Source organism: Butyrivibrio sp. VCB2001 (assembly GCF_000423965.1).
Taxonomy (GTDB): domain Bacteria; phylum Bacillota; class Clostridia; order Lachnospirales; family Lachnospiraceae; genus Butyrivibrio.
Window position 1 is genome coordinate 1 of record NZ_AUIZ01000006.1, and the last position, 57671, is coordinate 57671.

Sequence of the window (57671 nt, forward strand, 5' to 3'; positions counted from 1 at the left end):
AATGACGGTAATGGTATTACCTAATCGGCTTAGGATATTTCATCGAACATCGAATCATATAGAACGCCTGAATCGCGAATTAAAGCGCCGTTCAAAGGTAATCGGAGTATTTCCTAATGAGGCTTCGGTAATAAGGATCATGGGAAGCGTGCTTATGGATGTTCACGAAACATTCGCTTCAGTACATAATTATGGTTATCCCACAAAACTGCTACAATCGATAGATGATTACATTCCACAACTTAAGGAAATAGCCGACGAACAGCTGAAGCTATTGGCGGCATAACGCTGATTAACACCTAAAGGTAATTTACACACAAAAAAGGACTTGACCCAGATAGGTCCTTTTTACCCTCTTTGACATGAAAATCCATTGCGCAAAACCTTTTTTTGAGCCAAATTTTGTGACAGGATGCCACTTTTACCCCTTCTTGACATGTAAATCAATTGCACAAAGCTCTTTTCCTACTTTAATTTTATGGCATACAGGGCACTTTTCCCCCTCCTGACATGTAAAAAGCCTAGCGCAAGCATCTTTCCCCAGCCCCGCTTAGTGACCAATACGCGCAAAAAAAGAAGGACGCTCAGGGCAACCCCTTGCATCCTTCCATCTACCTATCTCTCACGAAATATGCTCATAAATCTTCACAAAATCCACAGACGCTTCCCTCGCCATGTCGGAATCCTTGCCGTCGAAGCCGTGGCCTGCGCCCTTTACCTCGCGCAGCGTTGCGTAACCGTAGTTGGCAGCTGCAGTCCTGGAGTACTCAATCGGCACAACGTCGTCCTTGTTGCCGTGGATCAGAAGTACCGGTTTCCCAAAGCCCGTCTGCAGGTCTTTTACATCGATATCCACTGCGACCTTGTCGTAATCGGGACTGAGCTTCATGCCGAACACCTCGGTTTCGCCTCGCTCAAGGCGCTTTTTGGAATCATCCGGAATGACAAAAGCCGGATACCAGAGAATTAGACCCTTGACGTCTTCCGTATAAGCGCGGCCAACAATCGCGGAAACAAGCCCTCCCTGAGACTCGCCCTGAAGATACAAGCTGTCCTTGTTAACGTATGGCAGGCACTTTACACTCTCCATAACTGCCACGAGATCCGCAGCCTCAGTCATGACGGTCATCTCCTGCATGGTTCCGTCGCTTGTAGACTCCATTCCGCCGCCACAGAAGTCAAAGAACACGCATACAATGCCGCTTTCCGCATATCCTGCGCCATGGTGCATCAGCTCTCTGTAGTTTGACCCAAAGCCGTGAGCAAATATAACCGTGGGAAAAGAGCCTTCGCCATCCGGTCTGTATATCAATCCCCTGATGACCCGGCCATTTTCCTTGGTTACTTCAAGTTCTTCTTTAATTGATGTATAAGTTTTATTTTCCATATCATCAATCTTACCACTTTTTTGAAAAAGCGAACAATTTCACCTGTTATTAAACCTGATACAGCACTGAGCTGTCGATGTCTGAAACATTCTCAAATCCTGTGGAACTCATTATATATCTGAGCTCATTTCCAACGCCCTTTATGAACTCACATACGCCTGCTGTTCCCTGGCTTTCAAGGGATGGAAGCATTGATCTTCCAACAGCTGCTGCGTCTGCGCCAAGTGCCAGAGCCTTGAATACATCCGCGCCTGTTGCGATTCCGCAGTCGACGATTATCTTAACGTCCCTGCCCTCCAAAGCGTCTTTTATCTCAGGAAGGACAACCATCGGAGGTACGGCGTAAGGCACGCGGCCGTGATGATGGCTGACAATTATGGCCTTTGCTCCGATATCAGCGCTCTTTACTGCATCTGCGACACTGAGGACACCCTTTACAACGAAAGGAAGCTTGGTCAGTTCAACATAAGAACGCAGCATTTCTGAGGTCTGGAAGCTCATTTCCTCGCCCACAACAACGTCATAGCCATCATTTCCAAAGATATGGTCAATATCCATACCGATTCCAAACGCGCCAACCGACTCTGCAAACTGCATCTGGTCTTTTACCTTACCATTGTCCGCATAGGGCTTAACGATCCTGATGGTCTTTGCGCCGGTATCGACAAGCTTTTTGAACTGATCGTTTTCCATCATTCCGCAGAAATTAAGGATATTTAAGTCTCTTGCAGCTTCCGAATATTCTTCCAGCCCGGTCTTTTCGCGGCCATTGTAGTTACTAAGATGCGAAAAAGCCGGTGTCATAACGGGCATGGAAAAAGTCTCCCCCAGAAACTCTATTTCCGTATTTGCCTTAACTGAATCGATGTACCTTGACTCAATGAGTATTGAATCCATGTACTGCTGTGTTATCACGTTAGCATCTGCTTGCCTGGTATAAGCCATTTTCTTCCTCCTTTTTATCTTCCATTTTCTTCATTTTATCAACATACTTGATTTCGTACTTTAGCTCTTTTGCCAGATATAATAAGCCGCCGAATTTCTCAACGTCACCATTCTCATGTGCAAGCTTTGCATAGTACTCAATTCGCTCCTCGCGAACCTTTTTAGGGTAAATCTTTAAAACCTCTACTGCCATGAAAAAGTACGGCTCATCAACATCTCCCAGACAGTCAAAAAGAAAGTCAATCCCCTCAACGTTTTGGGGATATCCAAGCAGCCTTAAGAGCTCAACACCGTTGCATACGCTCTGATCGTTCTTGTACCTGTCAAAATTCAGATAGGTTAAAAGATCTTCATCCCCTGCTTTGACATCCCTGACTATCCTTTTGACCTCCTTATCTGAAAGAACCCTTTCATAAATATCAGTGCTGCTACCGACTTTTTTCTTATACTTGTTCAGGAGATTCTTTTCCCAGAGATATCGAAATGCACCCCAGTCTTTCTTTGCAAGAGCCTCATCTCTCCAACCGTTGGTACTCGCAAATTCAAGCCATGCATGTTCAGGTACAGCTGTATAATACTCGCCTTTTTCTTTGAAAAAGTTCTCAAGTTCTCTGCTAAAAATGGTGCTATGAGCAATGAACGGAAGCAAGATAGTGTTTCCATCAACAGTATATAGTTCGGCTTTCCCTTTGTTGTAGCCGATTATCAGGTCTACCGGAAGATATCCTCCCAAAAAAGAAATCCACTTCCCCGACTCGCTCACCTTCAGAAAACGGGCTTCTTTTCCCGACTGGTAGGTATAGCGATGAAATACCTCATCTCGCAAAAGCTCTTTTAACCACAAGGAACCAAACATTTTTCCAAAATGTGGCAATTCACCGAATTTATTGGGTTTGAGCGGCAAGCTGGCAGAAAAAACAGAATAATCTTCCTTTTCTTCTTCCTTTTCTTCCTCCTTGCTCTTATGCTTTCCGGGAAGTCCATATGCCAAAAGAAATATCGGTCCCAGACCTCCTATTGGCAAAAGCGTAAATATAGATAACATCGTAAGCGCAGCCGATCCTATCGTTTCATCTATAATCGCGCACAAGTAAAGCGAAACAAGAAAACCGATTGCAAAACTTCCAAATATGAGCACTAAAGATGCCACAAAGGCCAGTATTTTTCTTATAATGCCTCCGCGCTCACCAAATTCATTTAATTTTTTAAGCATGTACTACTAATATCCCTATTCCTTATAATTTGGCTATCATCCAATAGCCTTATGATATATCCTGTTAACGTCCTCAGCTGACAGCGGTCTTATCCTTGAAAGCTTCAGTGTGTCCTGCATGGTCGCATCCAGTGAAAGAGCCTTAAGATCCTCTTCAGTGGGGTTGATGCCCAGGTCCTTCAGACTTACAGGCATTCCGATTGACTTAAAGAATTCCACGGTCTTTTCTATTCCTGAAAGAGCTGCCTTCTCATCGTCAGTCTCCGAAACCTCCCACACTTTCCTTGCGTAGCGGGCAAATCTGGGAAGTGCCTCCCTGTAAAGCTCTTTTGCCCAGGAGCCCCATACTGCCGCGAGGGAATCACCGTGAGTTACGTCGTAGCGCGCTGAGAGCGCATGTCCCAGCTTGTGAACTGAGAAATCCTTGCCTCTTCCGCACTCTGTGAGGTTGTTATGTGAAAGGCTTGATGCCCAGAAAACTTCGCACATCGCATCATAGTTGGCCGGATCTTCTACTGCAATCCTGCCATTCTTTATGACTGTCCTGAGAAGCCCCTCTGCAATCTCGTCTGTCATATCACAGTGACTGTCCGGGATAAAATATCTCTCCATGGTGTGCATCATGATGTCTGTAACGCCTGCAGCTATCTGATTCTTGGGAAGAGTTGCACCAAGTGCAGGGTTTACGATAGCAAATCTGCATCTGTTAAAGTCAGTATTTATGCCGGCTTTCTTGCCAATCTCCTCGTTTGTAAGTACTGCGGAGTCGCTCATTTCGCTGCCTGCAGCTGCGATTGTAAGAACCGCTCCGACAGGAAGGGATCTGGTGAGTGGTACCTTCTTAGTCCAGAGCCCCCACAGGTCGTTTTCGGGATTTGCTGTTCCGTGGGCTATGGCTTTTGCAGTATCAATGGCACTTCCGCCACCCACTCCGATTATCATATCTGCGCCAAAGGCAAGCGCCTCTTTTACGCCCTCTTTAGCATGGGCCAGGGTAGGATTTGGCTTGGCTCCGCCGAATTCCTTGTATTCAATGCCGGCTGCGGACAGAGATTTTTCTACTCTCTCAAGAAGTCCGCTCTTTATTACGCTCCCTTTTCCGAATACGAGGAGCGCCTTGTTTCCGTACTTTTTGGCAGTTTCCCCGGTCTCCTTCTCAACTTCTTTTCCAAAAATCACTTCTGTTGGTGTATAATATCGAAAGTTGTCCATTCCTGACCTCCTTATAAGCTAAACAATCACACTTACAATCGTATCTAAGGGCTAAGGCATGGTCAAGATTTTTTGCAACAATATCTGCCTCTTAGTTGTATACATATTAGAAAGGCAGATTATCAATAAAGGAGTAAGATCATGAGCACAACAGATTATGCTAATGGCGGAATCCCCAAAACAATTGATGAATTAAAAGACTATTGCGAGAGAAACGGTTTTACACCCAGCAAAACCAGGTTTTTCGTAGGCTTCGATTATACCGGCGCCAAGGCTTTTGGTATTTACAAGGATGATAAAACCGGAGAATTTGTAGTTTACAAGAATAAAGCAGACGGAAGCCGGGCGATTCGCTACCGCGGAACAGACGAAGAGTTTGCCGTTGTGGAGCTTTACGACCGTCTTCAGTCCGAGATTGCGAACCAGAAACTCAGATACGCAGCCGATATGGCCGAAAGAGAGCGCAACAAATACGAGAGATCCTCATCGTATACCGGAATGCCCGAGAGCATCAGAAACTTCCATATCGAGGATCATCCGGTAAGCTCCGGCTTTGACCTTGGTATGGATGAAAGCTATGAAGGTTCTTCAAGCGGACGCTCAGGAAGTAACGGTAATGGCGATGGATCCTCACGTGTACTTACTGCGATCATATCCATTATTGTTTGGATATTAGTTGTCATCTTCGGTCTCGGAGGTATCGGAGGCGGTGGAAGCAGTAGTTACGGCGGTTCCAGATACGAGTCCAGCTACGACTACGATTCAGGCTGGAGCTCCGACAGTTGGGACTCAGGATATACAGACTGGGATTCAGACTGGTAAAAAGAGTCATGCTTTTGCTTGCGAGAAAAGTCCGAAAAGCACCATGCCTGCGACAGATTTGCTCTGAGGCTTGTACTCTTTTCCTTCAAGATAGAGCTTTTCAACCTTGATGTCTTTTAATTTATCCACCGGAACACTGTATGGATTTTCTGACAGTATGACCATATCAGCTATCTTGCCTTCTTCCAGTGAGCCTCGCTCCTTCTCATCAAAGGTTGTGTAATAACCGTTGTAAGTGCACATACGAAGGGCGTCCTGTACGGAAACTGCCTCCGACAGGTTGCTGTGGTTAACAGCCTTGTGCAGCCAGACAATCGGGTCCGGATCCGTGCATGGGCCGTCACTTCCAAAGGACACTATGCAGCCTGCATCCATGAAGGTTCTAACCGGGTTAAGGCGGGAATTTCTCTCTTTCCCAAGAATGCTCTCAGTATATTCCGGTGGCTCCTGTTTCCAATTATCAAAGGCTATCTGCATAGGCAGCTGAATGTGATACTCCTTGCAGATGGCAAGGCCTTCCCTGGTCGGGAGACAGTCATGGATAATTCCATGTCTGTGATCATTCCTTGGATAGTCATCAAGCGCTGCCTTAATTGCTCTTGTAGCCTGATCAAAGGCCTTATCACCAATCGCATGCATTTCAATCTGAAGGCCTGCTCTGTTGGCAGCCTTGCAGAACTCAGTCACCTTCTCATCCGAGTAATAAAGAACGCCATTTCCGCCAATTTCATCAACATACGGCTCATTCATCGACGCATCATGCGAACCAAAGCATCCATCAAGAGCGCACTCAAAGCACCCTCCTATTCTTGGGAGATTTCTGCTGGTCGCAACCTTGACGTTAAGTGACTGCGGAAATACTCTTATCTGAAATCCATGCTGTATGCCCTTTGCAACGAGCTTTTCCATGGTTATGTCCATGTTTAGCGGGAATCCAACGCCGCTGACGGTATGTATCATTCCTATGCCCTTTGAAGCCTGGTAATCAACCGCGCGCTGCATGTTTTTGATAAGTGTTGGGATCTGTATAGAATTTGTAATGTAGTCAGAAACCGCGAAAAAGGCTTCCTGATTCATTTCTCCGGTATCAGGATGATAACCGCGCAGATTCTTGACTTTACTGTCAACCAGTTTTAGAAGTGCGCTGTTGACCACACACGCATGACCATCGTATTTGACCATGAAAACGGGCTTTTCGGCGCAGACAGAGTCTATCTCTTCCCTGCTTACAAGTCTCTTTTCCTCAACAGAATACGGCGATGCGCCGAAGGCGATCATGATCTTTTCCTTGCATCTGCCCTTAAACTCTCTTATTCCCTCAAGGATCTCTTTATTCGTGCTGCATTCCATGACATTAAGACCTGCGTGGAACTGCGAAAAAGAAGCAAAATGCTGATGTGTATCGCAAAAAGACGGGATCAGGGCCTTGTTTCCAAGGTTGATTCTATCCACTTCAGTGAATTTCTCCGGGAGCTCTTTTCCCACAAATACTATTCTGCCGCCATCTTCAACCAGAAACCTTGCGACATCATTGTTCCTGTTAACTGTTAAAATGTTCCCCTCAAATACCTTCATATCACACCACCATTAGCAGAGTTCCTGCCCCTATAAGTACACATCCGATTGCTGATTTTGCAGTAAAATCTTCATGCAGAAAAACAAATGCCAAAACAAGTGTAATTACAACGGAAAGTTTGTCGATGGGCACAACCTTGGAAGCATCACCCAGCTGCAGTGCTTTGTAGTAGCACAGCCAGGAAGCTCCCGTCGCCAGGCCCGATAGAATTAAGAAAATCCAGCTTTTCTGTGAAATTGACCTTATGCCGGATTGCTGATTTGTTATAAAGACCATGCCCCAGGCCATGACAACCACCACCATGGTTCGGATTGCCGTAGCCAGATTTGATCCAACCCCTTCAATTCCAATCTTTGCAAGTATTGATGTAAGTGCAGCAAATATCGCCGACCCCAGTGCTAACCAGAACCACATATCTACGCCTCCTCCATACCTCCATGTTAGCACAAAAAGAGTCAACGGGGACGGTTCTCTTTGACTCTTTTTTATAAACTTCGGGCATTTAGCGCATGTATACAAGCGAAATCTGTATAGATACCGTAATCAGAAATTGTCATATCAGGGGACTCTACTGTACGCAAGAAAAAACAGTGCAAATACAGTAGGTCTATACAAAACAAGAAAAAATCATTACGGTATTGAATTAAAAGTCACTAAAATACCGTAATAATCTGCCGATTTTAGCGAGTCATGAAGAAGGGAGTCAAAGAGAACCGTCCCCATTGTCTCAAAATGAGACAATCTGAAACGTCCCCGGTGACTCAAAAAATGAGCCCTTGACTCCGTCCCCAGGGCTCATTTTGCATAGTCGGCTCGGCGGATGGCGGAGCGGAGGATCTTGCCGTTGGCGTTGTGGGGAAGGGAGGCTTCGAATTTGATCATGCGGGGATATTTGTAGATGGCGGTCCTCTTCTTGACGAAGTCCTGAAGCTCTACCGCCAGCTTGTTATCACCGATGAAACCGTCGCGGAGCACAACGCTGGCCTTGACCAGCGCTCCGCGATTTTTAGAGGGGTAGCCTGTAACAGCGCACTCAAATACAGCCGGGTGGCGCATCAGGATGTCCTCGACCTCAGATGGGCCGATCCTGTAGCCACTTGACTTAATAACATCGTCGTTTCTTCCAACGAAAAAGAAATTTCCATTCTCATCCTGAACAGCCATGTCCTTGGTGTGGTAGATTCCGCCTTCCCAGACCTCGTCATACTGCTCCTGATCCCCGAGATATCCGGCAAAGACACCGGCCGGACGCCTGCCATCCTTAGGGATGATGACAATCTCGCCCTCCTCACCGGCGCGAACCGGCTTATTATTCTCATCAACAAGCTCCACTCTGTACAGAGGCGAAGCCTTGCCGATACTGCCCGGAATCTGCTCCCCGTCCACCTGTGTGCAGACCTGGAGCGCAGTCTCTGTCTGGCCAAAGCCCTCCCGAACCGTGAGCCCCGTCAGAGCCTTAAACTTCGCAGAAATCTCCTTTGGCATGGCTTCCCCGGCCGTAGTCGCAAAGTGCAGATGGCTCAGATCATACCTGCCAATGTCCTCCAGCACCAGATATTTGTATATTGTAGGAGGCGCGCAGAACGTATTAACCTGCTCCTCCTCCAAAAGCCGCAGCATATCCCCGGCGTAGAACTGCTCATAGTCGTAGACCATGATGGCAGCGCCCATGAACCACTGGCCATAGAGCTTGCCCCAGGCAGTCTTGGCCCAACCGGAGTCCGCCACAGTAAGGTGAAGTCCGCCGGGCTTTACTCCGTGCCAGCATTTAGCCGTAAAAATATGCGCCAGCGGATACGAAAAGTCATGTATAACCGCCTTTGGCGCCCCATTAGTTCCCGAAGTGAAATAATACAGCATCGGATCCGATACGCCGGTCTTTACTCTGGCAAAAGAGCTCTCGGCTCCCCCCACCAGATCTCCAAATCCCAGCTCATCCTTATACCGATCCCCGACCACAACCATAGTCACAGAAAGCCCATTTACAGCCTCCTGCACCTTGTCACAGATATCATCGGCATTTACGCATATCACAGCCTTAGCCCCTGAGAGTTTCATCCTCTCCCTGATATCCTCCGCCGAAACCATATGTGACGTGGGAATAGCCACAGCCCCCAGCTTGTGAATAGCCAGAATGCTGACCCAGAACTCATATCGCCTCTTAAGGAGCAGCATCACGCTGTCTCCACGGCCTACACCAAGCCCCTTAAGCGCATTAGCCGCCTTATCCGACAGCCTCTTGATATCACCAAACGTAAACCTTGTAACCCTGCCATCCGCGGTTTTATGCAAAAGAGCCAACGCCTCCGGAAGTTCCCTTGCAAACCTGTCCATGACATCATAAGCAAAGTTAAAGTCCTCACCGTAGCTAAGCTCAACGTCAACAATCTTTCCCTCTGCATCCTTTATTTCTCTATAGAAATCCTCATAGATCATTCCCATAATCCCTAAATTTCCTTAATCTCTAAATTTCCTCAATCCCTTAATTTCCCATAACCGTCATCTACCGTCTTCAATATCCGACTTTCCTGAACTTCCTGTACCTCTGCGCAACAAGTTCCCCGGCCGGCACCCCAAGAAGTTCCCTCAGCTGCCCGGCAATCTCCCCTGTCAGAGACGCCATATCCACGCTCCTTACGACCTTATCGATAAGCCCCAGCTTATAGAGCTTATCCGCCGTAAGTCCCAGCGCAGCAGCAGCCACATCCGCCTTCTCCGTGCTCTTCCAAAGGATATTTGCGCAGCTCTCCGGCGAAACAACGCTAAAATACGCATCCTCCAGCATCCAGATCCTATCCGCATGACTTAGAGCCAGCGCTCCGCCGCTTCCGCCTTCTCCGATAACAACAGACAAAATAGGCGTCTCAAGATCCGACATCTCTGCAAGACACTGGGCGATCGCCCTTCCCTGGCCCCTCTCCTCTGCATCAATCCCGCAGTACGCACCGGCCGTATCCACAAAGCAAACAACCGGCCGGCCAAACTTCTCAGCCTGCTTCATGAGCCTAAGGGCTTTCCTGTATCCTTCGGGCATAGCGCTTCCAAAGTTATGCTCAATGCGCTCCTCAGTATTCTTGCCCTTTTCGATTCCGATCACAGTAATCGCTATATCTTCAATCCTGCCAATCCCGGCGATTATGGCCCTGTCCTCGCCAAAGAGCCTGTCCCCGTGAAATTCCATGAAGTCCCTGACCACACCTCCCAGAAAATCCTTGGAAGTAAGCCTGTTTTCCGACCTGGCTGCCTTAACTATCTCAATATCATTCATTTCTCAAAACCACCTCTATGCACCATAGCCATGGAGCTTAAGTATCCTGTCAAGATACTCCCTCTGCTCCTGGCGCGGCACTATCGCATCAATAAATCCGCACTCCAGCACCCTCTCGGCCTTTTGGAACCCCTCAGGGAGCTTCTGATTAAGCGTCTTCTCAATCACCCTCGGCCCTGCAAATCCCACTCTGGCCCTGGGTTCCGACAAAGTGATATCACCCAGCATGGCAAAAGAGGCATCGACTCCGCCCGTAGTTGGATTGGTGAGGAGCACCACATAGAGATTCCCCTCCCTGTCGTGCCTTTTAACCGCCGCAGAAATCTTGGACATCTGCATCAGAGAAATCATTCCCTCTTGCATTCTTGCGCCGCCGGAAACCGTAACTCCCACCACCGGCAGATGCCTTTCCGTCGCATACTCAAAGAGCCTTGTTATCTTCTCGCCCACAACAGCGCCCATGGAACCCATCATAAAATTGCTGTCCATGGCAAAAATGCAGACCCTGCTTCCGCCAATAGTGGCTTCTCCGCAAATAACTCCCTCGTTTTCACGGCTCTTTTCCCTGGCAGCAACGAGCTTCTCCTCATATCCCGGGAAATCCAGGATATTCCTGGACTCCATGTCCCTGTCCATCTCGATAAAGCTTCGTTTATCCGTGAGCATGAGGATCCTCCTCCTTGCCCTTACCGGAAAATAATGCCCGCACTCCGGGCATACAAAAAAGTTTTTCCTGATCCTGGCCACAGACACCTGTTTCCCGCACTTCTTGCAGGTTATGCGCCTGCTCCTTGGCCTGTTCTCAGTATTCTCAAGCTCATTATTCGCCTTTAAAAATAAGCTTTTAAGCTCCATATCTTACAACACTTTCTGACAGATCCCCGTATCGTAGTTACCTATGACAAACCTGCCGTTTTCCATGAATTTCATGTGCATATCCCTGTTGTTATCAATGCCCAGCAGCACAAACTCCGACAGAGCGCTCTTCATCTTACGAATGGCCCCATCCCTGGTATCAGAGCACACAATGAGCTTGCCCAGCATTGAGTCGTAGAAGGGCGTAACCACATAGCTCTGATAAAGAGCCGAATCAAACCTGACATCAACGCCCCCGGGCACATGCAGTAGCTCCACTTTCCCTGTAGAAGGCGTAAAATCCCTGGCGTTTTCGGCGCAGATCCTGCACTCAATTGCATGCTTTTTCCTGCCGATATCCTCCTGCTCATAGGGCAGCTCAACCCCCGCAGCAGTCCTGATCTGCCACTCAACGATGTCAATTCCGCAGACCATCTCCGTAACGGAGTGCTCCACCTGAAGCCTCGTGTTCATTTCCATGAAAAAGAACTTGTCCCCTTTTACCAGAAACTCCACGGTTCCCACAGTGACATAGCCCACCTTCACAGCCAGTCTCCTGGCCGCCTCGTACATCCTGCCCCTTAGCTCTTCCGATAAAACCGGCGCAGGACACTCCTCGATGAGCTTCTGGTTCTTTCTCTGCACGGAACAGTCCCTGTCCCCGAGGATCAGGACCTTTCCCTTGCAGTCAGCGATTATCTGAACCTCCACATGCTTGACGTTTTCTAGGTATTTCTCCATGAAGACTGCGTCATCGGCAAAAGAGCTTTCGGCTTCCTTTTTCACCTGTTCAAAGGCCGGGATAAGCTCTTTTTCCTCACGTACTACTCTGATGCCCTTTCCGCCGCCTCCGGCTCTGGCCTTAAGGATCACAGGATATCCGATCTCCCCGGCCCACTTAAGAGCATCATCAGCACCACTTAAAATCTCACTTCCCGGCGTCACAGGTACATCGGCGCTCTTTGCAATCTCCCTGGCGACCTCTTTCTGTCCCATCTTGTGCATGACTTCTTCGCCGGGACTGATCAGCACAACGCCATTTTCCCTGCATTTCCTTGCAAACTCAGGGTTTTCCGAGAGCATTCCGTATCCCGGATGAATGGCCTCTGCTCCGGTCTTCTTTGCCACGGTAATAATAACGTCCATGTTCAGATAGCTGTCTTTTACCATGGGTCCGCCTATGCAATAGCTCTCATCCGCCATCTCCACGTGGAGAGCGTTCCTGTCGGCCTTGGAATAGACAGCCACAGTCTGGATCCCCATCTCCTTGCAGGCTCTGATGACCCTGACAGCAACTTCGCCTCTGTTCGCAATAAGGATCTTAGAAAACATCTTAGTTTCTCTCCTTTTCCTCCAATATGGCAAAAGAAAAATCGCCGTTCATGCACCTTTTTCCGTCAACGCTGAGCTCTCCGTGCAGCATATACATCGGATGGCTCTGTTTAAGTATCTTTGTATCAATCCTTATAGTGTCTCCGGGTTTTATCATGCCCCTGAACCTGACCTTATCAAGGCCCGTATATACCGGGGTTGTGCCTTTTTTCTTCATCCTGTCCGCAAACATGATGCAGGCGGACTGGGCCATCATCTCGCACTGGATAACCCCGGGAACAATCGGATTCCCAGGGAAATGCCCCTGTAAAAAGAACTCGTCTCCCCGGACATGATAGTAGCCCGTCGCCGAGCCGTCTTCGTTAAGATAAGCCTCATCCACCAAAAGCATGGGCTCCCTGTGGGGGAGAATCCCCTTAATCTCTTCTCTGTCCATATTTCCTTCCTTACTCAATGACAAAAAGAACCTGATCAAACTCCACAAGGTCACCCTCCGCAGCAAGAACCTGCTTAACCGTTCCGCTGACGGGAGCCTTGACCTCGTTCATCATCTTCATGGCTTCAAGAGTGCACAAAACATCGCCCTTTTCCACCTTATCGCCGACTTCGACAGCTCTTTTGCCACCGACAGCTCCGTAGAAGACGCCAAGGAGCGGCGCTTTAACTTCTACTCCCGATACTGCCTTGGACTCAGTTGCCGTCTCCACAGCCGGTTCTAATGCCATCTCGGAAGCCTGAATCTGCACCGCACTCTCCGGCGCAACAGCTGCCGGAACAGAAGCCGTCCATTCTTTTTTCATCCTCAGCTTAAAGCCCCCATCTTCTACCTCAAGTTCAGATAGAGACAGCCTTTGAAACATTTCCTCATAGTCTTTTAACGAATTAGTCATCTTCACGCCTCATATCGTTTAAATGCAATGCACGCGTTATGTCCGCCAAATCCAAGGGAAGTGCTGATGGCATACTCAACGGACACATTAGCCGCCTCATTCACGGTGTAATTGAGATCGCACTCCTCGTCCTTTTCCTTGTAGTTGATGGTTGGCGGGATTATTCCGTCCTCAAGCGCCAGCACGGAAGCAATGGCCTCTACTGCGCCTGTAGCGCCCATCATATGACCTGTCATGGACTTGGTGGAGCTTATATGCAGGTCATAAGCTTTTTTTCCAAAAACGGCCTTAATTGCCTTTGTTTCCATGGCATCATTAAGGTGTGTTCCGGTGCCGTGTGCATTGATGTAAATTTCATCACCATCACCGATACCGGCCTCTTCCACAGCGTTTTTGATGGCTCTTATGGCTCCGCTTCCCTCAGGGTCCGGAGCTGTAATGTGGTAAGCATCCGCGGTATTTCCGTAGCCCACAACTTCAGCCAGGATCTTTGCTCCGCGCTTTTTAGCGTGGTTGTATTCTTCAAGGATCAGAATCCCTGCACCTTCGCCCATTACAAAGCCGCCTCTTCTCTTATCAAATGGAAGGCTTCCCTCTTCGGGATTCTCGGCAAGATTAAGAGCCTGACAGTTTACAAATCCTGCCATGGCCAGCTCGTTGATGCTGGCTTCGCTTCCGCCTGCGATTATGGCATCGGCATAGCCGTGCTTGATGGCCCTGTAAGCCTCACCGATGGTGTGGGTTGAAGTCGCACAGGCAGTAACCACAGGAAGTGTGGGGCCCTTTGCTCCAAACTTGATAGAAACCGCTCCGGCAGCCATGTTGCTGATCATCATCGGCACAAAGAAAGGTGATACCATCTCAGGTCCCTTGTCCCTTAGCTTATTCTGCTCGCGGATAGTGGTGTTAATTCCGCCTATTCCGGAGCCAATGTACACTCCAAAGCGCTCTTTATCGAGGTCAGACTCCAAAATCCCGCTCTGCTTTACAGCCTGCCCTGCAGCTGCCATGGCGTACTGCATGTAAAGATCCGACTTTCTGATCTCCTGCATGCTGTCGTAATAATCCTTGGGATTAAAGTCCTTGACCTCCGCATCCAGGCTCACTTTCAGCCCTGATGCATCAAACCTCTTTATCTTATCTACTCCGCATACTCCCTTTTTAAGGCTGTCCCAGAAAGTATCCAGATCATTTCCAACCGGCGTAATAACGCCCATTCCGGTCACAACTACTCTACACATACATTCCTCCATCTACCTTGATGACTTCTCCCGTGATGTAAGAACTCATCTCGCTTCCCAAAAACAGCGCAAGACGCGCCACATCCTCAGGGCTTCCAAGCTTCCCCATAGGAATCTCACTCTTTATCTCCTCAGTCTGAGTCTCAGAAAGAGCCGCCGTCATGTCAGTCGTTATGTATCCCGGTGCAATGGCGTTGCACCTGATGTTCTTCCTTCCGTACTCCTTGGCAACGGACTTGGTAAAGCCCACGATTCCTGCCTTTGAAGCCGCGTAGTTTGTCTGTCCCTTGTTGCCCATAAGACCGACAACAGAGCTGATATTTATAATGCTTCCCTTGCGATGTCTTACGAAATTTCTGATAAAAGACCTTGTGACAAACATGCAGCCTTTGAGATTGACGTCAATCACGTTATCGATATCCATTATTCCGAGGCTCGGAAGCAGATTGTCCTTAGTAATTCCGGCATTGTTTACCAGAATATCAATGGTGCCAAAATCGGCAATGATCTCCTGAACTGCGCTCTCCACCTGGTCTGCGTCCCTCACGTCGCAGTAGTACATCCTGGCTCTGACACCGAAGCCCTCCAGTTCTTTCAAGGTCTCATCACATGCCTTGCTCTCCCTGGTGGCAATAACTGCTATATCCGCACCGTTCTTTGCAAATTCAAGGGCTATTGCCTTTCCTATTCCTCTGCTTCCGCCGGTAATAACGGCATTCTTTCCTTTAAGCATCTTTTCCAAGCTCCTCTATAACCTTCTGAAGGGATTCCATGTTATATACGTTATATATCTTTGCTCCCTCAACAGTTCTTTTGACAAATCCCGAAAGAGCCTTGCCCGGGCCACATTCTATGAAGGTGTCGACACCGTCTCTGGCCATGTTTGTAAGAGTCTCCTCCCACTTGACGCTGCTTTTTACCTGGTCGGAAATGGTGCATATCATCTCCTCTTCATCTCCTGAGTAGGGCTCTGCGGTCTTATTGGCATAAAGAGGTATCTGCGCCTTGTTCAGGTTATATATCTTGCCCTCTTTAAGCTCCTTTTTAAGGCTCTTAGCCGCGCCATCCATGTAAGGCGTATGGAACGCTCCACCAACTGCGAGCTCTACAAACCTTACCTTCTGCTCTGTCAATCTCTCTTTAAGCGTCTCCATCTTTTCCTTCTCGCCGGAGACCACGATCTGTCCCGGACAGTTGTAATTTACAGGATAAACGCCGACTTCCTTGCACAGAGTCTTAAGCTCATCCCTGTCCATGCGCATCACGGCGATCATCTTACCGTCCACTTCCCCTGAGGACTTCTGCATGAACTTTCCTCTCTTGCAGACAAGCTTGAATGCTTCCTGCTTCTTAAGAGCTCCGGAAGCAGCCAGGGCAACGATCTCTCCAAGTGAGAACCCTGCCACAGCATCAGGCTTTATCCCATTCTTTATAAGAGCCAGAGCCCCGGCAATATCAGCCAGGAAAAGACAAGGCTGAGTATTCTCAGTTTTCTTAAGCTCTTCTTCTGTTCCCGAAAACATCTGTGTCAGAGTTCCGGGGCGTATAGCCTCCGCAACCCCGTAAAAATCGTGAACTTCGGGTATATTCTCAAATAGATCCTTTGTCATGCCCGGGTACTGACTTCCCTGGCCGGCAAATAAAAACGCTACTTTTCCCATTTATTACTCCTCTAAGCTTCTTCCAAGAAGCGCACACGCATCTCTGCAAATGCCTGTGATTATCTCCTCGCAGCTGTCCTCGGAATTGACAAGTCCCGCGATCTGTCCGCACATACAGGAACCCGTCTTAACGTCGCCCTCGATAGCTGCTCGTCTTAAAGCGCCTGCGCCCATCTTCTCCAGTTCATCCGGCGTAGTGGCAGGATCAAGCTCTTTTGCCTGAAAATCTCTTGTCATGCGGTTCTTAAGTGCTCTTACAGGGTGTCCCAAGCTCTTTCCGGTCACGATGGTGTCTCTGTCCTTGGCTTTTAGGACCTTTTCCTTGTAGTTCGGATGGACATTACACTCCTTGGCGGTAAGGAACCTTGTTCCCATCTGCACTGCCTGCGCGCCCAGCATAAACGCAGCAGCCATGCCCCTTCCGTCAGCTATTCCGCCGGCGGCGATGACCGGGATGTTCACTGCATCCACAACCTGAGGCACCAGAGCCATTGTGGTGGTATCGCCCACGTGACCTCCGGACTCGCACCCTTCGGCGACAACTGCGCCAGCACCCATTCTCTCAACCATCACGGCAAGAGCCACGCTGGCAACTACGCAGATCACCTTTACTCCCGCACTCTTTAGCTGCTCCATGTACTTTGCCGGATTTCCGGCGCCGGTAGTCACAACTTTTACGCCCTCCTCACAGACAACGGAAACAGCCTCATCGATGTAGGGACTCATCAGCATCAGGTTTACGCCAAAGGGCTTATCCGTCAGCTCTTTTGCCTTCCTTATCTGCTCACGAAGCTGCTCTCCGTTAGAGTTCATGGCAGCAATAAGCCCCAGTCCTCCTGCGTTTGATACGGCTGCTGCGAGCTCTGCGTCGGCTATCCAGGCCATTCCTCCCTGAATGACCGGATATTTAATCCCAAGCATTTCGCAAATCGGATTCGTACTCATTTATCCTTCCTCTCGTGCTTTTTACTGCTTTTCGATGAGCTCTACGAGCTTGTCAATTGTTGTGATCTCCTGTGAAAGCTCGATCTTGCAGTCAAGCTCTTCCTGCATCTGCATTACAAGCTCCATGATGTCCAGAGAATCAAGGCCTATTTCTGTGAAAGTTGCAGATGGTGAAACTTCTGCCTCGTCCTTGTCAAGATATTCAGCGATTATACGAATGATTGTTCCTTTAACGTCCTTCATGTTTTCTCTCCTTTAAGTGTGAAATGTTTATTTTTTATCAATTCCCTGTTACAATAATCTTGGGGGTAACCCCCAAGTCAATAACAAATTTTGTGAATTTTATGAGGTTATTCATGACGACTTTTAGCGATTTTAAGGACGACGAACAGGAATATTCCCTCACCGTAAGCCAGTTTGCAAAACTATGTGGGACCACAAGAGACACTCTAAGGCACTACTATGAACAGGACATAATAAGGCCCAAGGTTGATAAGAATAACGGCTATCACTACTACTCAGCCTCACAGATCAGCTCTTTTTTCTTTATATCCACCATGAGACAGGCCGGCTGCAGTATTGCGGAGATCAGAGACCTCGTGCACTCCTCCTCCAGGGAAGCCATCGAGAAAATGGCAAACTCCAAGATCCTTGAGATGCAGCGCGAGCTCTACCGGATAAATAAGAAGATAAGTGCCCTTCACCTCGGCATGTGGATCCTTGGTGAATTTGGCCGGCACAAGCAGGGAACGCCTTTTATTATGGATATGCCACAGCTCAGTGTCAGCAGAACACAGATAAAAAACAAGGACTATGCCCACCACACAGCAGATATCGCCAAGGACATCTCCGTGCACCTCTCAAAGTCCATTGACAAGGATTCCCTCTCCACCTTCCCCACAGGCGTTTCCATAGCCTATGAGGATCTGCTTAAAAAGCATTACGTATACAACAACATAATCAGTCTCTCCTTCCTTGCTGCCGACAACGTGGAGACCTTCCCTGCAGAGGGTCAGCTTGCCGTCTGCTGTCACCAGGACAATCAGGTAAAAGACATCGAGAAGACCTATCAGAAAATGGTTAATTACATAAAAAAGAACAGGCTAAAAGCCTGTTCTGATCTGTACGTTGTTAGTCTCATAAACCTTTATGACAAGGAAAAAGAGCACACCTACTACAAATATCTGTTTATTTTTGTGCAACGCTGAATTTATAGACGTAGTTTACGGGAACGTCCTTACCCAACTCCGTCTCTTTAAATGCTGCAAGGATCCTTGATATGACCAGATCAAAGTTTTCCTTGCCACACTCTGTCAGCATTACAAGAAAACTCTGAGTGCCGTTCTGGACCATGATATCGCTCATCCTCAGGGCCTTTTCCACAATGGTACTGAACTGGTCTGCCGTGTCCGATATGCGCTGAATATCACCGCCCGGGCAATCCAGCTCAAACAACAGGATAGTGGCATCTCCGCCATATCTCCTGTAAAAGCGCATGATGTATTTATAAACCGCGGAGAAGTAGTCCTTGCCCAAAAACAGAGCTCCGGATTTACTGTTTCTTTCCTCAAGTATCTGGACCATTCTGTCCAGCTTGTTCTCCGAGGTCTCGTCAGGGTTATCACTGTTGGTGTCATAACCATAGACACTGTAACCGTGCTTGCCGTTCTGCTTTACCTTATAGAGCGCACTGTCCGCTTTGGCGAAAAGATCATTATATTCTCTGCCGCATTCCGGCACCATTGCCACTCCTATGGATATTCCAAGGGGTATTCCGTTGTCTTCTCCGAGAATCTCCACTGCCTTTTTCCGGAGCTGCTCGTTGAGCCTTTTTGCCAGCTTACTAACAGCCCTCTCATCCAAAAGATCATCATAAAAGCCCATGAATTCATCGCCGCCAATCCTGCACAACGTGTCGGTTTCGCGGGAGTTCTTTCTGATGATCTCAGAAAAACTCTTTAATATCTGATCTCCCTTTTCATGTCCGAAAAGGTCATTTACCAGCTTAAAATTGTCAAGGTCAAGGATCATGAGAGAACCGTTCTTTCTCTTACAGAGCTTGGTTACTCTTTCCGTACCTCTTGCCTTGTTCAAAAGCCCTGTAAGCCTGTCTACAGTAGCTTCTTCCTCAAGGTTTTCCATCCTCTTGTTGTTCTTGATGGAATTCTCGATACGCCTTACAAGGACATCCTTATTAAGCGGTTTTTTTACAAAGTCCGACGCGCCCATAACAAGGCCCATCTCCTCCGCTTCACTGTCATCGGCTCCGGACATAAATATAATGGGAATACGAGATCTCCCTGTATGTTCCTCGAATCTGCGCACCATAATAAATGCCTCAAATCCGTCAACATCAGGCATAACGATGTCAAGCAAAATGAGATCGGGAATATTGTTCTCTATGTATTTGAGAAGTAGTTTACCTGAATTCATGCAGGTAACCTGCATGTTCTCCTCAGTCAGCAGCATCTTGGCATGATTTAGGCTGACCGGATCATCATCAACTACGACAATTCTGTATTCCTGCATAGGCAGCTTATCTGTTATCTCCCTTATCTTCCTTCATGGTTTCCTGGCCACTGGCTCTCATTATCTTGATTCCCTCAAGAGCCACCTGATAGATCATGGCCATTTCTCGTGAAGCAGGATCATCGTAACTGCATTTTGACTTAAGGGCCCTGAAATGCTGCTCCGCTTTCTCGATTATGGGCTTTGTGATCATGATCCCGTCACAATAAAGAGTTCCTGTCTGCGGATCATACTTTGAGTCCTCGTACTTGGTCTTGGCAAAGTCTCCGGCACCCATTGATGCTGCCAGTTGATTGATCAGATCCATCTTATCTGCCATAGATTACCTCACTTCAAAATGTTTTGTTCTACCCACATAAATACGAAAAAAAGTAGATATATATATTATAAAAGTGTCAGCGTCTTTACGCAATAATTAAGCCCTGAAACCTTTTGGTTCCAGGGCTGTATATTTATCAGGCTTTGATCATATCATCTGCGAACTTTATAAGTGCATCCTCAATTTTCTTAAAATCCACCCCACCGGAGCTTGAGATATCGTTGTTATCCTCGATATATTTCATCTGAATTGTGCTAAAAATAGGGTATCTACTGTCCATAAGCTCATTCCCTCCTTTTCTACTGATATTCCGTAATAATTATCTATGTATAGGGCAGATGATATATCTCTTCCTGTAGATTCCAAACATCATTAAAATCTTATCAATGATCATCATATCTTTTCCCTCCGTTTCTCTTGCTCTTTATTATGTATATATCTTAGCAAAAGAAATATCACAGATTTATCACACAAGAAAAGGGCTTAAACAAGCCCTTTATCTCAGTCTTATGTCGGTAAGTGCAACCCTGTCTCCTGTGAGAGCAACGTAGACTTTACCCGGATTCTCTTTTATTATGGTCGTGTTCTCGATGTAAATTCCGAGATTCTCTGTGGTGGTAATTATGGTATTACCTTTGCGCTCAAAGGTTACTTCGCACTCCACTCCTTCCTTGTTCTGTTCCTTCCAATCCTCCCAGCCCGGGAAGCTGTCTTTCTTCTTCATGGTGAAGTTATTTTCGGAGTAATGATCCTTTATCTCATTCTCTCCGTTTATCTTTATAAGTGCGTATTCATGGTAATTCTCTCCAAATACCTGTCCGTTGTCGGACGAGAAAATTACAATATACGGACAGTGCCAGATAAAGCTTGCTACCGGAAGGCTCATGGCATGGAAGTTAATGCGCATCTTGTTCTTGAGCTCAATGCCATCGGTTGCTGCAGATCTGGTCTGACTTATCTGGATATTCTTTATGTCAGACTCCATGTGGTCGATATAGCTTATTTCCTCGGAAATTCTGGGAACATAAGTCTCATCCGCAACTTCATCCGTCTGCTCAATTTCTATATTTCTTATATTGCAGTTTTCACCCGTGATGCCTATATAAACCGAGGTTGATCCGTCCATTACGGAGATGATATCTTCCTTCTCGTAATCACTGCATCTCATGGTGACTTTGATATGATCGTCATATTTAGCCGCAATGATCTCGTATTCGCCTTCACCAAGCTTCTCATATCCGGCTGCATCATCAAGCTTTATCTCCTTGATCATTCTCGCGCTGGTACTTACGTAATGGTCATCGAACCATATTTCTCCATATTCCTGATAGTGATAGGCACTTATGGACTTTTTATTGTCGTGAACACGCCTGTCATAGGAATCAAACAAAATGATGGACGGTACAGAAAAGGCATTTGTCGGATCCTCAACTTGGCTACTGTTAAACCTGATCTTTGTGATCTTGCCGGTGATCGGAATACCCATGGTGATAAAGTCTCTGTAGGTGTGGCAGGTCAGCTCTTTTTCTACAAGAGTTATATCATCGTGGATCTTGCCACTGGATTCCTCGTCAATGATCTTGACCATGAGCCCTGCAAATTCAGGGTCAAACTCAACTCCGGCTCCCTTTACAAAGGCTTCTCTGGCAACGAAGTCAGGCTTTGCGTCACGATATCTCTTCTTGGTGGTCATGGTAACAAAGGCGTCAGCCACAGCAATTATCCTGGCTATCTCAGGTATATCATCGCCTTTTAGTCCCTCGGGATATCCTGTTCCGTTATATCTCTCATGGCTTGAATATGCTCCGACGCTGAGGAATGGGAACTCCGTGATGTTGGAGAGGATCTCTTTTCCTATTACAGGCTTTTGCCTGAACGCCTCAATATCCCATTTGCTAGGGTCCTCTTCATTCTTGATGACCGAATCGGGAATACCGATAAGACCTACATCGTGAAGAAGCGCTGCATAGTAAGCCTTCTCGCAATGCTCCTCATCAAGACCGCATCGCGCAGTGAGCTTTCTGGCATATTCTGCAACCTTCACGGCATTACCCTTGGTGAAATCATCTTTCTTCTCAACAGCGGATACAAATGCCTTGGCAGTCTGGTCAAAGAGCCTTTGCATTCGCTTGTGCTCTCCCTGCATATTCTGCAATTCCACAGCGTGGGCACGTTCCACTGTGTCATTGATATCGAGGTATGTGAAGATATACAAACTTACGGAAACGGCAACCATCGCCATGTTAACGAGTGAGATTCCATAAGCGAATATCTGGATTATTCCGCATGCTATCGGAACAAAAATATAAAGAACAAGTGATGTGTAAATAAGCTTACTGAAGTACTTCTTGTACTGTCTTATTACCGTATACTGCACGATGGGACAGATTACCGGAATAATATAAGCTATAAGGAATCCTCGTCCTCTGAAATATCTGTTATTTGCATCGAAATAATAATAAATGTTCGTAAATGCAGACACAACAGCGAGAATCATGCCAAAGAAGGAAACAATGCCTACAACATTTAAACGAGTTGTGGTGACCTTCCGATCTTTTATATCGGTAAGCAGGTTCTTAAGGTAAATGTTAAAAGAGAATACTACACCGCTGGTCAGCAGGAATACGGCGCAGTTGCTGACCCTTACCATGATATAGCCCTTTTGGCTGACATCACCGGCATAAACATAGGCGAGCCTGTCAAACCAAAGCAGGAAGAAGGCAACAATTTCCATCAAAAACAATGCCCATTTTCTTCTCTTGTCAAGGAATCTTGTCAAAAGAAGAAGAATAGCCATCATCGCACATGCTCCGCACAAAAGGAGCATTATATTCAGTTGGTATTCTCTAATAAACTCGAACATTGAACACCCTTTTATCTGTGAAGTATAAAGAACTCATTCAGCTTTTCCAAAAGCTCATCCTTCTGGATAGTCTTAAGAAAATACCCTTCCGGCTTTAAGGAAACCACCTTCATAACACTTTCCTTGTCGCTCTTTCCCGTAAGGAACATTACCGGAATGGACTTGGTCTCCTCATCGCTTCTTAGCATTTCAAGCACCTGTGGGCCGCTGGTTACCGGCATCTCATGATCGAGAAGGATCAGATCAACGGTGTTTTTTCCAAGCCATTTAATAGCCTGAAGTCCGGAATTAGCCATGAACACCTTGTATGTGTCCTTAAGCCACTCCCTGACAAGTCCCAGGTAGTTGGGGTCATCATCCACTATCAGAATGCTCTTTTTGAACTCACCGTTTTTCTCTTTTTCAAAATACTCTGTTATGGTCTTTACATAAGCTGCGTTATCCACAGGGCGCGGGAAAACCTTGTATACCAGATGTTCCGGTATAAGGCTCTTAATCTGCGGAAGATCATTTGGCTCTGCTATAAGGACAATCTGCTGACCTCGCTCTTCCACGTTATCCGAAAGAAAGTGAAGAACCTCCTCCTGCGCAATCGACGTACTATCCATGTATAAAGTGATCAGCTTTACACCTTCAAGTTTTTGATTTACTTCATCTACTGTACAGGGCACAAACTCGCACTCTATCCCTGCATCCTTTGTTTTCCCTATTAGCACCCTAACGAGGAACGATTCTTTTTCTCCTACAATGATCATGCGGTCATTAAACATAATCTCTCCTTTTTGCGGAAGCATCACTTATTAAGCAATTCTTCCATCCCTTCCCAATCAAATACTTTTAGCATTTTTGCAAGCTCCGACATTTTATCTTTATCTTCCTTAGGAAGCTTGTACTCCTTGAGCTGATTCAGGATCATCTCCACTGCGTCGAAATCCATCTGAGGAATCGTCTCCTTAAGGGCTTCATACGCATCCTTAAGCTCATCCTCCGGAATCTCCTTCTTATCAGCATCATCATCTGCGCCTTCACTCTCATCAAGCGCTGAGAGCTTATCCTTGAATTCCAGATAGCCCTTTAACAGGTCATCGGTGTACATATCGATAAACTCTTTGTTATTCTTGTTGCCTGCTTCCTCAAGGCTCTCGGCAAGCTTGGACATCTCCTGCGCACCGATAATCCTGAGGGAGCTCTTAAGGGCATGGACCTTAATGGTGTACAGCCTTATATCTTCTGCCTCATAGGCATCACTTATAACCTTGGCATTGCCGTCTATAGTATCCAGGAACATCTTAAGGGAGAAGATAAACTGCGAAATTCCGCCTGAATTCTTGATTCCCTCGTCCACGTTGATCTCTTTTACGTCATAAATCCAGTTAAGCTCAGGAGGAATACTGTCAATATCAGCCACCATATCCGTCTGCTCCGGCTTGAACATGATCTGCTCCGGAAGGTGCTTCATTATGGCCTTCTCAAGAGCCGCACTGTCGATAGGCTTGGACAGATAACCGGTAAAGCCCTTGGACTTATAGAATTCCTCACCCGCTGTAGCATTGGCAGTAAGCGCATAAACCGGGATGTCCGGGTCTGTCTCCCTGATATGAGCCACTGTCTCAATTCCGTCCATTCCCGGCATCATGTGATCCAGAAGGACTACATTGAACTTGGTGGACTTCATCTTCTCAAGGCAGTCAGGTCCGCTGGAGGCAGTGGTGACAAACATCTTGGTAGCCTTCAAAAGACTTTTTATGACATTGAGGTTCATCGGATTATCATCGACAACCAGAATATCAGCATCGGGCGCAACAAATTTAGGTACATATGGTCCCTTTGCTGCCGACCCGTCATGCTCCATAAAGATTCCGGTCGGTGTCGGATCTATTATCTTCTGGCTAAGGCACAGGATAAATTCCGAGCCCTCTCCGTATACACTCTCACAGGTCAGAGTTCCCCCCATGAGTTCTGTAAATCTTCTTGATATATCAAGGCCAAGGCCTGTTCCCTGGATTCCGCTGTTCCTCTGCTCATCCAGTCTCTCATAGGCGGTAAAGAGCTTGTCAATATCCTCTTGTTTAACACCGATACCTGTATCCTTTACCGAGAACCTGAGCTTAGCCTCGTCCCCGTTTCGCTCATCCATGGAAACAGACAGGACTACGCCACCCTTTTGAGTATATTTTACAGCATTTGTGAGCAGATTAAGAACTATCTGTTTGATCTTGCCGTCATCGCCGTAGAGACGCTTTGGAATCAGCTCATCAACCACGACGTCAAACATAAGCTCTTTTTCCGTACTCTTGACACGTATCATGGATACGATGGACCGTAGCTGTTCCTGAACATCGTATTCCTGTTCCACCAGATGCATCTTACCGGACTCAATCTTAGAAATGTCCAGAAGGTCATTGATAAGTCCAAGGAGCGTCTCCGATGCATTCCTGATATCCAGCGCATAGTTTATCATTGCAAGGAAATAGCCCTTAGGCACATCCTTGGGATTCTCTCTCATGATCATCTCATCCATACCCATGATGGTATTGATAGGCGTACGGATCTCGTGGGAGATGTTCGCAAGAAACCTTGTTTTGGCGGAATTGGCACGCTCAGCATCATCTCTGGCCTGCTTGATTTCCTCATACTGCCTTCTGATGACAGTATTCTTCATAAATCTCCATACAATGGCACCTGCCAAAAAAGCTATCGCAATAGCCATCAGTACTCTGACAGCCTTAAGGTCCGAAAAACGGGCTTTCTTGTTGATATTTACCGTCTCTTCCAACACCACGTTCTTCTTGGTATGATCAAGAACCTGTATGTGAAGCACATGATTTCCGCTTTCCATGCCGGTGTATTCGATGTCCTGAAGATCACTTCTAAGAACCAGGGTTTCATCGTCCTCATCACCCTCCATATAGATCCTGACCGGAGGATCGGTGAGTGTATAGTCCAGAACCGAAACAGCTATCCTTACACGTCCTGTTCCGGATGGAAGGTAATATTTTCCGGTGCTGTCGGGCAAAATGTTCTTATCGCCCATATAAACGGATTTAACTCTGGCCTTGACCGCTGTCCTATCCTCGAAGAAATGCTTTATGTTGACCTTACATACACCAAGCCTTCCGGCCAGATATAAGTTTCCGTTCTCGTCCAGCGCACTTTGAGCATTGGAGGTAGGTGTGCCGGTAAGGCCGTTTGCAAGGGTATAATGCCTGTAATCGGTCACGTCATCATCGACCATTTCCTGCGCTGAAGCCATATAAATTCCGGCAGAGGATATTACCCATACATCGTCGCTCTCATCAAATATGATGTCGTAGTTATTCTTATATGGGAATGACGTAACATCTGTTATGATATCATTCTTCATATACTGGATGGAATTGGATGTTACCAGCCAGTACAATCCTCTGGTCTCGTCCTTTTTTATCTTCATGATGACGTCGCTGGTAAGTCCGTCATCTCTTCCAATCCTTCTGATTCCCGCATCGCTGATTACATAAATACCATCACCGTCGGTTCCGGCATAAATCTGCCCGTTTTCTCCCTCCTCGAGAGATAAAAATACCGTGTTCCTGATAGCCGGATCCTCTGCTACCACTTTCTCAATCTTTCCGTCGCGGATTCTGGCCAGACCAATATTTGTGCCCACCAGAATCGATCCATCACGGGACTGGATGGTGCATCTTACCTCATCACTGGGCATTCCGTTATCTGTAGTAAACTTTGTTATCTCTCCACTATTTGAGTAGCATACAAGGCCAACACCCTTGGTAAATGTAGATATCCACAGGTTCTCATCGTCATCCGCCATAATGCAGCGGATTCTTGCATCACCTATATATTCTGTCAGTTCATTCTCAATTACCCTATCGTCTTCTCCCAATATGCTAAGGCCCTGGTTGGAACCCACATACAGGTTTCCGTTAAGAAGACAGGTTGCATTGACTACATCCCTCGGAAGATCAGTCTTACTGGACATATCCACGAAATTACTGGTGACGATCTTCATGGCTCCCCGAGTAGAAGAAGCAACCCAGAGATTGCCCTGATAGTCACTGGTAACCATCTCTATTCCGCTGTCAACCGGAAGGTCTTTTACCAGATTAAAAGTCCCGTCATCTTCAAGATATCCCAGCTGATTAATGGATGATACCCATACTCTGCCACAGTCATAATTGAGCCAGTGAACCATGTTCAGCGGAGCCACGGATATATGCGCCATATCATCGGCAACATCTCCGAAGCGCCCATAGTATACCTCGCTCCCTTCAGTACCTATATATACGTATCCGTCTTTATCCGGATCAGTAAGAATGTTGGAGATTCTGTTCTCAATCCCCAGCTCCTGAGTACTGTAGCACTGCGTAACTATCTTGTCCTCAATTGAAAAGATAATGCCATTCTTAGTCTGTCCGTAGATAACGCCCTGAGAGTCACTGCATAGACTAAGTACCCTCTCCTCATTGATCCTGGCATCATAAAGCTCATGTATAGTGAGTGACGGATCTGCAAAGCACACTCCCGCGGTAGTTCCTATATATACATTTCCGTCCTTGTCTTCAGCAAAAACTCTGATGGAAGAAGAAGGAAGGCCCTCTTTGTATGTAATCCAGGTCACCCTCTCATCGTCCAGCACAATGACGCCATTGTCATTGGTTCCTACCCAGATCCTGCCCTGGCTGTCCTCAAACAGACCTCTTCCGCTGGTGAGTCCTTCAGAGGAAGTGATCTTCTCAAACACGCTGCCATCGTAGCGGATGATTCCGCCGTAGCTGCCAATCCAGACATATCCGTCACTGGCGCCGAGGATAAAGTTGGCATCGGAAGTAGGAAGGCCGTTTGTTGCATCATAAACCGTCGTGGCATATCCTACAGAACCGATCTGCCCCGATACAGCATAGCCTCCGCCCAGCTTCTGTGAGCCTTCATTTGCTGTTTCCTGCCCTGTTTCGCTTTCTGTGGCAAAAGAGCTGACAGAACCCGCGCACACAGCAGTAGCAATAAACATTACTCCGATAGAAGCCGCTATGAAGTTTTTGATCCGTCTTCTCTTCAATCCGCCGCTCCTTACATTTCTCTGTTGTACTTCTTCAAAATAACCTTAACTTCAGGCAGGTTCTCCATAAAGACCTCTACGCACTTGGGATCGAACTGGGTTCCCGAGCCCTCTGTTATGATAGAAAGTGCCTTGTCCACAGGGAATGCCGGCTTATAGACTCTTGGAGATGTAAGGGCATCAAATACGTCCGCTACAGCCATTATTCGAGCTGAAAGCGGAATAACCTCTCCGTGAAGTCCGTCAGGATAGCCTTTTCCATCCCATCTCTCGTGGTGATAAGCCGCCATATTTCTGGCCTCTTTAAGGTAGTTCTCACCTCTGACCGTACTGATGGCATCCTCCATGATCTTTTTACCTGTCGTTGTATGTGTCTTTATGATCTCAAACTCTTCATCAGTAAGTTTCCCGGGCTTATTAAGCACTGCATCCGGAATGTTGATCTTGCCTATATCATGAAGAGGCGCAGAGCGCACTACATCAGAGATAAACTTGGCATCGATCTTTTCCGCGTAATATCCCTTTTTCTGCAATCCTTCCACTATTATCTTTACGTAAGCAGCGGTCTTCTGGATATGTGCTCCGGTATCGGAATCCCTGTTTTCAACCATATCCGCCATGGTTACGATAAGACCGTCCTGCATCTTGGCTGTAGTATCAGAGAGCCTTCTTAGGTCTCTCATCTGCTCTGACAGGTTCAAGGTCATGGTACATATAGAGTTGTAGAGCAGTTCAACTTCATCACCGGTCTCAATCTCCAGGGACCTGATACTTCTTACGTTTTGGTCAAGCTGTTTCTGCTCATAGCCCAGATTCGAGAAGTTATCTACACACTGCGCCATGCTCCTTATCGGGAAAACCATGGTAACATTGGTTACCCACAGATTATGAGCAATTACCAGGATGAAAAATCCCAAGAGGATAAAGAATGTCTTTAACGAGAAACTCCTCATATATTCCCACATATTTGTAATGGAAACATCTGCAACTCCATAGCACACCACTCGTCCTGCGCTGTCCTTAATGGGATAAAAAATTGAACGCATCCAATGGTTGAAATTTCCATGCTCAAGAGGAGCAATATTTTCACCTGCAAGAAACTGTGGCAAATGCTCCTTAAATTCATTATCATATTCAATCTTCGCAGGTATGAGCTCAACGCCCTCACCGTCCAGATCAAAAATCCGGCGACCGGCGTCTTTTTCAAACTTCACAAAAAAGATGGTCTCCACCGACTGCGATGAATTCTTTATCTTTTTTAGAAGCTCCTGGGTCTCAACATACCCTTCCGCACCCTCACCGGCAGTAATATAGTCGCCTATCCTGTCAGGATCGATGACTTCTGAACAGAGTTTTAAAGTATTTAATGCATCAATGGTCTTATCCTGCTTAGCATTATTAAAGTACAGACTAAAGCCTGTCCAGCCTGTCACAAGCACCAGTAAAAGAGAGGTGGATATTACAATGGCAGTTGTCCTGTTACCCATGCTTTTTCGAGTGACTTTTCCCCATTCCCTAAGCTCTGCCAATTCCTTTTTGCTAAGAGGATTCTGCTTCCAATTTCCCTTCTCAAACCCGTCTTGAACATCTTTTGGGATAACCCTCAGAAGAATCGCTGCAACAACAGCAGATATACCGAGATCCAGAACATATCTGATGAGGATGTAAGAGTAATAAGCCAGGAACAGATTGCCGCCTATAACTGCAGCAAAAAGACCCGTGGCTTCAGAATTTCTGGCCGCAGTAGCACCGTCGAGAAGATTCCAGTTCATGATGGCGCTTACAGTTCCTGCAAAGGAAGCTCCGATCACGACATAAAGTAATATTTTGGATATTTTTTTAAATGAGAATTTTCTGATATACCACACTGTATATATGGCTATTATTGCGTTAAGAAAGCCAAAATATACAGCCTCAGAGTAATAGATCCCGCAAATGGTGCTGGTCAGGACCGCGGTAACAATACCGGGGAAAAGACCTCCTACCGCCGCTACGGTAATAGTTCCGAAATTATTAAAGAACAGTGGCATGCCAACTTTGCCCATAACAAAAGAAAGCAAAACATTGACTGCAATGCCGCTCAATGCAAGCACAATCCTGATGCTGGCTCCGCCTTTTGTTGGACTGGGATATCTATATTCAGCCATGATTCACCATCCAAGGGTATAGAGTACGATAAAGCGCATGTCTATTATCATTTTACCACAACCACCGCTTCTATATTTCCCCAATCAAAATTTCTTAATAGTTTTTCTAAATTTTTAACCTTTTTCTCATCCTCCGGCGGAAGTTTGTACTCATTTAGCTCAGATAAGACCATCTCTACTGCTTCGTAGTCCATCTGGGGTGCAAATTCCGCAATGGCTGCATACGCGCCGGTAAGCTCAGACTCGGATATGAAAGGCTTATCGCTTTTAGCGTCTCTGCCATTGTCATTTATAGATTCTATTGGTGATAGTTTTTCTATGAAAGAAGCACAAACCTCAAGAAGCTTAGGAGTTTTATCAGTGATCTTTTCCCTGTTGTTTTCATCTCCTGCGCGTTCCAGCTCCTCTGCGAGGTTCGAGAGCTCTTTTGCCCCCATTATCCTGGCTGTGCTTTTAAGAGAATGAACCTTGATGGTATAAGTCTTAATATCTTCGCTGTCAAAAGCGTCCCTAATCTCCTTGATACGGTTCTCAAGGGTATCAAAAAAAGTCCTGATAAACTTGATATACTGCTGAGGCTGACCACAATTCCTCATGCCCTCAGCCGGATCAATGTCCTCAACTTCATTGATCCATTTCAAAGATTCAGGTAGTTCCATGATCATTTCCTCTCATATCAAAACTTTACATACAAGTATATGATAGATTATTTGCCGGATAAATGTAATGGTTAGTCTTAAAATTCAAGTTCTTTTTTCCTGAAGATCAGCATGGTTATTCCGAGAGCTCCGAGGATGTAGATCAGTACCGCAACGAGAACATATCCTATTCCACCTGCAAAATCCCCCATGATGAAATCTGAGGCTGCAACAGACATCATGCCATCGACATAGTATCTCTCTGCATGATATTTGCCGAGATTGGTCATCAGTAATAACAGCTCAAGAGATAGAGGTATTATGATCTGGAATGTAAGATACGCAAAAAGACCTATTGCAGCATTTTCCGAAAGGAAATAGAAAAAAGCCGCTATTGCAACATAAGCTATTGTCTGAAGGAATTCAATTATAAATGATACAATGAGGAATCTGGTCTCAAGGGGAGCAAATGTCGCTCCAAATACAGCCTTTAGTATAAGAATATAGATAATAGTAATGACCTCCATCAGCAAAGTCATCACGCACAGATCCAGAAACTTCCCGATAACAAATTTGTCTCTCGAGAGCCCTCTTCCTATTACCCCTATCATTACCATGGATTTGAACTCATCGGCATATATGCCAAGAAGTGCCGCAAATCCGATGATCTTCATTGCAAAAGAATGAAGTCCAATGAGCTTACTGAATACAGCAAAGCTTCTGTCCGGAGCTTTACCAATTGAGTTTGCAATGGATACAGCATCGAATACGAACCATGCAAGAAGCAGTATCCAAGGGAGTATTTTGACAAGGACACGCTTAAGATCAGCTTCAAGTAATCTTCTCATAAATCCATCTCCCTTCTGTCAAATGTCGCAATATTAATCGCTACAACGATAGCCAGATAAATAAGTGCCGGTATGATCGTATAACCAATGTTTCCAGCCTGGAAATCCGCAAAGGAAGAATCCAGAAGGCCCATAAAGCTTATGTCATAAACAGGAAGTTTAAATCTATCCTGAACCGCCTTTAGAAGGCCGGTCCCAACAGCGCCTGCCAGCACCAGTACCAGCATGCCTCCGGCTGTGCTCATGGTCAGGAAAAGAACCAGTGATGCCAGTGCCATTATTCCAAGTCCTCTGATGACGCTGTATACGCAAAACAGAAGAAGAAACGCGTTCTGTTTGGGAGATATCGGAAGTCCCGAAACAGTATTCTTTATCAGTGCTGCAACATACAGGATAAGATATGTTCCGCAGTATAATACGAGTGAGTCCTTAAGCTTGGAAAACACTATGTTTTTGCGCTCCATTCCCATTCCGATCATGCTTATCATGATTCCGCTCTTTATCTCATCGGAATAGACAGATAAAAAGATTGGAATACTCAAAAATATGAGACCAATGTTTCCGAATAAAGACTTGTACAACTCCATCTGGCCGGCAGCTGTACTGGCTGCTCCCTTAAGCAGTATAAACAGCACCAGTATCAGCACGATCACGTACATCGACGGCTTGGCTATTATTCTTTTTAAATCTGCTTTCATCAGTCTATTCATTGATTTGAACCTCCGATCAGTCGGAAATAAACATCCTCGAGAGAAGATTTCTCTGTGACCTCACGCATGATCTTGATTCCGTTCTCTTCCAGCACTTTCTTGGCTCTTTCAACGTCATCCACTGCGATCTCAACTGCCGGCTGATTCTCCTGAAGATCCTGCTGAGTGATCTCTTTTACCACATAGCCTTCATTGACGATTCCAAATCTGTCAGCTGTATGCTCAAGCTCTCCCAGAATGTGGGATGAAATGATAACCGTCATGCCAAACTCATCTCTGAGCTTCTTGACCAGATTACGGATATCGGCAATACCCTGTGGATCAAGTCCGTTGGTTGGCTCGTCCAGAATGAGAATGTCGGGATTTCCAAGGATAGCATTTGCTATTCCAAGTCTCTGCTGCATACCAAGAGAGAAGGATTTTACAGGCTTATTGACACCTTTAAGGCCAACTATCTCAAGAACCCTTGCAATCTCCTGCTTGCGCTCTTTTCTGGGGATTCCCTTTACTGTCGCAAAATACTTAAGGTTCTTTTCAGCATTGAGGTAATTATAGAATCTGCAACCAACAAGGAAGCCTATCTTGCTTCTGTTCTTAAGGAGTTCTTTCTTGGTCGTAGAACCCACAATTGATACGTTACCTGAATTTACCTCAGACAGGCCCAGGATCATCTTAAAGATTGTGGTCTTACCTGCGCCGTTTCTGCCCACAAGGCCGTAGATATCGCCCTTGTTTACCTGCATATTTACATTTTTAAGCACTTCGTGCTTGCCATAGGATTTATTTACATTTTCAAGTTTAATTACCGCTTCGCTCATCTTTATTCCTCCCTATCACCAAACCGCGATCCTTTTTTCAGGTTCGAGGTACATGCCATCACCTTCTACTATTCCGTATGTCTCGTAAAACTCATCAAACTGCTGCAATCCAACATTTACTCTGTAAAAAGCCAGAGGATGAGAATCCCCGGAGAAATAGCTCTTTTCCGCTTCCAAAGGCATGTTTACCCTCCAAAGCCGTGCATAGGAGGTAAAGAACAGATCATAGTCAAAGTCCGGAACCTTGGAGGCCAGATAAAGAGTTGCCTTCAGGCCGCCCATGTCGGCCGTTGCTTCTCCGGTGAGGTTTGCTCCGTTATAAAGGCCTGATCCCGGAAATGGCGTTAAGGTCGAATAATATGAAGCAACCTTGTCGTTGAGATCAACAAATGCCACCTGATCATTGTAGGGCAGCCAGGAACTCTTTATGCCGTTCTTGTCGTAAAGAGATCCTCCACTGTCAAAGCCGTGAGTGATCTCGTGACCGATTATGGCGCTAAGTCCCCCCAGCTTCTCTTCATAGGTCATATCCGGTGAATAGCTGTTGGGTTCGCATATTCCGGCACATATATATATTCCATTGGTTGCCGGATTATAGAATGCGTTTGTAGTTGTAGTAGATGTGTCTTTTCCAAGCGGATCCCAATAATCCTTCCTGAATTTCTCGCCTGCGAGGAAAGCTCTGTGATTGACCGAATATCTCTGCATAGCATAATAGGCATCCAAAAAGCTTCCGCCCTCTTCTTTGGATTTGAACGGAGTCTTGCTGTAATCAAGAACCTCAAAATTCTGATAGGCTATATGGATTCCTATATTATTAAGCTTATCAAGGCATGCTGCCTTGCCCTCGTCAGACAGCCAGGGCTCTTCGGCAAAGATCACATTATATGCATCAATAATGTCCTCTGTCATTTTTGTAAGCTCAGCTGTGGTTGCATCATCGAAATAGTTCTCAACATAGGTTTTGTTGAGAGCTCCGAGCATTGCTGTATGGCCTATGAAATACTCGAACTGCAGAGAGTCTTCGCGCTGCTGCTCTGACTTACCGAAATCCATAGGCTGCTGGGTCTTGGATTTAGAGAATTCACTCATTTTATCCAATGTGTCCCTGTCAAGGCACATTGCACTGTCCAGGCAATAATTGACTATCAGATAGTCCTTCATCTCGTCCAGATTGCTCTTCTTGCACAGCCCTGCGAGCCTCTTTGTGTAAAACTCGGAAATAACCAAATATTCAGCGTTTGAAAATCCCCAGTCATCCAAAAGTTTGATGAGCGGGAATTTACCTGCAATCTTTGCTGCCTCATCCCTGGTTTTTGTGCTCTTTGCCACATCTTCCAAGGACATGTCCACTGTTGAAGAAGCAACTGCTTTCTCCCACTTAAGGCAGTTCTTAAAGATCTTTTTCGCATCGCTCTCCGGATAGCCAAGGGTCTCTAACATGTACAGCACCCTGTTCTCTACCTGCTCATACATCTCAAGAGTCGATGCTGAATTCAGCTTGTCATAATAAAACTTCCCGTTCGGAGCCTGCAGGGAAAGCTTCGGGGTATCTACTATTGTAAGGTTAATATCGGGATACTCTTCAATATGATATGAATCCATTACGTCCACCGTTATCGGCGCAAGCGCAAGTGGATTTCTCTCAAGATCTCCAAAGAAAGCATACAGTTCATCCATGCTGCTTATGGATTCAATGTCTGCTATATAGGGCTTTAGAGGTTCTACGCCCTGACTATTTCTATAATCCCAGTCTGATGAAAGCGCATAGTACTTTCTGAGTACCTCCGCCTCTTCTCCGGGTAGTGATTCATCTGTAGCAGCTTTTTTCATCTTTTCCAGAACCAGATCCGAAACGTCCTGAAATACGCCGCTGTATTCATTGCCAATTTCCAGCTTCCACTCTTTGTTTTTGGCCGCTGCGAAATCATCCTGCGGGCGATACTCCTTATCCGCCTTCACTGAATCATAAAGGTCGGAGTCCACCCACCCCTTGCTCAGCGCAGAATTAAGACGATCCTGAAAGCTTTCTGCCGTACCACTGGAAGCAGCAGCGCAAGCCGTTAGGACAAAGGCCATCACCAGCGAAGTCACAACAATCGTCGGTCTTTTCTTCATCAGTCCTACTCCTCTCGTAACTGTGTCATTAGAAAACCTCAACAAATCTCCTATTTACCATTATAACGGTAATTATGCACCAAAATTCCAAAAAGAATATAAAATTTGAGCCCCTGACTCCGTCCCTAGGGCTCAAAAGTGAGCCCCGGGGACGGAGTCAGGGGCTCATTTTTCGGAGACAAAAAAGAGCCTCCGCGTAATGCGGAGGCTCAAACACTTACATTTCAGGTATCGGTTATCCTTCGATAGCTATCAGATTCTTTTCCGGAATCTTCTTGTCCATGGCCTTTTTAGGAATTGTCAGATTCAGAACACCGTGTCTGTAGTTGGCTTCAATGTCGCCTTTCTCGACATTCTCACCTACATAGAAGCTTCTGCTCATGGATCCGGCGTACCTCTCCTGACGGATCAGTTTGCCTTTCTTGTCTTCATCTCTGTCAAGGTTCTTGGATGCGCTTATTGTGATGTAACCGTCGTTCAGTTCTACTGTGATGTCTTCTTTCTTGAAGCCCGGAAGATCTATTGAAACCTCATAGTTGTCATCCTTCTCACGGATATCGGTCTTCATCATCCTTGCTGCCTTTCTTCCGTAGAGCTTACGCTCCATGCCTCGACTCATGTCGTCGAATTCCTTCATGTAAGGGAATCCAAACAGATCGTCTATGAAATTCTCTTCAAAAATACTAGGTGTTAACATAATGCTTACCTCCTTTGCACAAAAACAATTGGTTAACTGTTATTGAGCAATGGGACGGAGGGTTTGGATCTTAGGAAAGCTAAGTCCTAACGGTCTTCTCTGTTCCTTTGTTCTATAATCACTATAACACCGACATTAGCACTCGTCAACAGAGAGTGCTAATTTGGATAAAAAACTATTGTACACTCCAATACAGAATTAATCTTTTTCCAAAAAAGGGGAATTAAACTCCGCTATTACGCCGCATCGGCCATGTAACTATGCGCCTCTTTGTCTTATCATCGTATTATCTAAAACACTATTTTGTTTGATTTAAACGGAGGAAATACCATGTTTGATATGAGAACAAGAGAAATACAGGAAGCCATTGCTGCAGCAGACGTTGCACTTGATCATCTTGAAAGAGCTAAAAGGAGCCTCTCAAGCGCCAGCGGATGGGGATTATTCGATACCCTCGGTGGCGGATTTATCAGCGGTCTTATTAAACACAGTAAAATGAGCGATGCTGAACACGAGATCAATCAGGCAAAACAGGCGCTTGAAAAATTCTCTAAAGAACTTAGAGACGTAAACGGCTATTCATCAGTGCACATCAACGGATTCCTTACATTCGGAGATCTCTTCTGCGATGGATTTTTGATGGATGTCATTGTACAGTCCCAGATTGGCAAGGCAAAACGCGAGTGCGAAAATGCTATAAATCAGGTTACAAGCATCAGAAACGACCTTCAGAGAATGCTCTGACGAGGCCCTTACTCATCACAATTGGAGCAAAAGAGATATCAGCGGAATGGTAGCTACTGACAGAAGCGTAGATAATGCTACTCCCTTAGAGGCCAGAGCATAATTACCCCCATACTGCTGCGCAACCATTGCAGTCATGGAGCCGATCGGAGTTGCCAGCATAACATAGCACACCTGCAATATCAGCTTGTCATCAATGAATAAACCAAGGAGCAAAACTCCAAGGATCGGCACTGCTATCAGCTTTATCAGTGAGAACAGCAGGAGCTTAACATCACCAAACAGCTCTTTAACTTTTATGGAAGTCATGGACTGGCCGATTACCATCATACTAAGAGGTGCAGCAATGCTGCTGAGGTGCTTGGCAGATGAAGTGATAAAAGACGGCATATGAATACCGGAAACATATATAGTGATCGAAATGATGCAGGAAATGACGCCAATGTTCAAGATCTTTTTGAGCGGACTACCGCCTTTAAGCGGATTATCACCCTTAATTGCTACGATTCCGTATGTATACATGAGAAAATTGTAGGGGAACTGAAAAAGTGCCCCGTACAGCACCGCTTCCGGGCCGTACGCAGCCTGTAAGATGGGAAGACCCATAAACCCTACGTTAGAAAAGATCGTCATGACGCGATATATACTTTTGTCATCGTTCTGAACCCTTAGAATTGGCAGAATAATGAAGGATATCACAATCAAAAAAGCATACACTGCCAATGTAACCAGAAATCCAAACAACAGGGAACTTCCCCTGATGGTACTCTCCTCATTCATTCCCGCCGACAGGATCAAGGCCGGAGTTGCGATATTTACCACAATCCACGAGAGGGTCTTACAGCCACTGTCGGTGAGAAAGCTCTTTTTCCCACAAAAAAAGCCGATCCCCATCATTATGAATAAAACAATCATCTGCTGAACCAGAACCATTTAATGCCCCTTTACATAATACTCTTCCATAGTCTCCAGGCATATCGCCACAAGATTCCCTCCCATGACGCAGCCACAATCTATGTCTAAAAGATTTCCGTTCCTGAAAACGCGATTGTCCTTCTTGCCGAGAAACCAGGTCGGAGTGTGGCCGATAATGAATATGTCATCGCCTCTATCCCAGTCTTCCTCGAAATCGGGCCTGTCAAACAGAAATTCCTCAATCGACGACATCTCAGAATTCTCAAGGTCTTCAAGACTGTGGATATTCTTGCCTATAGTGTGAACAAGCACGAACCTCTGCCCGTTTATCGTGACCACCTCATAAAGAGAGAACTCCTGAACATACTCCACAAGAGCCTCCCGGTCATACGCCGAAAGCCGCCTGAATGCATCAGAAGTTATCTTACCACCATTTTCACTCAGAAACCAAAGGTTTGTATCAGTAATGAAATCCATGGTCAGTGTCTTTTCCACTGCTTCCTCAGAATTTACCTCTTTTAATCCTGGTAAAAGAACTTTAAGCATCATATTCTCGTGGTTCCCGGCGATAGGGATGACATTTGGCTTATTCATCATCCAAGAGAGAACCTCCACTGGCTTAGGGCCACGGTCAACACAGTCTCCAAGCACATATAGCGTATCTTCATCAGAGAAACCAATGAGCTTCATAAGCTCCATCAGTTCGTCATAACATCCATGGATATCTGAAACAGCGTAAGTTGCCATAAATACCCCCTTTTTAAGTCCGGTTCTGGTTTGATTCTATATCTTCTTCGGCAAATGCCAAATGCAGTATCTTTTCATACTCAGCCGGGCATATCTTCGTTATCTCTTTTGCCCCAACAAGTCTGAACCCGTCGTAAGAAAACTTTGGAGTTGTCGCGCAAGACATGAAGCAATAGCTGTTCTTGTCCAGGTTCTCAGCCGCAAATATGGCGCCTTTTGGTATGACTGCCATGGCATTCTGCCCATCTCCTGCCCCAATAACCAGCTCAGAGCACTTCCCATCAAGTATCATTGTGATCTTTAGCGCGCATCCCTCGTGATGATACCATATTTCATCGCAGTCTATCTGATGAAAATGAGATATATCCTCCCCGGCAAGCAGAAAATATATGCTACCCATCAGGGCGCGCTCTTCCTGCTCAAATGGTGCCGTGTAAACCTCGGAAAACCAGCCACCTTCCGGGTGTCTTTCAAGATTGTATTTTTTTATCAGCTCTTCTGCTCTTGCCATTCCAACGCTCTCCCATTTCCTTTTTAACATTGTATCACAGTGAGTCATTGGGGACGTTTCACTTTGACTCATTTTGAGTCATTGGGGACGGTTCTCTTTGACTCTTTTGAGTCACCGGGGACGGTTCTCTTTGACTCTTTTTTATATGCTTGGGGCGTTTGGCGCATGTATACTAGCGAAAATTGTATAGATACCGTAATCAGAAATTGTCTTATCAGGTGGAGCTACTGTATGGAATAAAAAACAGTGCAAATACAGTCGCAGATAGTGCAAATATTCTTAGCCCACTACTGTATGGAATGTGCTTCCCTTGAAATACCGTAGCAAAACTCGCTCTTCAGACCAAATAAACTACAAACCTATAGTTGAAAGAGAAAAATCCTACTGTACCTATGCAAAAAGCATACCAATACAGTAGGACTATACAAAACAAGAAAAAATCATTACGGTACCGAATAAAAAGCCACTAAAATACCGTAGGAATCACCTTATTTCTTTAGTATCAGCACCCCGTTGGGCTCCAGCTTGCCATCGCTCCATTTCCTAGCATAAACAACGCCATCAAACCCGCTGACATCGATATCCACCGTATTCTCCTCACAGTTAAGGTAAATCTGAATACTCTCATTTTCTCCGATCTTGGTAAAAGAAATAACCCTTTTCTCCTCAATATCATTAGGAAAATGGAAGTTTCTGCTCTTGCAGGACTGCAGCGTCTTTCTCATGTCGATGAGGCGCTTCATCTCTGAAATCTCGCCATCTTTAAGGCCGGCGTCAATCTCATCCCAAGGCATGCATCGTCTGCAGTCAGGGTCATAGGATCCATCCATAGCCACCTCTGTTCCGTAGTAGATACAGGGGCTTCCAGGCATAGTAAACAGAACAGCAAGCTGCTGGTAAAAGATATCTATGTTGTGCCCTGCTTTATCCAAAAGCCTGTTGGTATCGTGCGAATCCAGGAGGTTGAACAAAACATCGTTCACCTGGGCATAATACATGGTAAAGCATCTGTTTATGTCGTATTCAAAAGACTCTCTTCCTCTGTTCTTGTATACCCAGAAGTCCGAAATTGCCGTAGTAAGCGGATAATTCATGACAGAGTCATATTCATCTCCGCGAAGCCATGAGATGGAATCGTGCCATATCTCACCCAGAAGATAGAAATCATCCTTCATATGGCAGGTCATATATCTCAAAGCCTTAAGGAATGAGTGTGAAACCTCATTTCCTACGTCAAACCTCAGTCCGTCTATGTCAAAGGTCTCAATCCAGAACCTTACAATATCCAGCAGATAGTCCTGAACCTTAGGGTTATTGGTGTTAAGCTTGGGCATGTACTCTGCAAAGGCAAAAGAATAATACCTTCCATCCCTTGTATCCCTGCCCTTCTCAAGTGGCCACTTATTGATCATGTACCAGTCAGCATACTCAGAAGCCTGGCCCTTCTCCACAATATCCTCCCACATAGGGTGATCAATTCCGGTGTGGTTAAAAACCGCATCCAGCATGACTCTGATGCCCAGTGCATGAGCCTCATCCACCAGTGCTCTTAGATCCTCATTTGTACCAAACTGAGGATCAACCTTTTTGTAATCCTTTGTGTTGTACTTGTGGTTACTGTGCGCTTCAAATATAGGATTTAAGTATATTCCGGTAATTCCAAGGTCCTTAAGATATGGCAATCTGTTACGAATTCCCCTGATATCTCCGCCATAGTAGTCCTTAAAGCCAACTTCTCCGGTCTGCCAGGGCATAACACCCTCAGGATCTATGCTCTTATCGCCATTGCAGAATCTCTCGGGAAAGATCTGGTACCACACCGTATCGTTAACCCAGGCGGGAGTCTTGCACACATCTGCAGGGTTCATCCAGGGCATGATAAAGTAAGAGAGCACCTTACCTTCAGTATTCATCTCTTCCTCGGTATAAAAACCATCCTCGAAGAAGTACATAACCTCATCTCCGGCGTGAAGCTCAAAATAATACTTGCATCTCTTATATTCCGGGCGAAGTGTGGTGGTCCACCAGATGTGATCCTTGAGCCTTTTCTTGAAGCAGATTTCTTCCTTCTTTCCGCTCCAGCGCTCGTTTCCGCCCATTATTCCGGCATCATATGGGTCTCCGTAGTATATAAAGACTTTATCCACATCATATCCGGTTTTGATATTGATTATTAGCTGCTCTGAATCCAATGGATAGCAGTACTGTTCTGACATTCGATGATAAATAGCACTTAAAAACATAGGTATCTCCTTTCGGAAAACGTTTTCCGTAACAAGCACTACTATAACCTATCCGTTTCAAAATTGCAACACAATTCTGAAAATGAGCCACTGACTCCGTCCCCAGGGCTCAAAAATGAGCTCTTGACTCCGTCCCTAGGGCTCAAAAAAACACCTGCCGGAAGGCAGGTGTTTTAATATTCTATATATGTTATATATATTATCTAACTTTAACTCCGAATATCACCATTCTGTTGTTGACTCCGGAATACTCGCAGGTACTGAGAATCACGATATCATCCAGCTTCAGGTCCTCTCCTGCGTCATATAATGATCTCTCCTTTGCTTCCTCGAAGAGCTTTTTTAGCGCATCGCCCTCTTCTCCGTTCATTACAGCATTCATAAATGTATCGCCGTAAACCACGTTATTATCTGCAAAAAACGCTGAGAAAACCCTGTAGGTGATCTCTTCATCCTCAGTCCAAACCACAAATGTCGGATGCTGCTTAAAATACTGTTCATCCTTGTAGTTAAGAAGCGGATGGAACATGCTGCCGTCCTTACGATTGTGGCCGTAGACCACGGTCAGAGGTGCACCAAACGCATCCGGGAGCTCTGCATCTGCAAAGAAGCACCCAACGCTCCCAAAAGAGCCATCAAACCTGTGATCCAGACAAAAGCTGTTATCTGTGGTCTGGACCACAGGCCCGTCGATTTCTCCATCGCAGGCCTGTAGCCATCCCATAGTATCAGAATTGATCGCTTTGAGGGATGTGAAATCAATACTAACGCCTTTATCTGCCGCCTCTTCGGCAGCCGTCCCGGACTCTCCCGGCTCTTTTACCTGATTCTCCGAAACCGTACCATATGCAATTTCCCTGATGTTATCGGCCTCTATCCTGTCGTCGTAATATCCCTTTACAAAATATGCGAGGATCACGCCGGTCAGGACCATTCCTATGAGGAAAAGTCCCATAAGCACTTTTAATCTGGTCATACTAGCCTCAAATCATTATTTCTTGCCGGGTTTAATGCGCATATACTTGCCAAATACTGCCGAGAAGCAAAGTGCAAAGGCAATAAAGAGCATTATCAGCGCTGTAAGCGGTGTATCGTCGCCGGTTCTTACGCCCTGTATAGAACCATCGCGGGTAATCTGATCCTGAACTTTGTTGTCGTTATCCACAACTGCTACTGCTGTAGCGGCTTTACTACTGCTATTGCTGTCGCTGTTACTGCTGTTGTCAGAATCTCCACCTGATGTTGCAGGAGCGGGTTTTGGAGGTGCATTAAACTCTACCTGTACGAGAGTCTTGGCAGGCATCTCAGATGCAGCACTTGCAAGAGTTACAACTACCGAACCTTCAAGTACTGTGAGGTGCTTAAATGGTGTACTTTCACCGAGCAGAGGACTCCAGACAGATTCAAACTCTGCAAACTCACTTTCTGAAGTAATACTATTATCAGCGTTCTTAGTGAGCTTTCCTGTGTAAGGATGCTGAATTCCTGCAGCGTCCCTGTATACAAATCCGCTAATACTTACGTGATGAGCTGCTCCTTCTGAAGAAGCTTCGTTGCTATCCCACCAGCTTATTGTCAGAGTGTCTGAATATGAATAACCATGTGTTGTATCAGGCTTAAACTCAACAGACATTGCCTCCTGAATATATGGAGTCTGATCGTTTACGTAATCATATCCATTGGAACTGTCATGAGCCATAACGGTATTATCTATAACGACACTACTCTTAAATACCTTTACTTCTCCACCTGTAAGAACTTCGCCCCTGTTGTTTGTGACAACATCGGTCGTGTTTTCTACCTTGAGGTATTTATTATGTTCATAATCAAGAAGCTGGTTTGTAAACTTCACTCTTACTGCATCTGCGGAAGCTGTAGGCACTTTGCCTGTTGCATATCCGTAGGTTCCACCGGCGGAAGAATCCGCTGCTGTAGCTTTAGTCGCATTTGTATCGGTAACAGTAATCTCTTTTACCTCATATCCCGCATGATTAGGATTCTCGGTAACAGTGTACTGATACATTGTATTGATGCCAACAAGAGCAGCAACCTTGCCCGAAGGGATCCTGATAGTTCCATCTGATGATGACAGCTCAATCCTGTCATATGCCGGCTCAGTAGCCTTAGCATCAGTCCTAAGATCCTCATCGCCGATAGAAGCATCATACAGATAGTACTTGCCGGTATAAGGAGCTACTGTATTATCAGGTCTTGTAAAGCTTACCTTGAACGGGAATGCATAAGTTGTAACTGTCTCACTATCAGTTCTCTTCTCTATCTTCTTCTCAACCAGCAGCACACCATCACTCTCCATCGCGGTATTGGTAATGGTTGTTGCAATCTCGTCGACGCCATAAGTGGTCTGATAGTAATTCTGAATTATAAATCCGTTCTCATAACGTGTTTCAACATCCTCAGTGATCGTGTAAACAATCTCTGTAGGATTAGCCACGCTTGCGCCTGTACCATACGCATACTTAGGAAGTCCTGTAAATACGTATGTCCAGGTATTTCCATCGCTGCTCTTTGTAGGTGTCACATTGAGGTTCTTGTTTGTGATACGAGCATTGTTGTACTTAATGTAACCTGCAGCTTCATCTACGAAAAGAGTGATCTCAGCCGGTCTGATCTTCTGCGCATCAGAGTTATCATCCCAGATCTTAACTGCTGTAATACTCTTGGTGATCAGCGTATTAGTGATAACCGTCTTATATGCGTCAGATTCATAAGTAGTAACGTAACCTGCCTCAGTTCCGTCGTTGGTCTGAGCATACTCAGCATCTGCTGAAATCAGGCTGTATCCGAGAGGAACAAATGGGCTTCCGCCTGCATTGGTCTCAAGGAATCTGTACTCATATCTTACAGGATCAGCTCCCAGAGCGTATTCCACGTAAAGTGGCAGATTCTCAACCGAAGCACTCCAGCTATTGGTCTCATTCAGCTCTATAACTGCCTGTCCTGCTACATCAGTCCAGTTCTCCTCAGCTGTAGTCTTTCTCTGAAGCTTTACATATGTGCTATTCGGCCTTGTGACGAACTTGTTTGAATCATCGCTCCAGACCTTCTCTACGCTTGCAGTAGTATAAGGGGTATTGATTATCTTTGTTAAAAGAGCTTTCTCCGCATCGCTCTTTACCTGCTGTTCCTGTACTTTTTCGAAGTCCGTGCCGTTGTATAAGTAGTATTCCGTAGCAGCCCCGTCCACAGTGGTCTCAGAAATGTAGTAAACGATGAAATCGCCGCTCTTGTTCTTAAGCGGAAGATCTTCAATCACTGCCTTCCAGTTAACACCTGCATTGAGGTCTCTGCTGTATGGAGTGCGGTTCTTTTCTACAACTGTAAGATCACTTGTTCCATCATCTGTACCGGTCTCAAAATTCCTTGAAAGAAGCTTAACTACTACATCCTTCTTCTGTGAATCAGTATCGGTGTTCCAGATCTTTTCAACTTTTATTGCCTGGTCTCTAAGTACAAGATAGTTAGTTACTTCACTGGTCTGAGATGTATCAGAACCAGCGTATACATAGCCATCATCCGGTAAGAGCTCTGTTATCTCTTTTGCCCTATCTCTTGTGTAAGCAGGGATAGAAGCCGGTTCTGCAAGTCTGTACTGATACTTCGCAGGATTTGCCCCATCAGAAAGCTCGTACAGTGGAAGCTTATCGATTGTTGCTTCCCAGGATCCGGTAGCGTTCACATCAACCGTAGGACTTGCTGTCGAATTGGTCGTATGAAGCTCCTCAGCTGTCACATTTGCCCACTCTCCGCTTCCGATCCTTCTCTGAAGTGTAAGGGGCAGTGATTCAGGTCTTAAGCCAAATCCATTGTCGTCATCTTCCCAAACCTTTCTTCCGGTGATCTGAGTAAGTGGTGTATTTACGATCTTAAACTCAAATGTTCCTGTTCCACTGCTCTTTGCATTTGCCTTTTCTACCTTGGCAAAGCCTGCGCCATCCTGAATGTAGTAAGCTGTGTCATATCTTGGATCAGCATCCTCTTCTACATAGTAAACAATCTCGTTTCCGTCCTTGTTTACTGCAGGAAGTCCGGTGAAAGTCTTGCTTAAGTTGCTTCCTGAAAGTGTAGCTGTAGCGCCGGGAACATCTGCATTTGCACCTGTTCCTGTTCCGTTTACAAGGTTCTTGGAATAAAGCTTAACGCTCACATCATGCTTGTCTGTTTCGCTATTTGTATTCCAAACCTTGTTTACTGTGATATCGCCTCTTGTAATGAGATAGTTGGTAACTGCGCTGGTCTGAGCTGTATCAGATCCACCATATTCATAACCGTCTTCAGGTGTAAGGTCAGAGGCAGCTTTTTCAATATTTCTTGTGTATGCATTAGGAATACTAAGCTCTGCAAGTCTGTACTGATACTTCACAGGGCTTGAACCGTCTGAAAGCGCGTACAACGGAAGCTTATCGGTTGTTGCTTTCCAGGAACCAGCTTCATTTACTGTGACAACAGGGCTTGCACTTGCATTGGTCTTGTGAAGCTCATCAGCTGATACCTCTGCCCACTCTCCAGCTCCAATTCTTCTCTGAAGTGTAAGCTCAACTCTTGCAGGTCGTAGGCTGTATTTATTATTTTCATCTGACCAGATCTTGCTTCCCGTGATCTTGGTAAATGGTGTATTTACCACTTTTACGTAAAGAGAATCGTCAGTAGTTCCGGTAGTATGCTGGAGTGCATCAACGACTGCTACTCCGCTTGCCGGGTAAGTAGCACTACCTGAAGCATACTGTGTCTTGTAGTCGCCGGTTGATGTCTCTTTTACGTAATAGACAATAGTATTGCCATCCTTGTTGTACATTGGTAGGCCGGCATATTCGCACTCGCCTTCATGTCCAAGGGTATTAACGCTTCCTGTAAAAGTAACGGGCTTAAGGCTGCTCTCATTGGTAACAACGCCGTTTGCACCGCCCTCAAAGTTAGCACTGTACAGAGTCACGTCCACGTTCTTGCGCTCTGCCGCGGAACTATTCCAAATCTTCTTAACATGTATAGATCCGGTCTTCTTTATAAGAGTATTGGTGATATTTGTTGTGTATACTCCATTCGAAGAGCCAAACTCATGCGCAATACTGTAGGATCCGCCATTTCCGGCAAAAGAGCTATTGAGTTCGGTAGTTCTACCACCAATTGCAATTTCAACAACTCTGTACTGGTATTCAACATTTTCTGTGCCATTAAAGAAGTACTTCGGAAGATTTTCAAATGTATATGTCCAGGTATCTCCGCTTACTTCAAAATTAGAGATTGTCCTTCTGGTTACTTCGCTCCAATCAGTTCCGTCGATAGACTTGTCAATCCTTAGTGTAAGGTTGGTTGGTCTTATACCGTATTTATTGGAGTCATCTACCCAATTCTTGGTAACTGTAAGACTTGTTGTAGCATTATCTGTATCCAGCTGGTTTACAATCTTCTTAGTTGCTCCGCCTGCAATTGTCTCAATGATTGCCGGATTATAAACCTTGTAGTTTCCTGCTTCTACAGGCTTGAAAAAGACATCCGTATCCGGTGTGGTTTCTCCATGCGGAGTCCATTTGGCTGTCATATCACTGCCGGGAGCAGAAACCGTAATTGTCTGATTTCCTGTCACGATCTTAGTCTCGACTACCTTGTACTGATAAACAGCACCTGCATTTCCGGCATTTTCATCAGGTATAGGAATATTAGCAGTTATAGGAAGTCCGCTAAATGTAGTCTTCCATCCATTTGAACTCTTAAGCTCTACATTCTCACGGCATATGGTCCAGCTTCCGCTTTCACCAACTCTGTAGTAAACATCAAACTGTACAGAGCCTTCTCTCATGCCATAGTCGTTGTTAAAGTCATCCCATCTCTTTTGAACGGTAAAACTTCCCTTAAGAGAATTGGAAAGTGGTGTACCAAATGTAATGATATGAGCTCCGGCTGTTGCAGTCTGGGAAATAACTGATCTGCTTCGTGTATAGTTTGCCTGAACAAACCCCGAATTCAAGGTCTCTTCTACGTAATATTTGTAGAGATTACCGTTAGCAGAATACACAGGCGCATATTTGTTTGTATTAAATGTAATGGTATAATCCCACTTTACGGAATCAGCATTGGAACCACTTTCATCCACTGCGACAGAAATTGTATAATCTGTGCCCTCAGTAAACTCCAAAGTATCATTATTGTCTTTTCCTGACTGAGTAACTGCCTTGGCGTAGAGCTTGATATTCAGCGCCTTAGTACCTTGTGCAATACCATTCTCAATATCTACAGAAGGGACAAGTGATGCTTTCGTTTCAGTTGGGGCATTTCCGACATTCCACTGTTTGCTGAATTTGATGGTCTGGATGTTTTCCGATGTTTTGTATACGTTTGTAAAGGTTGCTGTTCTCTCATTTGGATCATCTAACTCTGTAAGTCCTATTCCACGATTTTCAAATGCCACGCCTATATACGTGCCATCTTTGCTCATTGGTATATTATTACCTGTCACTGCTACCGAAGATTCATATCCCGGCATGTCATCAATCATTTCAACCGCATAGTAGCAATACAACTTTCCACTTGGTGCAAAAATAGGGAAATTTTCCCAACGAATAGTATTATTAGTAGTCTGATCATTTGTGAGATATACATTTTCGAATGCCACAAGCTCATCATTGTCTATATCAAAATTCAAAGCTGCCCATGCAGCTGCGCCCTTTTCAGTAGTACTTAAATCACTTTCAACGTATTGATCATTTGTATATCCACGACCATCAGAATTAGTCTCTTTTCTGTAAAGCCTGAATGTCGCTTTGGCAGGTTTAATGGTATAGTTGCTGCTTATATTCCAAACTTTAGTAATTATAAAGTTTCTCTTATTATGTGAATCCGGAACATACTGATTCGCCAGATCCGTGTTGTTATCAGTTAGTGAATAAACCGGATGCATTACTTCTGCCGGAAGCTCATGGTTGAAGGTATTATATATTACTTCACGGACACTGTATTTATACTGATATCCCAGATCATCATATTTAGGGAACTGAGCATACGAAGCAACTCCGTCATTACTGTATTTACCAAAAGCATACATAGCCTTGGACGGATTAAGTTCACGAGGAGATGCAGAACCATCTTCCGTCGTACCGGAAACAGCTTTTGCCTGATAAATTTCCATCTTCTGCTCTTTTGTCTTATCTTTAACTTCTTCGTCAGATGGCACTTGATTTGTTGTATCATGCTTACTGGATCTGAACAAATAAATATACGCATTTGGCAGCTTATCCTTGTCAATGCCTTCAGGAACGCCCTGCCACAGCTTACGTCCCTCAATCTGGATTGTGTCTGTAATGCCTGTAACAGTAAAACTCTCCTCCTGCGTAAGTGGAGTTGATCCATCATTAGCTATCACACTATCCTTCTCGAGCGAACTTAATGCCTGTAACTGGATCTCACCATCAATTGTTTCAACCTTTACAGCACCGGTATTATATTCTCCATTCCCATCAAAGAGAGGGTCTGTATAGTGATCAGTATCATAGTCTGATGTCGCATTATTCAGAGTTTCAGCTACATAGTAGGTATAGACATTACCATTTTCATCAGCGATAGGAAGTCCACTGAAAATAGCCTTCTGAATATACTTATCTCCCTCAATAACGCTCTCCCAGCGCTCAGTATACTCGCCCATAACCGAGCTGTTGTACAATACTGGAGGATCATTTTTATTAACACGGTAATATAGCGTAAGATACATATCAGGTCTCTGATCGCTCTTAGCCTTGTCATGCCAGATTACATAGAAATCAACTTCACTTCTTGCACCTGAAGCCTGGTTTGTGTACTTATAGCTATCTTCGATGCGCACACTATTCACATCGCTGTAACCAAGATCCGCCGATCCCTCCACCGATTTATATACAGTAGTTACAGGATCTACAGTTACAACGTAACCAGATTTTGTTGTATCCTTAGTAGCATTTACATCCACAAGTATCTTAGAAGTAAGCGTATCCAGATCCAGCTCTTGTCCGTTTTCACACTGCATCTCTCCGGTTGCAGGCGTACCCTTGCAGATATACTCTTTAACGCTGTACGTATAGTTATTTCCGTTCTCATCGTAAGCAGGATAATACTGCTCGAATTTCACTTCAAGATCAGGGTTTAATTCGTTGCCAACATAAGTACGAATATCCCTATAGGCAACCTCAGTCTCAACACCGCTCACTTCTCTGAACAGTGCAACTCTGAGGAAATCTCCTCTGCTCTTTAATGCATTTGCTGAATCCTGCCAAACCTTTGTGAAGGTAAAAGACCTTCCGGCAACCCTTGTATTTGTGATAGTATAGCCGGTTCCTGCATCGTTTCTTACGATGTTAACCTTATATCCGGGTCTGAAATAATTGCTGCTCTCATCAACAATAGCTTCAATTACACCGGTAGTTGTATTGCCTTCAGTAACCCTGTTCTTAATCTCTCTTTCTACGGTACCGTTTTTCAAAGTGGCCTGAATATTCAGATGATTCTTTATAGCTGCAGCTCTAAGAGCCTTTCTCTCATTCTCGTCAGTTTTGCCATTATATGTCGCTAACTCCGATGTTGTCATGAACTTGGTAGGATCCACCCAGACATGACTCTGATAATCATTTCCGGCCGTAAGTGTCATACTGTATTCTGATGGCACAAAGGTTGAACCATCATAAGTTCCAATCTTAATAAGAACGTCTCCTCTCTGAGAATAATCAGAGTCGTCCTTCCATGTCTTGCTTACATCGATTCTTATGGATGATGTCTGACTTCCGGTGTAGTTCCTTACATAAAGCCTAATCTCCTTACCGGTAATACTTCTGTCGTACTCTTTACCGTAAGTCTGCTCAGTAGCAACGCCTGTCTCTTCGATCGTATAGTTGTACTGTCTTCCTTCTTCATCATAGGCAGGAACAACTATAGCTTTAGTTTCCCAATATGCGCCGTCTGCAGATGTGGTATATGTCTTATTCTCAGCAACAACCAGTGGATCACTGCAATCCAGTGTAAACGTTCCGGCACTGCCTTTTTCATCCGTTTTGTTTGCAGGCTTTTCAAGCACTATTGTTGCATAGGTTGCACCATCACGCTTAAGCGCTATTGTTACATTACCCGTTTTACTGTCTTTATCTGCAGCACCTATATCCCAATCACCGGACCACTGTTTTCTGATATAAACATTCTTAGTACCATACAGCTTGTTGACCACTGTCGCCTCAGCTGACTCAACACCGTTCTCATCAACAGTAGCCTGATACTCAGTAGTTGCCTTGTATGTGTAATTGTTCAGCTCATAGAGCGCACTAAACTTATTTGTTCCCTCTTCCTGCCAGCCTTCAGTGTTAAATACCGCATCAACGCCGCTTCCTGATTGAACAGACTTCTCAATAACTCTATATTCGTATCTTCTTCCAAGCTCATCGTAAAGTTCCTGAGACTGGAAAGTTCCTGTAACCTTCTTCTTTGATGATGAAAAACCACTCAGCTCATGCTCAGCAACATACACCCAGTTATCTCCATCCTTCTTCTGAAGCTCAAATACACAGGTTGAAGACACATAATCGGATATTGCAGATACTTTCCAGTTCTTAGTAACAGTAGGCGCAATCTTTCCGTTTCTTACATTGCAGAGTTTTCCGCCATTCTTGACAGCCTTATCACTTGAACTGCCTGTAAAATCACCGGTCTGATTCCAGTAAACAGTCTTGTACAGCTCTGAATTTGAAACCTCAGTCACATAATATACGTACTTATATCCCATCTCATCGTAGCTTGGGAACTTCTCACCGGAGACAGCAAAATCAGAGAGCCCGATATTGATAGAATTTACGCTCACATCTCCTGCGTCATCATCAGCCTCTAATTTATATGTATACTGAACAGCATTATGAGTAACAGGAGCTCCATCCTTCATTTCCTTGTTAACAGGATATCTCCAAAGATACAGAGTAATTCCCTTTGTAATAGCAAGTTTTCTTCTGTTTACGCTCTCTGTATCATTGCCGTCGTACCATACTTTGTCAAAAGAGAATTCGGCATCACCGATAACAGTGGCATAAATGAACTCTCCGGAAAGACACTTATCTGTGTCTGTTGATGCTGTTCCATTATCATAAGTGAACTTAAATGTAGGCGGATTAGTTGCTCCGCTGTATGTATAGGTCTCAGCCATCTTTGTATAGTACACAATGGCATCACCGTTAGCAGCATATAAAGGAAGTCCACTGATTGAATATTTCCAGGTAACATGTGTATCAAGCCCATCGGTTTTCTGACCTTTTGTCCAGCTGACTGTATAGCCCTCTGTAACCTCTGCCGGATCATCACTTCCAACTGCCTTATACAGCTTCATTCCTGCATCGGTAAATAATCCACTATTGATCATTTCAGGCAGCTCTACTGCATTTTCCGCACGCCATACAATAGTTCCCGTGATAGCATCCGTATATGTAAGCGTAAGCTTTGCTGTAGTGCCTTCAGAAAGAGCTACATATTCCCCTGAAGCCTGATAATACTGCACCGGATAGAACCCATCGACAAGTTTTGCGTAGTAGCTGTATGCTACACCTGCCTCGTTCTTCTTAGGAAGGTTTTTAAATGCTACATTCCAGGTACTAAAAGAGGTTCTGCTTACAGATGTTGGATGTGCACCATCTACCTTGACATAAGAACCTCCGTCCTGGTAATAGACATAAATTTTACTCAGAATAGTTGGCACATCGTCAGCATTAATCTCATCCTTTGTGGAATAAGGACGATTATCCGCATAGTTTCTGTTATCCTGCCACTCAAGATTAAAAGTGGGGCTTGTGAGCTCCATGATCTTATTGTTTATGGTAATAGTATATGTGCTCCAAATCTTATCATTGTCATCCTTGATGGGATTCAATGCATAATAACCGGACCCCGGAAGATTCTCAGGTGTATAACCATCAACAGTCTCAATCTTGATTCCGTAAAAGCCCTCAGGTATCTTATATGTACCCTCTCCACCGGCTGTCTTATCACCTGTTCCCTCCTGGATGCATACAGGGATTGAATCAAAGCTTGTAGAAATAGTTGCGGTTGTCTTACCTGTACCGGGATCATCAACTTCAGTAATGGTTATTTCCTTAGCCTCACCAATTATGAAAGCCTCAGTGCTGGCATTTTCACCGTCTTTGACGTTCATATTTGCGATATTGCCGTACAGAGTCAGCTTTATCTTTGATGTGCCTTCTGTGATAAGTGAAGCGTCTGCAAATTTAACCGTTACGGCCTGATTAAATGTAAGTCCTGCTGCAGGTTCAACGTTATCAGTTACACCGGTTCCCTTTAAAGCTGTTAATGCTATAGGTGAAAAGCTATCCATTTCAAACTCAAGCTCTCCCCGATCGTTGACCTGTGTCTCTACGACTTCCTTTTCGCTCTCATCCGGGAAATGAACAAGCTCAAATGTATCATTTTCAAGAACTTCTGTCTCGATATCTGCAGGAGGAGTCAAAGTCACCTTTACAGACTCATCGGGTTCTATCTCTTCTCCATCCAGCATTATACATACATCCAGCGCATACAGGACAACCCTGCTAGGATCATCCAAAAGACTCTCAGCTTCGGATATGTCAATTGGTGTTACCTGCAGAGTACTTCCAACAGGGAGATTTCCCTCTACTCTAACGCCTTCTGCCTCAAGAACCATGTACTCAAGAGGCACTTCTTCCTTCAGAATTTTAACTGTGATAGTAGGTAAAAGAGCTTCTACCTCATATAAACCAGAAATAGCAGGCACATAAACAAACTCAGCCCCTGCTTCATCAGATGAGAATTTGTCAAAAGAGCTGTTCTCTTTATCAAGTTCCCACTTAACATTTTCAATTGTTATGTCTTCAGTTACAGTTACGATCTCTTTTACGATCTCATACTGTTCTTCTTCAGGCTCGCCTTTCTTATTCTCAGGATTAGCCTCTGGCTCTGTCTTAGGTTCTTCCGGCTCTTCACTCTTATCAAGATCAGCTTCGTCAGAAGCCGCATAAGCCTTGATAGCAGGGAAGATCATGCCAATGAGGCCCTCTCCGGACTCCTCTGATGCATTGTCCGCAGGCTCTGGAGTCTCTTCAGGTGCAGGCTCCGAATCAACTGCCGGTTCTGGTGTTTCATGCTCAGGTATCCCGGGCTCCGGCGTTACGGGCTCCGGTGTTACTTCCGGGTTCTGCTCCGGATCTGCGTCAGGATCTATATCCTCGGGAAGGTCTTCATCGATTTCTTCGGTAGTAGCCTCAGTTGACGCTTCTCTATCAGGCTCAACTTCCTCATCCTTCTCGATCTTTTTCTTTGTCTCTATTTCCTCCTGATATGTCACAGTGACATCCAGTGTATCAGGGAATATGATATCCTCTTCGGAGGCACCAATATAAAGAGTTTGACGGGCAATCTCCTCATCAATCTCCTGTATATTCGTTATGGTCTTCCTTGGCCCGTCTTCACCAATCTCAGCAAAAACTCTCAAGTCTACGCTCGAAAACGTAAGAACTGCGCTAAGACCGATTGCCATCATCCTTGAAAATGTGTTTTTTCTCATAAATTCTACCTTCCGATGCAAAACATAGTACTCCCCTCCCTTCTAAGATGATACCGACCGGCCGGTCACAAAAGCGTCACAAATCTCTAAAATACGGCACCTCAACTCTAAAATAAACATAAAAAGAGCCTGAAATTTTAATTCCAGACCCTTAATGATTTGTTTATTATTTTTTCGGCATCGTGATGGTTGCTGTGGTTCCTTCGCCTCTTTTACTGTTATATTCAAGCTTTCCGCCACACAGGCTTTCAAGTCTGTAGGTGGCTGCATAGATTCCGACATGTTTTCGCTTGCCATTTTTTCTCTCGTTTTGAGCGACATCGTCATCGCTAAAACCAACTCCGTTGTCCGCGATGGTAACTATGATGTTACGGTCATCTTCCCTTGAGGAAATCTTAATGGTTCCTCCTCCGACCTTCTTTTCAATGCCGTGTTTTACTGCATTTTCAACGATTGCCTGTAGCGACAGCGGCGGAACCGAAAAGTCCGTTGCATCAATATCGTACTCTACCTCCAGCCTGTCTCCAAAGCGAATCTTCTCAATTTCTACGTAGTTTTTGACATACTGTATCTCTTCTTCGAAAGGTATCAACTTGTGACTATCCAGGTCAACAAGATTCGTCCTGAGGTACTGTGCAAAGAGTGCGATAGCTCTTTTTGCCTCATCTACAGAGTGATCACAAAGCACGTAGATAGAGTTTAATACGTTGTAGATAAAGTGGGGCTTCATCCTGCTCATGAGAAGGTCCGTCCGAAGCTCCGACATCTCTACCATCTTCTGTCTAAAGAGCATCTCTTTTGCATTCTGAACAAATACCTGAATGATGATAAGGGATAGCGATATCATAAGAGGCATCAGAGTAATGTCTTTTAAGAAACCTCTAATAAGAGAGCCTATTAGCGGACCTGCGATAAACAGGATAAACGCTATGGTTTCACGCTTCCGGAAACTCTTGACCCTTTTGATCAATATGATAACCGTAATAAGAGTGGTGACATATCCTCCAACCTGGCCCAAGTAATACATAGGACCGTGGCTCACAGCTTCTGCATTTTGAGTATAAATGCTTCCGGTGAAATCGGAAATAAACCAGAATAATCCGTATATAAAGCTGATGATCAACGCAGATTTTGCAAGAATACTTGTCTTATAGCCTTTTTCTCTGTCATACAGATCAAGATATATAGTGAAATGGCCTATTATCAGGAAGTAAGCAAGATCGCTTATTCCGGCTGCCAATGACTCCAACCCGGGATTATGTTTGTGCATCGGTATCAGCAAATAGCTGTCCCAACCTCCGGCAAAGAGCATGATCACACCAAGAAAAAGCATAACGTAAAAGACCCTTACACTCCTATCACTTACATCTCGGTTGACTTGCAGATTGCCTACCAGAATAATCGCAAGTATTACAGCCGCATAAAGCTGTATATACATGTTTACATGAGCCATATAAATACCCCTTATTTGTCTTTATTGGGAATGATTATTTCAACCGTAGTGCCCTTTCCGGGTTCGGAAAAGACATTCATCTCTGAATTTTCCAAAATCTTTAGCCTGTCTCTTACGTTTGATATGCCAATCTTTTCGGTCGATGATTTATCCATAGCATTATATTTCGCCAAATCAAACCCAACACCATTGTCAGCTATGATTATTTTGACGAATCCATAGCCCTCTTCTGTTCTAATGGTAATGACGCCCGGGTCGCTTGGATTTTTCTTGCAAACACCGTGTTTTACTGCATTTTCAACAAGCGGCTGAATTGTCAGAGGCGGAATATTGAAGTCAGCGACTTCAATGTCATACTCTACGACAAACCTGTCACCAAAGCGAGCCTTCTCAATTTCAAGATAAACATTGGTATGATCAAGCTCTTTTGTAAAAGGTATTGTCTTACCCGAGTCGATGGAACCAATATCGGTTCTCAAATACTCCGAAAGATTATTGATGAGTTTCTTTGCTTTTGGCGGATCCTGGTCGCACAGAACATAGATGGAATTTAATGCATTATACAGAAAGTGAGGTTTTATCTGGGATAGAGCAATTTTCGTTCTGAGATCTTCCAGGATCTTTTCCTGATTCTCGATAAAAAGACTCTGTTCCACCATAAGCTTTGTATTGGAATTAACAGCCTGCCCAAACAATATGGCAGAAGCTATGATAATTGCAATGTTTGAAAGCGAGAAGCCATATATGAATATCTGGAGAATAGACGCGATCAGAGGAAGAATCACAAAGCTCATAATAACAATAAAGCGCTTTTTCTCTATGTAATTTCTCTTTATGGCCAGATAGACTATGGTTCCTGCAGTTTCCAATAGTATCAGTGCGGACCACACTCCAAATCCCGCTCCTCTGTGATAGAGGTTTGCGACCGGATCAATACTGAAAATATAATTCCTTGATTGGGCGATCATGTAGAACAGACCGTTGAAGGCACCAATACCGGTGACCACCATAAGCATCCGGTGGGTTCGATACTCTTTTTCAACAGAATAAACAGTATAGGCCATGACTGCCACAGGCAGAAAGGCATTGCAAAGAATGGTGATATAGTTTGAAATAACCAGAATGGAGTGCGAAAGAGATCCGGGAACTCCCCTGAAGAACCACGCAGCCGCATCAAAGAAGAGCATCACACCGACTATCTGCTCCAGAGCACCAAGAGTGCGATACTGATTACGTATTACTGATTTACTGAGGTAGAGGTAGATTGCAACTGCAAAGGCAAAAAAGCTACCCCATAATTCCAGACAAGTATAAAAATACTTTATTTCCGGCACTTTTCTTCCTCCAAAACGGAGATCCTATCTTCTCCCCAGCTGTATTGAGACATATATTCACCGTGGAACGAGCCTTTGGCAGCCGCTCCACCTTTTTGGAAATCGTAGAGATCGCATTTTACCTTGCTTACATCAACACCAAGCATTCCGCGCTGCTTGACAAGCACATCTTCAGCACCGCTTTTCTTTAGGGTGTTTGTAAGGTCAGACTGAAGGTTTCTCATATATGAAGTACGGGAAACAAGATCATCCTCATCCTCCCAGAGCACACTCATCAGCTCACCTACAGTACACATCCTGCCTTCCTTGTCCACAAGGATTGCCAAAAGCTCTTTACTCTTGCTGTACGCAAACTTAAGTGGCAGGTCATCAACAAAGATCTCGAACTTGCCAAAGGTCTTTATGACAACGCCATTGCCATCTTCTTCAATCGGACGCCTTAGATTTGCAAGCTGCTCCCTGACCTTGTCCTCGGTGGCAGGCTTGGTTATATATCCGCTGGCATACAAAGCGAAGGCTTCTTCCATATACTCTTTATAACCTGTGGAAAAGATAATGTTGATATCCGGATGGATTTCTTTTAACTGCTTGGCAACTTCGATTCCATTGGTGTCGTACATTTCGATGTCAAGAAATGCTACATCCACCTGATTGTCTTTGGCATATGCTATGGCAGGCTCCACCAAAACGAAGCCGTTTACTTCAGCATCCGGCGAAACTTTACGGATTGTATTACAAATACCCTCCATAGCAAGTTTTTCGTCATCCAAAGCTATAATATTCAATAAATCACCTCGCAAAATCGAATACAGACGGTTTTTTGAAATTACAGACACTTCATATATATTATATCGTCTTTTCGATTCAAAATAAACAGGAGACCTTTAGGTCTCCTGCCGAAGTTTTTTATTTACTTTGAATTATCTCTCTTCATCTCTTCTTCTCATAGAGATAACTACGATTACCATGAAGAGGATTGCAAGGAATGTAACTACATACATTACTACGTTTGTATTTCCATTGTTATATGTAGGTGTTGTTCCTGCTGCTGATCCGTAAAGTGTTCCTGATGCTGCATTCTTAGCAGAC

General features: G+C 45.1%; 44 protein-coding genes (1 of these 44 running past the window's edge). 4 read left to right on the plus strand and 40 right to left on the minus strand.

Annotated features, from left to right (window positions below; all coding sequences use genetic code 11):
- A partial coding sequence (locus G589_RS22090) for a transposase (protein ID WP_026521747.1) occupies positions 1-286 on the plus strand: 286 nt, incomplete at its 5' end.
- 336 nt (positions 287-622) lie between these two features.
- Here G589_RS22090 and G589_RS19285 read toward each other — a convergent pair.
- Genes G589_RS19285 through G589_RS0108065 form a run of 4 tightly spaced genes read right to left on the minus strand, consistent with a single transcriptional unit; the run spans position 623 to position 4758 of the window.
- A complete protein-coding gene (locus tag G589_RS19285; protein WP_051192259.1) occupies positions 623-1387 on the minus strand; it encodes an alpha/beta hydrolase family protein in 765 nt (254 codons plus the stop codon).
- Positions 1388-1436: 49 nt separating this feature from the next.
- Positions 1437-2333, minus strand: coding sequence for an alpha-hydroxy-acid oxidizing protein (locus G589_RS0108055; RefSeq protein WP_051192260.1), 897 nt, complete (start codon positions 2331-2333; stop codon positions 1437-1439).
- Positions 2305-3546 (minus strand): hypothetical protein, encoded by a 1242-nt coding sequence (locus G589_RS0108060; RefSeq protein WP_026521749.1) that lies wholly within the window; start codon positions 3544-3546, stop codon positions 2305-2307. Before G589_RS0108060 ends, G589_RS0108055 begins: the two co-directional genes overlap by 29 nt.
- Before the next feature lie 36 nt (positions 3547-3582).
- Positions 3583-4758 (minus strand): iron-containing alcohol dehydrogenase, encoded by a 1176-nt coding sequence (locus G589_RS0108065; protein ID WP_026521750.1) that lies wholly within the window; start codon positions 4756-4758, stop codon positions 3583-3585.
- A gap of 141 nt (positions 4759-4899) precedes the next feature.
- Between G589_RS0108065 and G589_RS0108070 the strand changes: the two genes are divergently transcribed.
- A complete protein-coding gene (locus G589_RS0108070; RefSeq protein ID WP_026521751.1) occupies positions 4900-5580 on the plus strand; it encodes a hypothetical protein in 681 nt (226 codons plus the stop codon).
- Between the two features lie 6 nt (positions 5581-5586).
- Here G589_RS0108070 and G589_RS0108075 read toward each other — a convergent pair whose 3' ends face one another.
- The 13 genes from G589_RS0108075 to G589_RS0108135 form a co-directional block, all read right to left on the minus strand.
- Positions 5587-7155, minus strand: a complete 1569-nt coding sequence (locus G589_RS0108075) for an amidohydrolase (RefSeq protein ID WP_026521752.1) — start codon at positions 7153-7155, stop codon at positions 5587-5589.
- Position 7156: 1 nt separating this feature from the next.
- Complete coding sequence (locus G589_RS0108080; protein WP_026521753.1) at positions 7157-7570, minus strand: EamA family transporter; 414 nt, start codon at positions 7568-7570, stop codon at positions 7157-7159.
- 381 nt (positions 7571-7951) lie between these two features.
- On the minus strand, positions 7952-9598 hold the full coding sequence (locus G589_RS19290) for an AMP-binding protein (protein WP_035775690.1): 1647 nt from the start codon (positions 9596-9598) through the stop codon (positions 7952-7954).
- Positions 9599-9668: 70 nt separating this feature from the next.
- Positions 9669-10424: a carboxyltransferase subunit alpha gene (gene accA / locus G589_RS0108090; RefSeq protein ID WP_026521754.1), complete on the minus strand. Its 756-nt coding sequence runs from the start codon at positions 10422-10424 to the stop codon at positions 9669-9671.
- A 15-nt stretch (positions 10425-10439) separates the two neighbouring features.
- Positions 10440-11279 carry an acetyl-CoA carboxylase, carboxyltransferase subunit beta gene (accD, locus tag G589_RS0108095; RefSeq protein ID WP_026521755.1) on the minus strand — a complete coding sequence of 280 codons (840 nt, stop codon included), beginning with the start codon at positions 11277-11279 and terminating at the stop codon, positions 10440-10442.
- Positions 11280-11282: 3 nt separating this feature from the next.
- Positions 11283-12611: an acetyl-CoA carboxylase biotin carboxylase subunit gene (locus G589_RS0108100; protein ID WP_026521756.1), complete on the minus strand. Its 1329-nt coding sequence runs from the start codon at positions 12609-12611 to the stop codon at positions 11283-11285.
- 1 nt (position 12612) lies between these two features.
- Complete coding sequence (gene fabZ, locus G589_RS0108105; protein WP_026521757.1) at positions 12613-13047, minus strand: 3-hydroxyacyl-ACP dehydratase FabZ; 435 nt, start codon at positions 13045-13047, stop codon at positions 12613-12615.
- Between the two features lie 10 nt (positions 13048-13057).
- On the minus strand, positions 13058-13501 hold the full coding sequence (locus G589_RS0108110) for an acetyl-CoA carboxylase biotin carboxyl carrier protein (protein WP_035775692.1): 444 nt from the start codon (positions 13499-13501) through the stop codon (positions 13058-13060).
- Between the two features lie 2 nt (positions 13502-13503).
- Positions 13504-14742, minus strand: coding sequence for a beta-ketoacyl-ACP synthase II (gene fabF / locus G589_RS0108115; protein WP_026521759.1), 1239 nt, complete (start codon positions 14740-14742; stop codon positions 13504-13506).
- Complete coding sequence (gene fabG / locus G589_RS0108120; RefSeq protein ID WP_026521760.1) at positions 14735-15475, minus strand: 3-oxoacyl-[acyl-carrier-protein] reductase; 741 nt, start codon at positions 15473-15475, stop codon at positions 14735-14737. The genes fabF and fabG overlap by 8 nt, the downstream gene beginning before the upstream one ends.
- Positions 15468-16403: an ACP S-malonyltransferase gene (locus G589_RS0108125; RefSeq protein ID WP_026521761.1), complete on the minus strand. Its 936-nt coding sequence runs from the start codon at positions 16401-16403 to the stop codon at positions 15468-15470. The genes fabG and G589_RS0108125 overlap by 8 nt, the downstream gene beginning before the upstream one ends.
- Positions 16404-16406: 3 nt before the next feature.
- Complete coding sequence (gene fabK / locus G589_RS0108130; protein ID WP_026521762.1) at positions 16407-17348, minus strand: enoyl-[acyl-carrier-protein] reductase FabK; 942 nt, start codon at positions 17346-17348, stop codon at positions 16407-16409.
- Positions 17349-17369: 21 nt separating this feature from the next.
- Positions 17370-17591 (minus strand): acyl carrier protein, encoded by a 222-nt coding sequence (locus tag G589_RS0108135; protein ID WP_022767746.1) that lies wholly within the window; start codon positions 17589-17591, stop codon positions 17370-17372.
- A gap of 113 nt (positions 17592-17704) precedes the next feature.
- Between G589_RS0108135 and G589_RS0108140 the strand changes: the two genes are divergently transcribed.
- Positions 17705-18556, plus strand: a complete 852-nt coding sequence (locus G589_RS0108140; protein WP_026521763.1) for a MerR family transcriptional regulator — start codon at positions 17705-17707, stop codon at positions 18554-18556.
- Here the strand turns inward: G589_RS0108140 and G589_RS0108145 are convergent.
- The 13 genes from G589_RS0108145 to G589_RS0108205 all read right to left on the minus strand — a co-directional run bounded on the left by G589_RS0108145 (position 18537) and on the right by G589_RS0108205 (position 36088).
- The gene (locus G589_RS0108145; RefSeq protein ID WP_026521764.1) at positions 18537-19877 is read right to left on the minus strand and encodes a GGDEF domain-containing response regulator; all 1341 of its coding nucleotides are present in this window, start codon (positions 19875-19877) and stop codon (positions 18537-18539) included. The genes G589_RS0108140 and G589_RS0108145 overlap by 20 nt on opposite strands.
- Before the next feature lie 7 nt (positions 19878-19884).
- Positions 19885-20196, minus strand: coding sequence for a hypothetical protein (locus G589_RS0108150; RefSeq protein ID WP_022767743.1), 312 nt, complete (start codon positions 20194-20196; stop codon positions 19885-19887).
- A gap of 136 nt (positions 20197-20332) precedes the next feature.
- A complete protein-coding gene (locus G589_RS21855; RefSeq protein ID WP_155832515.1) occupies positions 20333-20476 on the minus strand; it encodes a hypothetical protein in 144 nt (47 codons plus the stop codon).
- Positions 20477-20692: 216 nt separating this feature from the next.
- Complete coding sequence (locus G589_RS0108160; protein WP_242826434.1) at positions 20693-22996, minus strand: HD-GYP domain-containing protein; 2304 nt, start codon at positions 22994-22996, stop codon at positions 20693-20695.
- A gap of 74 nt (positions 22997-23070) precedes the next feature.
- On the minus strand, positions 23071-23829 hold the full coding sequence (locus G589_RS19295; protein ID WP_035775695.1) for a response regulator: 759 nt from the start codon (positions 23827-23829) through the stop codon (positions 23071-23073).
- Positions 23830-23852: 23 nt separating this feature from the next.
- A complete protein-coding gene (locus G589_RS19300; protein ID WP_051192261.1) occupies positions 23853-28112 on the minus strand; it encodes a hybrid sensor histidine kinase/response regulator in 4260 nt (1419 codons plus the stop codon).
- Positions 28113-28123: 11 nt separating this feature from the next.
- The gene (locus G589_RS0108175) at positions 28124-30259 is read right to left on the minus strand and encodes an HD-GYP domain-containing protein (protein WP_035775697.1); all 2136 of its coding nucleotides are present in this window, start codon (positions 30257-30259) and stop codon (positions 28124-28126) included.
- A 47-nt stretch (positions 30260-30306) separates the two neighbouring features.
- Complete coding sequence (locus G589_RS0108180; protein WP_196811861.1) at positions 30307-30918, minus strand: Hpt domain-containing protein; 612 nt, start codon at positions 30916-30918, stop codon at positions 30307-30309.
- Between the two features lie 77 nt (positions 30919-30995).
- On the minus strand, positions 30996-31745 hold the full coding sequence (locus G589_RS0108185; RefSeq protein WP_026521768.1) for a hypothetical protein: 750 nt from the start codon (positions 31743-31745) through the stop codon (positions 30996-30998).
- Positions 31742-32455, minus strand: a complete 714-nt coding sequence (locus G589_RS0108190) for a hypothetical protein (RefSeq protein WP_026521769.1) — start codon at positions 32453-32455, stop codon at positions 31742-31744. Before G589_RS0108190 ends, G589_RS0108185 begins: the two co-directional genes overlap by 4 nt.
- Positions 32452-33273, minus strand: coding sequence for an ABC transporter ATP-binding protein (locus tag G589_RS0108195; RefSeq protein WP_022767732.1), 822 nt, complete (start codon positions 33271-33273; stop codon positions 32452-32454). Before G589_RS0108195 ends, G589_RS0108190 begins: the two co-directional genes overlap by 4 nt.
- Positions 33274-33288: 15 nt before the next feature.
- A complete protein-coding gene (locus G589_RS0108200) occupies positions 33289-35391 on the minus strand; it encodes a M13 family metallopeptidase (RefSeq protein ID WP_026521770.1) in 2103 nt (700 codons plus the stop codon).
- Between the two features lie 235 nt (positions 35392-35626).
- The gene (locus G589_RS0108205) at positions 35627-36088 is read right to left on the minus strand and encodes an Hsp20/alpha crystallin family protein (protein ID WP_022767730.1); all 462 of its coding nucleotides are present in this window, start codon (positions 36086-36088) and stop codon (positions 35627-35629) included.
- 330 nt (positions 36089-36418) lie between these two features.
- On the opposite strand from G589_RS0108205, the gene G589_RS0108210 reads away from it, so the two are divergent.
- Positions 36419-36832, plus strand: a complete 414-nt coding sequence (locus G589_RS0108210) for a hypothetical protein (protein WP_022767729.1) — start codon at positions 36419-36421, stop codon at positions 36830-36832.
- Between the two features lie 15 nt (positions 36833-36847).
- Here G589_RS0108210 and G589_RS0108215 read toward each other — a convergent pair whose 3' ends face one another.
- From G589_RS0108215 to G589_RS21080, 10 genes are all read right to left on the minus strand, one after another.
- Positions 36848-37765 carry an AEC family transporter gene (locus G589_RS0108215; protein ID WP_026521771.1) on the minus strand — a complete coding sequence of 306 codons (918 nt, stop codon included), beginning with the start codon at positions 37763-37765 and terminating at the stop codon, positions 36848-36850.
- Positions 37766-38494, minus strand: a complete 729-nt coding sequence (locus G589_RS0108220) for a metallophosphoesterase (protein WP_026521772.1) — start codon at positions 38492-38494, stop codon at positions 37766-37768.
- Positions 38495-38507: 13 nt separating this feature from the next.
- On the minus strand, positions 38508-39005 hold the full coding sequence (locus tag G589_RS19305) for a cupin domain-containing protein (protein ID WP_051192262.1): 498 nt from the start codon (positions 39003-39005) through the stop codon (positions 38508-38510).
- Positions 39006-39493: 488 nt separating this feature from the next.
- Positions 39494-41248, minus strand: a complete 1755-nt coding sequence (locus tag G589_RS0108230) for a glycoside hydrolase family 13 protein (protein WP_026521773.1) — start codon at positions 41246-41248, stop codon at positions 39494-39496.
- A gap of 199 nt (positions 41249-41447) precedes the next feature.
- The gene (locus G589_RS0108235; protein ID WP_026521774.1) at positions 41448-42224 is read right to left on the minus strand and encodes a class B sortase; all 777 of its coding nucleotides are present in this window, start codon (positions 42222-42224) and stop codon (positions 41448-41450) included.
- A 15-nt stretch (positions 42225-42239) separates the two neighbouring features.
- Positions 42240-53795: a Cna B-type domain-containing protein gene (locus G589_RS0108240; protein WP_026521775.1), complete on the minus strand. Its 11556-nt coding sequence runs from the start codon at positions 53793-53795 to the stop codon at positions 42240-42242.
- A 166-nt stretch (positions 53796-53961) separates the two neighbouring features.
- Positions 53962-55248, minus strand: coding sequence for a sensor histidine kinase (locus G589_RS21070; RefSeq protein WP_051192263.1), 1287 nt, complete (start codon positions 55246-55248; stop codon positions 53962-53964).
- 11 nt (positions 55249-55259) lie between these two features.
- Positions 55260-56582 carry a sensor histidine kinase gene (locus G589_RS21075; protein WP_051192264.1) on the minus strand — a complete coding sequence of 441 codons (1323 nt, stop codon included), beginning with the start codon at positions 56580-56582 and terminating at the stop codon, positions 55260-55262.
- A complete protein-coding gene (locus tag G589_RS0108255; protein ID WP_022767722.1) occupies positions 56570-57367 on the minus strand; it encodes a response regulator in 798 nt (265 codons plus the stop codon). Before G589_RS0108255 ends, G589_RS21075 begins: the two co-directional genes overlap by 13 nt.
- A gap of 135 nt (positions 57368-57502) precedes the next feature.
- Positions 57503-57671: the end of a hypothetical protein gene (locus G589_RS21080; protein WP_051192265.1), read on the minus strand. The gene runs 2633 nt beyond the window's last position; only the last 169 of its 2802 coding nucleotides appear in the window; its start codon lies beyond the right edge, outside the window; its stop codon occupies positions 57503-57505.

What these genes read in the sequence shown, in the direction of transcription:
- G589_RS19285 (WP_051192259.1), bottom strand. Translation starts at nt 1,387, where the DNA reads ATGGAAAATAAAACTTATACATCAATTAAAGAAGAACTTGAAGTAACC.
- G589_RS0108055 (WP_051192260.1), bottom strand. Translation starts at nt 2,333, where the DNA reads ATGGCTTATACCAGGCAAGCAGATGCTAACGTGATAACACAGCAGTAC.
- G589_RS0108060 (WP_026521749.1), bottom strand. Translation starts at nt 3,546, where the DNA reads ATGCTTAAAAAATTAAATGAATTTGGTGAGCGCGGAGGCATTATAAGA.
- G589_RS0108065 (WP_026521750.1), bottom strand. Translation starts at nt 4,758, where the DNA reads ATGGACAACTTTCGATATTATACACCAACAGAAGTGATTTTTGGAAAA.
- G589_RS0108070 (WP_026521751.1), top strand. Translation starts at nt 4,900, where the DNA reads ATGAGCACAACAGATTATGCTAATGGCGGAATCCCCAAAACAATTGAT.
- G589_RS0108075 (WP_026521752.1), bottom strand. Translation starts at nt 7,155, where the DNA reads ATGAAGGTATTTGAGGGGAACATTTTAACAGTTAACAGGAACAATGAT.
- G589_RS0108080 (WP_026521753.1), bottom strand. Translation starts at nt 7,570, where the DNA reads ATGTGGTTCTGGTTAGCACTGGGGTCGGCGATATTTGCTGCACTTACA.
- G589_RS19290 (WP_035775690.1), bottom strand. Translation starts at nt 9,598, where the DNA reads ATGGGAATGATCTATGAGGATTTCTATAGAGAAATAAAGGATGCAGAG.
- accA (WP_026521754.1), bottom strand. Translation starts at nt 10,424, where the DNA reads ATGAATGATATTGAGATAGTTAAGGCAGCCAGGTCGGAAAACAGGCTT.
- accD (WP_026521755.1), bottom strand. Translation starts at nt 11,279, where the DNA reads ATGGAGCTTAAAAGCTTATTTTTAAAGGCGAATAATGAGCTTGAGAAT.
- G589_RS0108100 (WP_026521756.1), bottom strand. Translation starts at nt 12,611, where the DNA reads ATGTTTTCTAAGATCCTTATTGCGAACAGAGGCGAAGTTGCTGTCAGG.
- fabZ (WP_026521757.1), bottom strand. Translation starts at nt 13,047, where the DNA reads ATGGACAGAGAAGAGATTAAGGGGATTCTCCCCCACAGGGAGCCCATG.
- G589_RS0108110 (WP_035775692.1), bottom strand. Translation starts at nt 13,501, where the DNA reads ATGACTAATTCGTTAAAAGACTATGAGGAAATGTTTCAAAGGCTGTCT.
- fabF (WP_026521759.1), bottom strand. Translation starts at nt 14,742, where the DNA reads ATGTGTAGAGTAGTTGTGACCGGAATGGGCGTTATTACGCCGGTTGGA.
- fabG (WP_026521760.1), bottom strand. Translation starts at nt 15,475, where the DNA reads ATGCTTAAAGGAAAGAATGCCGTTATTACCGGCGGAAGCAGAGGAATA.
- G589_RS0108125 (WP_026521761.1), bottom strand. Translation starts at nt 16,403, where the DNA reads ATGGGAAAAGTAGCGTTTTTATTTGCCGGCCAGGGAAGTCAGTACCCG.
- fabK (WP_026521762.1), bottom strand. Translation starts at nt 17,348, where the DNA reads ATGAGTACGAATCCGATTTGCGAAATGCTTGGGATTAAATATCCGGTC.
- G589_RS0108135 (WP_022767746.1), bottom strand. Translation starts at nt 17,591, where the DNA reads ATGAAGGACGTTAAAGGAACAATCATTCGTATAATCGCTGAATATCTT.
- G589_RS0108140 (WP_026521763.1), top strand. Translation starts at nt 17,705, where the DNA reads ATGACGACTTTTAGCGATTTTAAGGACGACGAACAGGAATATTCCCTC.
- G589_RS0108145 (WP_026521764.1), bottom strand. Translation starts at nt 19,877, where the DNA reads ATGCAGGAATACAGAATTGTCGTAGTTGATGATGATCCGGTCAGCCTA.
- G589_RS0108150 (WP_022767743.1), bottom strand. Translation starts at nt 20,196, where the DNA reads ATGGCAGATAAGATGGATCTGATCAATCAACTGGCAGCATCAATGGGT.
- G589_RS21855 (WP_155832515.1), bottom strand. Translation starts at nt 20,476, where the DNA reads ATGGACAGTAGATACCCTATTTTTAGCACAATTCAGATGAAATATATC.
- G589_RS0108160 (WP_242826434.1), bottom strand. Translation starts at nt 22,996, where the DNA reads ATGATGGCTATTCTTCTTCTTTTGACAAGATTCCTTGACAAGAGAAGA.
- G589_RS19295 (WP_035775695.1), bottom strand. Translation starts at nt 23,829, where the DNA reads ATGTTTAATGACCGCATGATCATTGTAGGAGAAAAAGAATCGTTCCTC.
- G589_RS0108175 (WP_035775697.1), bottom strand. Translation starts at nt 30,259, where the DNA reads ATGGCTGAATATAGATATCCCAGTCCAACAAAAGGCGGAGCCAGCATC.
- G589_RS0108180 (WP_196811861.1), bottom strand. Translation starts at nt 30,918, where the DNA reads ATGGAACTACCTGAATCTTTGAAATGGATCAATGAAGTTGAGGACATT.
- G589_RS0108185 (WP_026521768.1), bottom strand. Translation starts at nt 31,745, where the DNA reads ATGAGAAGATTACTTGAAGCTGATCTTAAGCGTGTCCTTGTCAAAATA.
- G589_RS0108190 (WP_026521769.1), bottom strand. Translation starts at nt 32,455, where the DNA reads ATGAATAGACTGATGAAAGCAGATTTAAAAAGAATAATAGCCAAGCCG.
- G589_RS0108195 (WP_022767732.1), bottom strand. Translation starts at nt 33,273, where the DNA reads ATGAGCGAAGCGGTAATTAAACTTGAAAATGTAAATAAATCCTATGGC.
- G589_RS0108200 (WP_026521770.1), bottom strand. Translation starts at nt 35,391, where the DNA reads ATGAAGAAAAGACCGACGATTGTTGTGACTTCGCTGGTGATGGCCTTT.
- G589_RS0108205 (WP_022767730.1), bottom strand. Translation starts at nt 36,088, where the DNA reads ATGTTAACACCTAGTATTTTTGAAGAGAATTTCATAGACGATCTGTTT.
- G589_RS0108210 (WP_022767729.1), top strand. Translation starts at nt 36,419, where the DNA reads ATGTTTGATATGAGAACAAGAGAAATACAGGAAGCCATTGCTGCAGCA.
- G589_RS0108215 (WP_026521771.1), bottom strand. Translation starts at nt 37,765, where the DNA reads ATGGTTCTGGTTCAGCAGATGATTGTTTTATTCATAATGATGGGGATC.
- G589_RS0108220 (WP_026521772.1), bottom strand. Translation starts at nt 38,494, where the DNA reads ATGGCAACTTACGCTGTTTCAGATATCCATGGATGTTATGACGAACTG.
- G589_RS19305 (WP_051192262.1), bottom strand. Translation starts at nt 39,005, where the DNA reads ATGGCAAGAGCAGAAGAGCTGATAAAAAAATACAATCTTGAAAGACAC.
- G589_RS0108230 (WP_026521773.1), bottom strand. Translation starts at nt 41,248, where the DNA reads ATGTTTTTAAGTGCTATTTATCATCGAATGTCAGAACAGTACTGCTAT.
- G589_RS0108235 (WP_026521774.1), bottom strand. Translation starts at nt 42,224, where the DNA reads ATGACCAGATTAAAAGTGCTTATGGGACTTTTCCTCATAGGAATGGTC.
- G589_RS0108240 (WP_026521775.1), bottom strand. Translation starts at nt 53,795, where the DNA reads ATGAGAAAAAACACATTTTCAAGGATGATGGCAATCGGTCTTAGCGCA.
- G589_RS21070 (WP_051192263.1), bottom strand. Translation starts at nt 55,248, where the DNA reads ATGGCTCATGTAAACATGTATATACAGCTTTATGCGGCTGTAATACTT.